Genomic DNA, 57671 nt, shown 5'->3' with positions numbered 1-57671 from the left:
GCCGATGATGCGCTAGCTGGCGATATCTCAGGCATGACAGCTTCGCTTGGCTTAGCCTTCAACTCAACGTTAGTAGCTTTGCTGATATCGGTACTGTTGATGTATTTAATGCATTTACTCAATAGCCGGCAAGATGCCATGGTGCTAAAAATTCAAGGTTCTTGCGAAAAGAACCTGCTTTCCCACCTGCATAATTAAGCGGCATTTCTATGCGTTTGAAGCGGCGGAATAACGATGCGTTCAACATGTCATTTCTTGATGTTATGGCATGTGGTTTGGGTGCAGTTATTCTTATTTTTATTCTTGTGGATTTTTATGCAGCAACTATCGATCCAAGCGATGAAATAAACCGCTTAGATGCAGAAATAGCCGCTGCAACCAGTGAAGAAATTGAAGTTTCTCAGGCTATTGAAACCGCCTTGGCCGCTATTGCCGAAGAGCAAGCTCGGCAACAAGGTTCGCAGGAAGCGCAGCAAATGAGCTTGGCGCAACAGCGGCAACTTTTGCAGCAACTCTCTACTGAACTTGCGGTAATCGCTGATTTAGAACAGCAATTAGCTGCCCTTGCAGATATTGAAACCCCCGATTCAAATATTCGTTTAAGCGGTGTAGGTGAAGAGAACTACATTACCGGTATGGTGGTAGAAGGCCGGCAAATAGGCATTTTATTTGATAAATCGGCCTCTATGATGGGCGATAACTTGGTAGAGGTTCTGCTGGCCTTGAGCTATGCGCCGGAACAACGCAAGCGCACGGCAAAATGGCGGCGCAATGTTCGCGCGGCGAAATGGCTGTTAGCGCGATTACCGGAGAGCTCGCGGGTTACCGCGGTAAGCTTTTCTGATACGGCAGAAGTTCTAGGCCCACGCAATATAAATCCGGTGCCATCGACTAGTTCGATTCAGCAAATTGCCAATGAAATTGATGAAGTAACGCCCGATGGTGGCACTAATCTGCTATTGGGAATGCAAACCTTGTTGGCAGCAAACCCAGGTGTTACCGATATCTATTTGATCACCGATGGTTTGCCTACTTTGGGAGAAGGGTTGGGCTTACGTTGCCGCAATTTCATTTCTCGGCAACGTTCAATTTCCTCCGATTGCCGGCAAGAATTGCTGATTGAAACGATTAAACGGGTGCCCGGTAATTATCGTATGAATATTATTTTATTGCCCCTTGAAGGCGACCCGTTCGCCCCTTCAATGTATTGGGAGTGGGCTAATGCAACAAACGGCCGGTTCTTAGCGCCTTCGCAGGAGTGGCCATAATGCGTAGAGTTAAACGAGCTCCGGTTGAAATATTTAGCCTTTCATTTTTAGATATCATTTCCTGTGCCTTTGGCGCAGTGGTGTTGCTAGTGTTGTTGGCCCGAAATGCTGATGTTCCTTCCGATGCCTCGGCCTCTGAAGTAACCGTGCGTATTGAGCAACTACTGGCAGCTCAGGGGCGGGTTGCGGAGCTGAGCGAGCGTTTGCGAGGCGAACTGGAACAGCTAGGTGAAGTAACTTCGGCCGCAAGTGCGGATGTAACCGATGCCGAGGCTCTGGAGCAATCGATACCGCGTGCACAAGCAAGCATTGCGCAATTACAGAGGCAGGCGCAATCGCTTCGCAGCGATATTCGCCAAGAACAAGCGAGGTTGAATGTTGCGAGTTCGCCGGATGATCCTTCGCCTGAAGCGGGTGGTATACCTACCGATGCCGATTATGTAATTTTTGTAATTGATAATTCGGGTTCGATGTCGGCTGATCAAGGTTGGAACCAAGTAACCCGCGTTGTGGAAGATATCATTAAGAGCCACCCGCAAATGAAAGGCTTTCAAATTATGGCAGCCGATGGCAGCTTTATGTATTCCGGCCAAGAGGGGCGGTGGTTGCCAGATACTAATACCATGCGCCAGCGTGCCATTCAGGGTTTAGCGAATTTTCGCGGCGGTGCGAGTGCGCCGGAAGTAGGTATTTTCCGCGCTCTCGATCTTTATAAAAATCAGCAAGGCAAAGTAAGTTTATATGTATTCGGCGATGATTTTCGGCCGGGCACACTCGATCAAGTGGTAACCGATATTACTCAAGCAAATATGCGGCCTGATGGCACCCCAAGATTTCGCATTCACGGAATTGGCTTTCACCGCGCAAGTTATGGCAATGCAGCGCAGTTTGCGGCATTTATGCAAGCGGTAGCGAAACGCAACCGTGGTGCATTTGTAGGGTTACCCAATTAGTTGGCGCATTATTAATGCAAAGTAGTACAGAAACAGCGCGCACACCGCGCGAATTTTATCGGAATGGGCCAGATCATCGCCGCGGAGAAAGTGTAAGCTTTCGCGATGTGGTGCAACGCTTCTATTTCTATCGGATAAAAATTGGGCGTTGGGTAACAGCCGAAGAAGAGCAAGTGAGCGCTAACTTATTTTATGATGCGCTCTGTGATTTGCAGCAAATTTTGGCGGTGCCACCGGCGGTGATTTCTATGAATGGTGAAGTGGCACTTACGTTTGGTAGTGGTGGCCAGCTTGGCGCTTCAGCTCATTATCAGCCAGCAGGCCGTATTCTTGCACTCACTAAAAACGCAGGTGGCGGCAGCTTAGCCCATGAATGGTTTCATGCGTTTGATCACTATATTGCCAGTAAACTATTTCCTGATGTAACAAAAAAGAATGCGTTTGCGAGCAGTACTTGGTTGCAACGCGATGATTACCACCCGCATGCGCTAAACGAATTATTACACAATGCTTATAGAACATTGTTTCTGAATGCTGAGGGCGATAAAGCGAACGCGTTTGTGAAGCATTGCCAAAGCGTTGATGCAGCCAACAAATCACTATACTTCAGCTTGCCAGAAGAGCTCGCGGCGCGGGGGTTCGAAAAGGCGCTACAAACACTGCCACAAAAGAATCATTTCTTAGTTTCGGGATGCTTGAAAAGTGAAGCGGCGCTTGCGGGGCTATATCCGGCAAGCGCCCTTAATCTGCAATTACAAAAAGCTTGGCTCGATTATTTCGGTGCGCTCGGTAATGCGCTCGATCGGCAATCGGTGCTTGCCTAATAAAAGAGCCCGGAAGAGCGGGGCTCAGAAATCACCCTTTTAGCCAAATACAGTTACTGTTTGCCGGCTTATCGCTACCAAATTGCCATCGTTATCCCAAATATGTGAATGGGTATGGCCGTAACCATCGGCCGCATAATCAATATAAGCCACATATTGCCACCAATCGCTAGTGCGCTTCGTGGTTGGCAATGGTTCGGGAAATTCTATTGTCCAGGTAAGTGAGCTGGCTGGCGCTGGCGTATCAAGATGCGGTAACACCGCAGGTGGCCAAGCATCTACTAAACCTAAGAATAAGCCTATATCAATAGGGCTATCTTCTTGAGAGTAGCGCATCCACCCCCCAAATTCCCGTGATGTGTTGTTGCTAAATGGCATGCCACCCACGCTTACCCGATAATCGTAATGATGGGTAAATTCTGGGCTCAGTTTTGATTTTGGAAATGCTGGGCCTTGTTCACGCGGTGGCACTTTTGCAGTGGGTGTATCGGTTACTTTAACCGCCGAAGGGCGCGATAACCCGAAGGTTATTAAAGCGCTCAGCATAACCGCATTATCTTGCTCAATTTCTACGCTCACTTGCGTAACGTTCTTGCCTTCGCGCAATATTCGGCGTTTCAAGGTTGCTTCACCAGCTGCTAACGGGCCAACGAAAGACACGGTAAGCGCACGAACCTGTTGAGCAGGATTCACTCCGTTCAATGCATGTTGATAGGTTATTCCGGCGGTAAGGCCACCAAAAAGAGCCCGCCCTTGATTCCAGCCTTCTGGTAAGAGCATAGTTTGGTTTGCTTCGGAACTCATGGAGGCTAATATTTCTGAAAACTGCATGCGGATCCTTACTTTTAAACGCGCGTTTGATTTTAACGATGAGTTTAACGATAAGGCATGCTAAATTCCAGCCTTAACTAGGCTTTGTAATTGAGATATTGAATACTAAAATGAAATCTATTCATGATAACTGGCAATTAAGATGAAGAAAATTCAAGTATTAGCACTTGCTGCAGCATTTATTGCGTTGGCCGTGCACTGGCTTATGCAGCAGCAAGCTTCGTTAAGTGCGGCCCCAGAGGGCGGCGTATTGTTATTTGCTGCGCTCATATCATTACCGCTATTGGTAGCTTCAGCGGTGTTTTCTATCGGCTCGAGCATCGCGCTTCGCTCAGCTGCTAAACGCGCTGAAAATGGCATTAACACGCCATTTTGGTACCTTATTTTATTGCTCAATATCGCGTTAAGCTTGGGCTATTTATATATTATTAGTGTGTTTATTTACGGTGTAGCTACCTAAGCGCAAGGCAATAAAAAAGCGATGTTCAGGTTCAACTGAAACATCGCTTTTAGTTGCGGCCAAAAAGCGCCGCGATTTAATGTAAATTCTTAATCTTCGATACGGCTCGCCTTTAGGCGGCGGCCGGCAGCCGATTCATTTACATTCAAGATATGATCTCCAATACGTTCTAAACGATTCAGCATATCCATAAACAATACACCAGAGCGTGCCGGGTAGTTACCGCCCTCTAGGCGAAGGTAGTGGCTGGCACGATACATATCACGGCAGCGATCAATGGCCTCTTCCTGTACCAATGCACTTTCAAGATCAACGTATTCTGGCTCTTTCGATACGTTCTCTTTCATGGTGTGAATTGCACTGTTTACCGTTTCCAGCATTTCAGCCAATTCTTGCATGGCCTCTTCTGGCCAATCAGCCCGCGATTCAACCATACGCTCAGTTAGTAGCGATACTTGATAGTAAATATCAGCAATGCGTTCCATATCATTAATCATGGTTTGCATGTGGCGAATACGCTCAGTTTGCGAACGCTCTAAGTTAGTGTGCTCACTTACTCGCACCAGATAATCAGAAATCTCGATTTCTAATACATCGGTAGCTTCTTCGTAATTGCGTATTTTCTCCAGAAGCAAAGTACGATCGGCTTTCGGGTTGGTGGCGAGTTCGTTCAATGCAAGATGCATTTTTTCAAGAATATCGGCCAAGTGCTGTGTTTCTTTGTGCGCTTGCTCAATTGAGAACCCAGGCGATGTCATTGGGCCGGCGCTAATGTAGCGCAAGTGGAATTCATCTTCGCCTTTCTTATCGGGCTGAATATACTCAACGAAACGAATAATCATCGGCACAAAGGCAAACAATAGCACTACGTTCATCACGTTAAAGAAGGTATGGAAGAAGGATAAGGCAAGTGCCGCATTCCCCCTCACCGATTCATCATCGCTAAGAATTGAAATTGGGTTTTCGGATACATACTGGGTTAAATTATCAATCAGCATGATCACTGGATAGATAAGTATCATCATCCAAATAACGCCAATGATATTGAAGAAGAAGTGGAACCTCGCGGCCCTCTTCGCCTGTACGTTCCCCACCAAGGCGGCAATATTCGCCGTAACCGTGGTACCGATGTTTTCACCTAATATCATTGCCGCTGCTATCGGGAAGGATATCCAGCCTTCAAACAGCATAACGAGTGTAATCGTAGTGGCCGCCGATGATGATTGCGTAAGCAGGGTTAACACGGTACCGGCGAGCACGAAGATAATTAACGATAAGTAACCGTAATCACTGAAGGCATCCATGAATGCCAGTATTTCTGGGTTACTGTTAATATCGGGCACTGCACCTTTAATAAACTCAAGGCCGATAAACAAAATACCAAAACCAACCATGGCTTCGGCGATATTGCGCAGGCGGTTATTGCCCGAGAATAAGAATGCGAAGAAGATACCAATTACCGCCAATGCTATCGGCGTAATTTGGAATTTGAAGCCAAATAGAGCCACCATCCATGCGGTAATTGTGGTACCAATGTTGGCACCCATGATTACACCGGTTGATTGCACGAAAGTAAGCAGGCCGGCATTTACGAAACTCACGGCCATTACCGTGGTGGTGGTAGAGGATTGGGTAATTGCGGTAGTACCGAAGCCGGTTACCACACCGGTTAACCGGTTGCGGGTCATGCCGGAAACGATACCTTTCAGGCGGCTGCCGGCTATTTTTTGTAACCCTTCACTGAAGATTTTCATACCAAAAATGAAAATACCCAATGAACCAACTAATTGTAGAAAATCAAATAACGAATAACTCATAGGTTAAGCCTTTGATGTGGCGTGCTTTTGTTGGCAACACTACCTGAATAATCAACGCAAACTGCGTCATGTCTAAAATTGTACGGGCATTTTATAGAGCATTATCGGGAAATGAAATCATTGTCGGGTTGAATTTTTGTGGATATTTTCGGCAGCTGGTAGCCAAGCTTTTGATATTGCAAGAAAAGCAACTGTTTGCCTGTCATAAAAACGTCATAAAAAAATATAATTTGATAGCGATGCTTAGTGAGAATTTGCGTTAAAGTAGAGAAAATTAGATTGAATGTGTTTAAAAAAGTGCAAACCGCATAGCTAAATACAGCATGGCGTAAGCGCATTGGTTTATACATAATTAAGCGCAATTAAAAAGGAATCATAGATGCAATTGTACTACCCCCAACTAGGCTTGTTGGCAGTAATTTTACTTTTAGTGGCGCTGCTAAGCGCTTGCCAACCATTAACAGTATTGAACTCGGTAGTGCCAGCGGGGGCCTATTCGTTGGAATCGGATATCGATTATGGCAGCGATGCTCGCCAAAGCATGGATTTGTATCTACCAGCCGATGGCCATTACAACGAACACGTTTTGGTGTTTGTGTATGGCGGCGCTTGGGATCAGGGCAGTAAAGAGCAATTTGAATTCGTTGGCCAAGCATTTGCCCGATTAGGCTACATTACCCTCATTCCAAACTACCGGCTTTATCCTGATGCCGAGTTCCCAGCTTTCGTGAGCGATGTTGCAATGGCAATTGGCGAAATGCGCAACCATTTGCCGAAGAGTTGTAATTTAGGCAGTAGTATTATTTTAGCAGGCCATTCGGCGGGTGCGCATACTGCGGCGTTACTTGCGGCGGATAATCAATATTTAAACCAGAACAATGCGGGCGATATAGAAATTGCTGCGTTACTCGCGCTTTCTGGCCCTTATGATTTGCCACTTGATCATGAGCGAGTGCGGGAAAAATTCGGCCAAGTTGAGGGCAATGAAGCGAATCCTATAGCCCTAGCTACGGCGAATATGCCGCCAACGTTGTTAATTCATGGGGAGGCCGATACCGTTGCAGAACCGGCGCATGCTGAAAAGTTTCAAGCTCGGCTCGAGGAATTAGGTGTGCCGGTAACAATGCATTTATATAGCAGCACGCGGCATGCATCTGTAGTGGCTAGCTTAGCGAGCCCATTACGTTTCTTAACACCGGTTTATGCGGATATTCAAGCTTATTTAGAAGAGCGTGAGCTGAATCAGCGTTGTGAATAGTGAGTAGCCTCGCCAATAAAAAAGGCTGTAGCATTTGAGCTACAGCCTTCTTGAACTAATCAATCTACTTGGTAATTACTACCGCGTATTAATTGAAGGTATTAACTTCCAGCAATTATGCGCTTGGAATTAATACTTTATCGATAACGTGAATTACGCCGTTATCTGCTTCGATATCAGCAGTTACTACGCTTGCATCGTTAACTTTCACGCCGTAGCCAGTAGCATCAATGTTCAAAGATGAACCTTCTACCGTATCGGCATTTAGTTGTTGGCCCGCTAAATCTGCGCTCATTACTTTGCCCGATACTACATGGTAAGTAAGTATCGCAATCAGCTGGTCGCGATTTGCTGGCTCTAACAAGCTTTCAACTGTGCCTGCAGGTAACGCAGCAAACGCTTCGTCAGTTGGTGCGAATACAGTGAATGGGCCTTCGCCATTTAATACATCTACAAGGTCAGCAGCATCTAATGCAGCTACTAATGTACCAAAGCTGCCATTGTTCGCCGCGATTTCAGCGATAGTGCCTTTCTTCTCAGCTTTATCCTGCATGCTGTAACCACTACGCTCTTTATTACCACCGTGGTGATCAGCGATAGTTAATCCGCTTACAGCAAAACTACCCGCAAGGGCGATAGACATAGCAATTGTTGTTAATTTAATCATGGTGTTCTCCAATTATTAACTATTTCCTCACTGTGCCGCTTTTTTTGCTGCATCAGTGCTTGTAAAAGCTGCTGAATTAAACTCAGCTGTTGATGTTCTCAGATGGTTACGGAGGAAGTAGTGAAATTGGATGTTTGTTAACCAAATCTTTACTGGATTAGGGTAATAGAATTATTCGATACACACTTGTGTAAAAAGAGTTAGGGCGTAACTTCAATAAGTTACGCCCTAAATGGGCTAGAGAAGTTTTAGTAACGCTTTTGCAGTGTTTTCAGATGAAGCTGGGTTTTGGCCAGTAACTAAAATTCCATCAGTAATCACATAAGGGCCCCAATCTTCGCCTTTGGAATAACTTCCGCCATTTTCCTGCAGCATATCTTCTACCAAGAAAGGTACTACATCGGTGAGCTCTACGGCTGCTTCTTCACTATTACTAAAGCCGGTTACTTTACGGCCTTTCACTAAACTCGCACCATCGGCTGATTTAGTATGGCGGAAAACTGCTGGTGCATGACAAACAGCAGCTACTGGCTTATTGCTAGTTATCGCTTGTTCAATGAGGGCGATAGAATCTTTATCTTCTGCTAAATCCCATAATGGGCCATGGCCTCCGGGATAGAACACCGCATCGAAATCATTAATATTCACTTCACTTAATTTCTTAGTGGTAGCTAATTCAGTTTTCGCCGCTACATCGCCTTCGAAACGCTCGGTTGCTTCGGTTTGAAAATCTGGGGTATTGCTGCCCGGATCAAGTGGCGGCTGGCCACCTTTCGGTGAGGCCAAAGTTACATTTGCGCCGGCATCTTTGAATACATAATAAGGAGAAGCGAACTCTTCAAGCCAAAAACCAGTTTTCTTGCCGGTATCACCGAGTTCATCATGTGAGGTTAAAACCATTAATACGTTCATTGTTTTTCCTTCTATCCAGTTACGCTACTCAGCTCTATACAAGTAACAGAATGTGTATAACTACTACCTTGGGGCATTTGATTCATACATCAAGGGGCCGATTATCAAGTGCTGCTTATTTTTCACCGTATTCGCGAAGCAGTTCCGCATCGGTAAACTGCTGAAAATCTTGCTTGGCATTAGTGCCCCACCAATACTCAACAAACTGATAGCGGCCTGAATTTCGAGTATAAAAACGGTAACGAATAGGATTTTTAGAATAATAATCCTGATGGTAGCTTTCGGCTTTATAGAAACGACCAAGAGGGGTAACGGGAGTAACGATCGAGGATGTGAAGGGGCCGGTGGCTTTTAGCTTGCGAATCGAAGCTTCGGCTAACGCTTTTTGTTCCTCATCATGATAGAAAATCTCCGCACGGTATTGCTGGCCGCGATCAACGAACTGGCCTTCAGCATCGGTTGGGTCCATAAAGCGCCAAAATGCTTCGAGTAGGCCGGCGTATTCAATTACTGCAGGGTTGTAAAATACTTGCACAGCCTCTGTATGCCCAGTGCGGCCGCCAGCTACCTGTTCATAGGTGGGGTTTCGTTCACGGCCTCCGGTGTAGCCAGAAATTGCTTCGTAAACGCCCGGAAGTTTTTCAAACCCTTCTTCTACACACCAAAAGCAGCCGCCAGCGAATGTAGCCACTGCTCGTTCGCTAGCCTCATCTAAGGTAGAATTCTGACCCTGTGCGTTACCAACAATATTCGATAATGCAAATGCTGCAGCTAACATACTAATTAATATAATTTTTTTCATGACTTCACCTAGCGTGATTAAATTTTCATACCGCACTGATTCTTTGATTACTCAGAAAAGGTTACGCAGATTCAGCATTTTTAGCTTTGTTGCAACCTTATCTTTACAACTGCGGTATAAATAATAATTGAAATACTGAAATTACAAAGTATAGTGATGTATATACATATATAGAGGTTCAAATAGAAACTTAGATGCGTAATTGGTTTGTTTTGTTTTTGGTAGGCACGCTTTTCCTGCTTCCGTTTTCTGGAAGCAGCGCAGCCGTGATGCCGCACGAAACAATGCACGAAACAATGCATGAAAAAATGCACAGCACGCATGAGAATATGCAAAGCCCCAAGAATCTTGCTAGCGAGCCAACCGCATTTATTGAGCTCGCGCCTGCCGTTGAACACCACATGCCAGAGCCGGGAAAAACTTCAGGCGATCACTGTAAGCCAGAAATTACGGTAGTAGAGCCCGTAAATCACAACCATCATGTTGAAATAGTTGAATCGGCTGATCATACACAATCAAGTATGGCAGCGGATTGCTGTGATAACTTTTCTGATTGTGGCACTAAATGCCCAGCCGATTGTGGGCATTGTGTAATGTTCGGCCACGGCTGCACGGCAGCTCTGAATAACCTCAATATACAAACGCCAATTTTAGCCTTTTCGGCATCGGCGCTTGCTGCTTCGTTTTATTCACTACTAACAAGCAAGCCAACACCTCCTCCAATTATCGCCTGATTTACAACTCGATTAGTTTCGAGTGATTCACTTTGAATTCACTCGAGTGTTGTTAATGCAGGAGATATTCCATGTTTTTACCAAGAATCCGAGTATGCGTAAGCATTGCTTTTGCCGCCATTATCACAAGTGGCTGTGCTAGTTACAGCCCTGAATACACTGATTTTTCGGAACCATTAACGAACCCGGAAATTGAGCAAATTCAAGCTGATGCCGATATTGAGGCGCTTGTTGCTTTTGCTCATGCGCATCACCCGTTGATTAAAGCAGCGATAGCCAATATTGAGAGTGCTAACGCCGCATTAACATCGGCGGGTGCATTTGCCGACCCACAGTTTTCAGTAAGCCAAGGGCTTAACAATTCTGATTTCCGCACGCTTAGCGTTGAACAAGAAATCCCACTCTTTAATCGCCGAGCTATGGCCATTGAGCAGGGAAAAATTGCGCTACGCTCAGCCAAAGCTGAGCTTGAGGTTGTAAAAGCAAACGTTACCGTAAATGTTGTTTCTGCATTTTCAGAGTATCTCTATGTGCTTGAAAACCTCGAATTGCAACAAGATCTTATTCAACTGCTGAACCAATTCGCAGCAGTAGCCGAACAGAGCTATTCAGCGGGTTCAGTATCATTATCTGATTTGTTAAGAGCTCAAAATGCGGTAGATTCTGCGCGCTCTGAAAAGCTGAACTTAGAGCAATTAGTGGTTTCGCAGCGTGCACGTTTAAATGCCGCTCTTGGCCGTGATGCCCGAGAGCCGCTTAGCGGAGATTATTCGTTGCTAAATAGCCATCGGAATTTTGCGCGCCTTCCTGCCGATATAGAAACCCTGTATTCCCTTGCCGAAGAGCATAGCCCACAACTAGCGGTAAGCCGTTATGAAATTCAGAGCCAAACTGTGGCCACTGATATCGCCAACACGGCAGGGCTACCCAGATTAATGGTAGGCGTGGAATACATGAATGAAGCTATGGGTTCCGGCACCTTTGCGGGAATGGCATCGGTTTCTTTACCGATATGGCGATCAAATTATCGGGCTCAGCGGGAAGCGGCAAAGAGCGCTTATCAATCTGCCCAATATAGATTGCAATCAACTCAGTTGGAAATTCAAGCTGAACTCAGTATAGCCCTGTATCAATGGCGCGAGGCTGAGCGTAACCGGGAACTATACGGCCAAGTATTGCTTACTCGCGCTGAGCAAGCAGTGGCAACTTCACTAAGTAATTATCAAAACGGTAATGCCAGTTACACCGATGTTATTTCTAGCCAACAAGAATGGCTAAGCTTTGCATTGGCATATCGGCGGGCACTTGCAAATCAATTATCAGCGGTAGCGGCTATTAAATCGCTGATCACTTCTGGGGCTAATTCTGAGGTTTCAAATGAAAAATATTAATATGATAAAAATCATCGCCGCAATATTCGTGCTGATAGTAATAGCAACTACGATTTTAGGTATTCAGTTTCAAACGCCTAAGGATGACCATAACCATACAGAAACAACTGAAAATGCTCAGGTAGTTGATCATAGTAACCACAACCATGCTTTATCTAATGGCAACTCGGATAATCCGTTTGTTGAAGAAGCGCAGTTATACACTTGCTCGATGCATCCGCATTTTCGTTCTGAGGATCCAAATGAGCGTTGCCCTATTTGCGGAATGGAACTCGTTCCAGTTGCTCGAGGCAACGATGAGAGTGAAACAAGCAACGTTGAATTTTCTGATAGAAGCTTGGCGCTTTTGAACGTACAAACACAACCTGTTGTTCGCGCTGAGGGGCAGCAACAATTGCGAGTAACTGGGCAGTTAGAGTTTGATGAACGCGCGTTAACTAGCATTAGTGCTTGGACAGGCGGAAGAATTGAGCGTTTACACGTGAACTATACCGGAGCCAGCGTAAGTAAAAATGATCCGTTGGTAGAGCTTTATAGCCCGGAGCTGCTTGTGGCACAGCAAGAACTTTTGCAAGCGCAAAAGAATGCGAATACTTCCGTACCTGGGTTTTTACAAGAATCAAACCAAACAACGCTTCGGGCGGCACGAGAACGTTTACGGTTGCTGGGTTTAACGCAAGCGCAAATTGATGCCGTTATTGCAAGTAAAACCGCGAGTGATCGCGTACTCATTCGTTCGCCTTCTGCGGGGTTGGTAGTAGCGCGGAATGTTGCGCAGGGCGATTATGTAAATGCAGGGGACAGCCTACTTGAATTAGCAGATAACAATAAGATGTGGGCTGTATTCGAAGTTTTCGAGCGTGATCTGGGGTTAGTTGAAGTTGGCCAACATATTGAATTTGCTTTGCAATCATCTGGTAAATCGATTCATGGTGAAATTATTTCAGTAGCACCACGAATTGATGCAGAACGGCGTACTCGAGAAGTTCGCGTAGCAATTTCTGAAAGTGAGCAATTACTTACCGCTGGCGCTTTTACCAGTGCGAATGTGCAAATACCGATCGGCAATGTACTGATGATTCCAGCTTCTGCGCCTTTGATTACCGGTAAACGAGCCGTTGTTTATGTGCGTGATGCCGAGCAAAGCGGCAGTTTTTCTGCGAGAAACGTAGAACTCGGCCGCAAACTCGGCAATAACTACGAAGTGTTAGAGGGTTTGGCCGAGGGTGAGCTAGTAGTAAGCCGCGGGGCATTTTTAATTGATAGCGAGCTGCAATTACGAGGGCAGCCGAGCATGATGGCTCCTGAAGGTGGTGGCGCTACAGGCCATGAAAATCATGGTGGTAGTGCGGCTAATGAACCGGTAGCAAATACTACTGCAACGGATCATTCTGCACACAATAACCAATCTACAAACAGCTCCGCCACGATTGCGCAAAATCAGGTAGATGCTGCTGATTTAGCCCCGGTATTCACGGCTTATAATGATATGTGGCAAGCGTTGCAAAGCGATAGCCTTGCTGAATGGCAAGCGGCAGCGGGCGATTTTCATGAATCAGTAGCCGCAGTGAATTGGCCTGATAGCTTAAGTTCGGTAGTAGAACAATTAAATACTGGCGCCGGCCATGCTCATCATGTAGCGGCTATTAGCACCGCTCGAAATCAATTCCATGCGCATTCGCAAGCTATGATCGAATTGGCGGAAGCAGGTTATCACCAAGGTGAGCTGCACGTTATGTTTTGCCCTATGGCACGAAGTGGCCAAGGTGCTTCGTGGCTGCAGCAAGATGATGAACTTTTGAACCCATATTATGGCGCAATGATGCTTCGCTGCGGCGATAACCAAGGTGTACTTCCGGGTACCAACAATGGAAGCGAAAGCAGCGGTGGCATGAGCAATCAGCATAACCATGTTCACGGAGGCCACTAGTAATGACAAATTGGCTTTTAAACAACAAATTAATTGTCGCCTTAATGGCGGTAATTATTATCGTAGCTGGGGTAATGGTAGCCCCGTTCAATTGGGATACGGGAACACCGCGCTCGCCTGTTGCGGTAGATGCGATTCCTAATATTGGTGAAAACCAGCAGATCGTGTTTACCGATTGGCCGGGGCGCTCGCCGCAAGATGTAGATGACCAAATTAGTTACCCGTTATCAGTGCAGTTGATGGGCGTGCCAGGCGTAAAAGATGTGCGCACGATTTCAATGTTTGGCTTCTCCAGCATTGCCGTAATCTTCAATGATGATGTGGAATTTTATTGGTCGCGGTCGCGCATCCTGGAGAAGCTCAGCAGCCTACCTGCGGGTACCCTTCCTGATAATGTTCAACCTGCGCTAGGGCCTGATGCTACCGGGCTCGGGCAAGTTTACCTCTATACCCTAGAGGGGCGTGATCCGCAGGGTAATCCAACCGGTGGTTGGGATTTGGATGAATTGCGGTCAGTACAAGATTGGTATGTGCGCTATGGGTTGTTAGCTGCTGAAGGTATTAGTGAAGTGGCTTCGATAGGTGGTTTCGTTCGCGAATACCAAATTGATATCGATGCCGATGCTTTGCGCTATTTCAATGTGAGCATGGAGCAAGTGGTTGCGGCTGTTCAAGAATCAAATATTGATGTTGGCGCTCGAACTACTGAAATTAACCAAGTTGAATACATTGTTCGCGGTGTAGGTTTCATTAAAAGTTTGGCAGATATAGAAAACGCGGTAGTGCGTTTGGCCAGTGATAATACTCCGATTCTAGTTTCTGATGTGGCAACTGTTGGCTTTGGCCCCGCGGAACGCCGAGGCGCGCTCGATGTATCGGGTGCTGAAGCTGTGGGCGGTATTGTAACCGTGCGCGAAGGGTTTAACCCACTTGCCGCTATTGAGAACGTGAAGCTGCGTATCGATGAACTGGCTGCAAGCTTACCGGCACGGGCTGTGGTTGATTGGCAGCAGGCTAGCGCAGCCGATATCCGTAACTTTGCTGAACAGCAAGGGTTGCCGGAGCTTCGCAGTCAAACCTTGAATTTCGATGATCACGAGCAAAAAGCGTGGGCGGAATGGTTGCAAGCGCACCCACAAGATCGCTGGCCTGAATGGGTAACACTGAGCAAAATTACCTTAGTGCCTTTCTATGATCGTTCAACGTTGATTATGGAAACACTAGGTACTTTAAGCGATGCCTTAACTCAGCAATTACTAGTTACTGCGGCTGTGGTGCTTATTCTTCTTATGCACCTGCGCTCGGCAATTACTATTGCCACTATGCTGCCTTTGGCGGTGTTGATGACCTTTATTGGTATGCGCCTGCTCGGCGTGGAAGCCAATATCGTAGCTTTAGCTGGTATAGCGATTGCGATTGGTACCATTGTTGATATGGGGATTATCGTTACCGATAATATTTTGCGGCTGCGTAAAGATAAGCCTGATTTAGATATTGGCGAGGTAATCAAGCGCGGTACCAAAGAAGTTGGCCCGGCGGTATTAACCGCTATTGCCACCACGGTTATAAGCTTTTTGCCTGTGTTCACCATGACAGGCGCTGAAGGCAAGCTGTTTACGCCGTTGGCATACACCAAAACCTTAGTGCTGTTGGCGGCGGTGGTGTTGGCGCTCGTTGTGGTGCCGGTAATGCTGAGAGTATTGTTAAGTGACCGGTTCCGGAAGATAGATGCGTGGTTACTCGCACGCCGAAAAGCTTACCGCATTGCTTACGCCGTGCTGGTTTTCGTTGTGATCTTGGCCTTAGCAGGGTTATGGGAACCGTTGGGCCCGGCCGCGGGGGGAATTCGAAATACCTTATTCGTGCTAATGCTTTTCGCCTTTGTGGTTGGTGGTTTCGCAATTATCATCCATTTTTATGAACCCCTGCTGCGGCTTTGCTTACGTTTCAAAGCTGCATTTTTGGCGTTGCCGTTGTTGGTTGTTATCGCGGGCTTGGCTATTTATCCGGGGTTGGGCCGAGAGTTTATGCCTTCGCTCGATGAGGGAAGTTTCTTGTTGATGCCTACCACTATGCCGCACGCTTCAATAGGGGCAGCACTCGATGTGTTAAGCGAACAAGATAAAGCTATTGCCGCAATTCCGGAAGTTGAAAGCGTAGTAGGTAAGATTGGCCGCGCGGAAACGGCGTTGGATCCTGCACCGGTTTCAATGATTGAAACCATTATTAACTATAAGAGTGAATTTAAAACCAATGCTAATGGCCAACGAATCAACTTTCGGGTGAACCGGCAGGGTGAGTTCGTGCGCGATAGTAATGGCGAATTGATTCAGGATAGAAAAGGTGAACCATACCGGCAGTGGCGTGATCACATTCAAAGCCCTGATGATATTTGGGATGAAATTGTGCGTGTGGCGCAAGTGCCAGGGGTTACCTCAGCTCCGCGCCTACAGCCGATTGAAACTCGGCAATTAATGTTACAAACCGGTATGCGTGCGGCGATGGGCGTGAAAGTGCAAGCTCCTAACCTTGAGGCTCTAGAACGTGCTGCGGTAGATATCGAGCGAGTAATGCGCAGTTCACCCGCGGTTAATTCGGCTTCGGTTAGCGCCGAGCGTGTGGTTGGAAAGCCTTATCTTGAGCTGCACCTCAAGCGCGAGAATATTGCCCGTTATGGGCTTACCATTGCGGCGGTGCAAAATACCGTGGCTACTGCGATTGGTGGAGTTGAAGTAACACGCAGTATCGAGGGGCGGGAGCGTTATCCTATTCGGGTTCGCTATCAACGCGAACTGCGTAACGATATTGAAGCCATGTACGATATTCTGGTAACAACTTCGAGCGGGGCGCAAATTCCACTTGAGGAGCTAGTGGATATTCGTTACACCCGTGGGCCGCAAATGATACGTTCGGAAAATACATTCCTAACGGCTTATGTAACTTTTGGTTCAGCGGCGGGCATTGCCGAAGTTGAAGCAGTAGAGGCGGCGGCAGAACACCTTCGTAGTGCGCAAGCAAGTGGTGATTTACGCCTTGAATCGGGCGTGAGCTATACGTTCGCGGGCAGCTACCAGCAGCAACAGAGCGCAATGCAAACGCTGCAAGTGGTTATTCCGTTATCACTGGCGCTTATTTTCATCTTGCTCTATCTGCAATTTAAGCAAGTGAGCACTGCTTTAATGGTGTTTAGCGGTATTGCTGTGGCGTGGGGCGGTGGCTTTATCATGCTCTACCTCTATGGCCAATCATGGTTTGCGAATTTTACCATTCCGGGTATCACTCAGGGCGTTACTTTGCGCGATATCTTCCAGTTTGAAGTAACGCATTTAAGTGTGGCGGTGTGGGTGGGCTTTTTAGCGCTCTTTGGCATCGCTGTTGATGATGGTGTGGTGATGGCTACTTACTTACAGCAACGCTTTTCTGAAGGCTCTTCGAACACCATAGAAAGTATTCGCGAACGCACTATTGAAGCCGGTATGCAGCGTGTAAGGCCGTGCTTAATGACAAGTGCGACAACGATACTTGCATTGTTCCCAGTGCTCACAGCTACTGGCCGAGGAGCTGATTTAATGATTCCGATGGCAATTCCAACCGTTGGCGGGCTCACTTTTGTTGTGCTTACCATGTTTGTGGTGCCTGTTTTATACAGTTGGCGGGAAGAAATGAAGCTGAATTGGGCTAATCGCTAGAGGTGTTTTGTACTCCTAAAGTGATATTAAGAGGTTTATTACTTCTTTACTTAAACCAATAAGGCGCAATGATTATTTTTTTATGCAATAAAAGAATATAAAAATTCATATACAACTTAAACGAGGAGAGCTTTATAGATTAAAAAAACACCATATAAAACATCATTAATTAAAAATAAGATGACTATACAAGTTGCGCAAATGCGTTAGCTTGGTGGTTGATATGGGCAAAAACATAATAAAAATAGCTACTTATTCGATGGTTTTGTATGAATAATAAAGTTGCATATACATCTTGTTCACTGGTATGAATAAAGGTGTGAGATAAAAATAACGCAACACATGGGGAAATAAAAAAATGCATAAATTATCATTGCTCGCAATAGCGGTTGGCGTTGGTTTATCACCAGCTCCACAGGCGTTAGCTCAAGATTCAGAGGCAGAAGCTGAACGAATTGAGCGTATTAGTGTAACGGGTTCGCGCGTTCTGAGAGCAGAAGCGGAAAGCGCAGCACCGGTTCAAGTATTTACGGCAGAAGATATCGAGGCTTCAGGCCTCACTTCTATGGAGCTTGTGCTCCAGAAAATGTCGGCTTCGGCGGGGTTTGGCGGCAACCAAACCAGCGCTTATTGGGTTGGCGGTGGTTGGGGAACCACCCAGGTTAACTTACGTGGGTTGGGTGCTAACCGCACGCTGGTGCTACTTAATGGCCGCCGAGTGGTAAATGGCGGTACGGGTGCAAATAGCTCGGTAGATTTAAATACACTGCCATTAACCATGGTTGAACGAATTGAAGTATTGAAAGATGGCGCCTCAGCAATTTATGGTGCTGATGCCGTAGCTGGTGTAGTGAATGTAATTACCCGGAAAAGCTTCGATGGCGTAATGGTTGAAGGGCGTGTAGCTGGAACAGATAAAAGTGATGGTGAAGAGCGCTCTGTTAACTTGATGTTTGGTACTAGCTCTGATCGCGGGCGCTTAGTTTCAACCATAAGCTTTCGAGATACCGATGAAGTAAATATGGGTGACCGCGCAGCGTGCGCATTAGCTGAAACTTCGCCTGGAGAACTCGGCTGTTTTGGTAGTGCTTCAACTCCTGGTGGCCGAGCTGTTATTACTAGCGGGCCAGAAACTGGCCGAATGATTAACTTTAATCAAACTGCTGGTGGTGATCCGAAAGGGTTTGAAACTTACAGCGCAGGTGCTCATAACGTTGATTTCTTCAATATGTTGAACGCTGTTAACCCGGTAACCACTATTAGTTTTTCAACCTTCGGCGATTACCGTGTTGGCGATGAAACTTATGTGTTTACTGAAGTGCTATATAACAACCGGCGTTCAAGCCAGATAGCTACTCCAGGTACGCTGCGGAATATAAATTATTCAGCTGATCATCCAGATAACCCAGTTGGCGAAGATATTCGCATCGTTCAGCGACGCTTAGAAGAAGCTGGGCCACGTGGGTTTGAGCAGGATGTGAACACTTTCCGCGTAGTAGCAGGGATGAATGGTTTAATTGATTACAATTGGGCGTGGGAAGTAGCTTATAACTTTGGCCGCACTACGGGTAATGATGCCGGTACCAACATTGCAAACCTTGAGCGTATGAATCGAGCAATTGATCCGGATACCTGTGGTAGTAATGGGGTGCCATGTGCCGATTTAATTGGGTTAGGTAATGTAAGCCAAGAAGCACTCGATTATATGCTATTTCGTATCAACGATTATGGCGGCAACCAACAGCAATCGCTTACCGCTAACGTTGCGGGTGATCTTTTTGAGATAGGCGATCGCGTTATTCCAGTAGCATTTGGTTTGGAGCATCGCAAAGAACGAGGCTGGCGCGAACCTGATTCATCTGTAGTAGCCGGAATAATGAACACTAACCGGAAGGAACCGCTAAGTGGTCATTATTCGGTTACAGAACTATATGCTGAAACATCAGTTCCGCTTATTTCTGATCAGAAATTCGCTGATTCCGTGTTTCTAGATCTTGCTTATCGTTACTCTGATTACGATACATTTGGTAGTGATGGTAACTATAAGCTTGGCCTGCACTGGAATGTAAACGAAAATGTGAAATTCCGTGCAACCCAATCCACAGCCTTTCGTGTGCCAAATATACCAGAGCTTTTTGGTGGTATCGGTGAAGGTAATTTAACTACATCAGATCCTTGTTCAGGCTGGGATCAGCCAGGTGCAAACCCAACGGTAGCAGCAAACTGCCAGGCTGATGGTGTACCTGCAGGTTACGCACAATTTGGCTCTACTGTGCTTACACGCACGGGTGGTAATCCAAATTTACAGCCAGAAGATGCAGATACTTTTACTGCTGGCGTTGTTTGGGATGTGGGCTATGTTGAAGGTTTACAAATCACTGTAGATTACTTCGATATTCAAATTGAGAATGCTATTCGTGGTGTTGGCGGTTCAACTAAGCTGAACGCATGCTACAACTCGGAAAACTTATCTCATCCGTTCTGTAGTTCAGATACTTTTACTCGAGATCCTCTCACGGGTTCGTTGGATTTCTTGTCTTCTCAGCCTGCTAACGTAGCTACAGAGAAAGTTTCTGGTATGGACGTTTCGGCATTTTATCTAACGAGCATGTTCGGTTTAAATGCTAAATTCAATATCAACTTAACCTATCTAGATGAATACACGATTGAGCCTTTCCCTGGCGCAAGCGCTATTGAATATGCGGGCAAGATTACTGGCGGTAGTGGCAGTTTCACACGTATCCGTTCAGATGCTTCAGCTACATTCTCTGGTGAACAGTGGCAATTCCATTACGGTGTTCGCATGATTGGCGCCGCAAATGATATCAATGCTTCACCTGGCGATTTGGGATCGAAAGTTTCGAATACTTTCTATCACAACGTTCAGGGAGCATGGTTCATTGATGATAATTGGACGCTTAGCGCAGGTGTAAATAACTTGCTGGATAAAAAAGCACCTTTTATTCGTAGCTGGACTGATGCCAATACCGACACGATGACATATGACCTCATGGGGCGTCAGCTCTATGTGAAATTACGTTATCAGTTCTAAAGCTGTAGTGGCGGTGGAATCTCCCACCGCCATTTTGTTGGGGAATGTCTATGCAAAATCAATCTTCCGCATTTCGTACTTGGCATCGGTGGTTATCACTGATTGTTGGTGTGCAAATGCTGATATGGGCTGTTTCGGGTGCCTACATGGTATTTGTAAAACTCCCATTCATTCACGGTGTTCATCTTACGCAAGAGGCTGATGGTGTTCTTCATAACCCAGCGGCTGGCATTCGGATTGCCGATGTTATTGCTACTTATCCAGATGCTCATGATGTAAAAATTGTTAACCGAACTATTCATGGTGAGCGCCAAGATGTTGCACAAGTGCACTCTGGAAGCGATAAGTTTCTTGTTGATCTACGTACTCTCGCACCAATTCAGTTAGCTGCTGGCGATATCCGCGCGTTGGCTCAGGAATATTATAAGAAGGGCAATAATCCAATAACGAACGTTGAACTGCTTACTGAGAATCCACCAACGGAACTTAGTGCAACACACCTGCCAATTTGGCGAGTGGACTTCGATGATTTCGGGAATACCAGCCTTTACCTTCACCAAGCAACAGGTGAAATGACAGTTCGCAGACACGATTTTTGGCGTGGTTTCGACATCATGTGGATGTTGCATATTATGGATTATAAAGATCGCGTTGATATTACAACGTGGTGGTTGCGAGCTTTCATTTTCGGCACTTTCTTGTTTGCTTTTACGGGCAGTATTCTTGTGGTGCAGACATTGCGTTCTAACCGGAGGAAGCCAATATGAAATTCTTACAATGGCTCCATCGTTGGACCGGCTTAATTATTGTTCTACAAATTGTTTTATGGACTATCAGCGGGCTCTATTTTGCGCTTGTTGACCACCATGGCATGAAGGGGCATCAATACCATACAGCGCCGCAATCTATTAATTTAGATTTAGGGCATGCCAAGAATATGAATCCAAGTTGGTGGAATAACTTTGAGGAAGTTCGTTTGCTGCGGCACGAACTTGTTTTGGGAATTCCTAAGCTTGAAGTTCATCATCGTGGTGGTATTAGCTATTTGAACGGGCAAACGGGTGAACCTTGGGTAACCTCGGAAAACTTGGCAAAAGAAATAGCTTTATCGACTTACTCCGGCCCCGGTACACCAACTCGTGTAACTCCGATCTCTACCTCTAGAGAGTTACACGATTGGCAAGGAGAGGGCTACCAAGTTGACTTTAATGACGACTTAAATACTCGAGTATACGTAGATAGTATTTCGGGAACAGTTCTCGACCACAGAAATACTCCCTGGGTGGTTGCTGACTGGATGTTCCGATTGCACTTTATAGACTATACCGGTGGCCGGAACTTTAATAACCTTGTGATTGTTGCCGCAGGTGCGGTTACGCTTTGGTTTGCACTAAGTGGTTTCATTCTCTTAGTGAAGCTATTAGCTAGCGGTGAAATGCGCTTTACCTTTAGAAACGCTCCGCTATGGGCTACGGTTGGTGCTAACCAACACAAGTTTTCGGAGCGAGCTCATAAAACAGTTCTACAAACACTCCAAGATAATGATGTGTTGGTAGAAAGTGGCTGTGGCGGCGGCGGTTCTTGTGGTTTGTGTAAGGTAACCGTGAACGGCACAGCTGAGATTACAGCAGCAGAGCGCGATCTATTATCCCAAGAAGAACTTTCTGAAGGCATTCGTTTGGCTTGTCAGCATAGAATTGGGAAAGTGCAAAACGTAGAGGTTACTGAAGTTAATGCGCAGAAGCATTCGCTCACATTGGTTTCCTCAAGTTTCTTAACGCCAATGCTGCGTGAGTTGCGCTTCCTAGCTGAAAATGGCGAAATTGAATATTCTGCCGGCCAATATATGCAATTCTTAATACCTGATGGTATTACTGCTATACGGCCTTGCGATATACCTGAGGAATTCCATTCGAATTGGGCCGCAATTCAAGATGGTAATTTCAAACACATTGCTGTGCGCAGAAGTTACTCGATGGCTACCAAGCAAAATGGAAATGAGCTCGTGTTTACTGTCCGTTATCAACCACAGGCCGAAGGTGCGAAAGCTCCGGGAGTTGGTTCAACGTATTTGTGTAACCTGAAACTAGGTGAGCAGATTTTAGTTGAAGGCCCATATGGTGATTTCACACGTATGGCAGGTGATACCAGAAAGCTATTCTTTATCGGTGGTGGGGCAGGTATGGCACCGCTTCGCGCATTGATTCAAGAAGAGCTTTCGAGCAAAGTACCGCGCGAGATGGTTTTCTATTATGGCGCTCGAGATGTAAATGAGCTGGTTTATAGAAAGGAACTTGAAAGCATAGCGGAATCTAAAAAATTAAGCTTTGTACCGGTACTATCGGATGCCTTAACGGATTCTGATTGGCTGGGAGAGCGGGGCTTTGTTCATGAGCAGGCACTAACGTATCTAAGTAGTGTGGATGTGCACGAATACGATTTTTATATTTGTGGGCCGCCAAAAATGCTGAGTGCAACACTCAGCATGCTAGCAAACTTAGGTATTGATCAAAGCCGGATTAGGTTTGATGATTTTGGTAACTAAGTAGTTAGTATAAAGTATTAAAAAAGGGTGGAGCCTATAGTTAGGTACCACCCTTTTTCTATCTAAATACGCAAAAAAATTATTTAGTGTCACCACCTTCTAAGCGCTGTATTTCTTTCCACAATTCATCGGCTTCGGCTGAAAGCATAGAGTGGCTGCGAATATCGCCACGGCGTTGCGCTTGCATCGATTTTTCTTGGACCTGCTTCATTTTCTTACGCAGCTTGGCGGTTGGGTTAGATTTAAATAATCCGAACATGCTTAATTTCCTAAAATTGCGGTATATTGCTTAGTTACGCTTAAGCTGCCGTTAAAGATTGCTGCTATATAAATATACTTTCCGTTTATGCTGGCTAGCTGAAAATGTATTACATCATGGCCTGTAAATAGCGTTCAAGGCCAAGACGGTGAATTAAGCCCAGTTGCTGGCGCAACCAATAGGCATGGTCTTCCTCGGTATCTTTGAGGATGCCTACCAACATATCGCGGCTTACAAAATCGCGTTGCTGTTCACACAATTCGATAGCTGATTTAAGTGCGGTAGCGTTTTTACGCTCTAACTCCAAATCAGCTGCTAGCATTTCTGCCACGTTATCAGCGTTAGGCAACCCATGGCGGGTTTCTAAATCGGGCTTGCCACCGAGATAGAGTATACGCTCTATGAGAAGTTTAGCATGGCCGCGCTCATCATCAGCTTCGTGAGAAATGCGCTCAAATAACTTACTAAACCCCCAATCCTCGTATTGTTCGGAGTGCGCAGTGTATTGGTCAATAGATGTGAGTTCCCACGCTAACAAACCGTTTAAGGTATTCACTACGTTAGTCATATTGGCTCCTATAACTGCTGTTGTAGATAGTTTTCCACACCAAGCGTATCGATTAGGCTACATTGGGTATCGAGCCAATCTTGGTGCTCTTCTTGCTGCGCTAAGATATCGGCTAGCATTTTTCTACTCACAAAATCTTGTTCGCCTTCGCACACGGCAATAGCATCGCGAATATGCCGAATATCATCGGTTTGTAATTTATCATCGAGCTTTAGCATTTCGCTGGGCTCCTCACCGATGTTAAGTTTGCCTAGCTCCTGTAAGTTAGGCAGGCCATCAAGTAATAGAATACGCTCGATAATCTTATCGGCGTGTTTCATCTCTTCGATGGAAGCTTGATAAACCTTGTTGTTTAACTGTGAGAAACCCCAGTTTTTATGCATGCGTGCATGCAAGAAGAACTGATTTAAAGTAGTTAATTTGCGCGTTAAAACTTTATTCAACGCTAATAGAACGGTGGAATTGCCCCGCATGGCAGATACTCCTCGAAAAACGCTTAGTAAGCTTTAAGCCTAGTTTAATTTGTAGGAAGAGTAAAATAACTGGAGGATACAGATGGCGTATTGCTGGGAACAAATATTTCCGGCTTGCCAGATGAATTTTGGCGTGCTGATGAATTTTGCATTGCTTCATTGATAACGCCACGAGCCATAAATGTGCACTTGCCACACTGATCGCCTAAACCAAACTGTTGGCGAAGTTCGCGCACTGAAGCTGTGCCGTTGTTTACGGCCTGAACAATTTGCTTATCGGTAATGCCTTTGCACAAACAAACATACATAAATAAAGCCCTACTTTGTTGACAATGCATAATCATTTAAACACAAATGCGAATCGTTATCAATAGCAGGGAGGCCGCGCTTTGCTTATCTTCGAGAAAAAGAATAGCTAGGGAGTTTTATTCCCTAGCTCGGGCTTTTAGCAGCCAATGTGATGTGGGTTTATGAATTGGCCTTCATACCTGTTTTAGTGGTTATGTGTTCCAACCCATGGGCATTTGGCCCTGTTTCACTGCGCCAGAGTTTGAATGCAAAGTAGAGGCCGGTTGCTGCAAGCCCAGTATAAAACCACATGCCGGGTGAATAACCCGCAGTGTTTTCTGGGCTGGCGTTGTTCATATCGTTTAGTAGGCCAACTATTGGAGGAACAATCATCCAGCCAATTTGCTGGCAGAATGTCATGATGGCGAAGGCAGTACCCAATCGCTGCTCTTTAACGATGTAGGCTACCGAAGGCCACATTACGGCTGGAATAAGCGAGAACACTGCGCCGAGTAAGAAGATCACTATAAACAGAGTGAGTGGCACCATGGCACTGCCAATAAATGGAATAATTAGATTAATCTCGGGGCCCGGTGGCAAATAAGTAACGGCCAAAAATAGCGGTAGCATCACTAGGGCACCTGCGGCCATAAAGAGCGAGCGGCGGCCAACGCGGTCTACCCAAATACCGAATAATGGCGTAAGAATAATAGCGGCTACCGGCAATAAGCTACTGAGCAAGCCAGCCGCCTCCCGGCTAATGCCATGGGCCTGTTGGAAGTAATCGATGGCGAAGGTTCGGAACGGGAATACAGTGGCATAGAACACTACACAGAGCGCTACGATATACCAATACGAAGCACTGAATTTGTAGAGGCTTTTGAAATCAACTTTCTCAGCGGCAGAGCTGGTACCTACTTGGTAGCGGCCCTCGGCACGGCGTTCCATAATCCAATATAAAATGGCGGCAGTTACCGAGATACCGGCAACTGCAGTGGCTAGCCACAATGGATCTTGCCAGTTGGTGTAGAGCGGGCTAGCAAACGAGGTAGACCAATCGGCAGATGCAGAACCCAACCGCGAGATAGATAAATTTATACCAAAAGCGAAGCTAAGCTCTTTACCTTTAAACCATTTGGAAAGCACAGTTACCGCAGCCACAATTAGTGGTTCAGCGCCAATACCTAACATAAAGCGGCCGGCGAGAATTACTTCGTATTTTGGCGTGATTACGGTGAGTACGGCTGCAAACAAGCATATAACGGCAAAAACGGTAATGGCTTTTTTAGTGCCCCAGCGATCAATGGCATAACCGCCCGCAAGTAAAACTAGAAGCGCCGCGGCATTGTAAACCGAAGAAAGAAGGCCGATTTGTTGGTAGCTCAGATCAAGGTCTGAGCGCATTAGATCAAGCACTGGCCACATGGAATCATAAACGTAGTAGTTGCCAAACATGGCTAAACTTACAAATAGTAAAATAAGCCAGCGATACAAGGGGGAAGGTTCTGGGAGCGCTGTTTGTGGTGATGGCATGAGCTTTCTCTTGTGCTAGTTATATTGTTATTGCCGCTATTTAACCAGTGCGCTCAAAGAATGAAAAGTATTTCATGCAATATATACGTAGTGATCAGTTGAAGTATCAGTGCTAACCACCCACTTGTGAGTTATAGAACGCATGAGGTAAATAACTTAAGCAGCCTATAATCGGCAGCAAACAAGGTTTAACCATGATTAAGTTTTCAGTATTAGATTTAGCACCTGTTACTACAGCGAACAATGTAGGGGAATCACTGCGAAATTCTGGCGATATCGCTCGGCATGCAGAAAAGTGGGGTTATCACCGCTTCTGGATGGCTGAACATCATAATATGAAAGGCATTGCCAGCGCGGCCACAGCAGTGGCCCTAGGTTATATTGGAAGCCAAACCGAAACAATTCGAATTGGCGCTGGTGGTATTATGCTGCCTAATCACGCACCGCTGATCATTGCCGAACAATTTGGCACCTTAGCGGCGCTCTACGGCGATCGAGTGGATTTAGGCTTGGGCCGAGCGCCAGGCACCGATCAAGCAACCGTTCGTGCATTGCGCCGAGATCCAAATAGTGCCGAAGATTTCCCCAGTGATGTGCAAGAGTTACTGAGCTACTTGCAAGAAGCGCAACCTAGCCAACGTATACAGGCCACTCCGGGGCAGGGTTCAAATATACCGGTTTGGTTGCTCGGTTCTAGCCTTTATAGCGCTCAGCTTGCGGCCGCATTAGGCTTGCCCTTTGCTTTCGCCTCGCATTTTGCGCCTGATTATCTGCACATGGCGCTGCAAGCCTATCGCGCTAACTTCAAACCTTCGCAATATCTGCAAAAGCCTTATGCCATGGCGGTAGTAAATGTGTTTGCTGCGGATACTAATGAAGCAGCGAAAGCATTAATGAGCTCTATGCAATTGCAGTTTGTAGCGTTGCGGCAGGGGAACCCGGGGCCGCTACCAGAGCCGGTAGCGGATATTAGTAAGGTAGTTGATCCAATGGCGCTAGCTGGTGCTAATCACGCATTGAAATACACAGCCGTAGGCACTGGGGAGGAAGTAAATACTTACTTATCTGATTTTGTTGCGGCCACTGAAGTAGATGAAATAATGCTTACCTGCCATGCATTTGATCACAAAGCGCGTTTGCGGAGTTTTGAAATTGCGGCTAATGCCCCCGTGTTTAAAACCACTTAGCGGCTCATTGGCTATCGAAATGCGGCGAGCATGATTTGCACCGCGTTATTCGCTACACTCTATGCATCTTCGAACTGTTGGATGCATTATGAAACATTTAAACCCTCTTATTCTTGCCGTTTCGGCTCTTAGCCTGATTGCCTGTAGCGATGCTGAGCTTCCAGAGCGCGATACTCAAGCCGCGTTTTCACTTACGATAGCTCATATTAACGATACCCACTCGAGCTTTGATCCAGTAGCGAGCAGCTTCACCGCAAATGAAATGCGGGTATACAACGAATTTGGTGGCCATCCGCGCATTCTTGAGCAAGCTAACTATTTTCGCTCGCAAGCAGAAACCGAAAACCAAGCAATGTTGTTTTTACACGGTGGCGATGCATGGCAAGGTAGCGCCTATTTTAAATTGAATGAAGGCCGCATGAATGCCGATATCCTAAGCCGAATGCAGCTCGATGCAATGGCGCTTGGGAACCATGAGTTTGATTTAACTAATGCGCATTTAAATGAATTTTTGAGTTCGGTAAATTTCCCAATTGTAGCTGCAAACGTTGATGCGAGCGCCGATGCAGATTTACAGAACCAAACTAATTTGCTGCCTTATGTTGTGTTTGCTTTCGATGGTTACAGCAAGCAACGTTTAGTACCGGGCGAGGATTTGCCCGAGGGTTATGAGTTAGTAGCTGTATTTGGTTTAGCGCTCGATGATATGCCGAATATTGCCCCGAATACCGGCGATTTGGTGTTTGCCGATATGGTAGCAACAGCGCAGAACATGGTGGATGAATTCCACGCTATGGGGATTAATAAAGTGGTGGCCCTAACCCATATTGGTAAGGCTATTGATGTTGAAATTGCTAATCAAGTGAATGGTATCGATGTAATCGTGGGTGGCCATTCGCACACGCTTCTAGGCGATTTTTCTGAATTAGGTATGGGCTACGCAGGCACTTATGCTGAGTGGGTTGTTAACCCTAATGGCGAATCGGCAACCTGTGTTGTACAGGCAGGCGAGTATGCACAAGCCATTGGCCGTGTTGAGATAGATTTCACTATCGATGGGCAAGTGCTCGATTGTGTGGGTGGCAATACGCTTTTAAGTAATGATGTTTTTTACCGTGATGCAAATCGCACAGAAGATAGTTATTTAGGCGGCGAAGCTACTTCACAAGTTCTCGATTTTATTGCGGTTAATCCAAGAATTGCGGTTGTGAACGAAGAAAATAGTATGCGTATGCACATTGATTCGGTATATCGCCCCGCTATGGAAAATGCCTATGGCGCTGAGTTAGGTATGGTACCTGCACAAATTACCCACATACGCACTCCAACTGAAGCTTACCCTTCAGGCTCAGAAGTGGCGCCCTTGGTAGCGCTTGGTCAGTACCAATGGGCAGCAAGTGAAGCCGTGGCACGTGTAGCTGGTTTACAAGCCGATTTTGCTTTGGTGGGTGCTGGTGGTGTTCGGCAAAACTTGGCGCAGGGCCTTTTGCGCGAAGGTGATATAACCCTTGAGCTGCTGCCATTCTCTAATTTTATTTCAATTGTTCCGCTTACTGGGGCACAAATCACCCAGCTTTTACAAGATACTGTAGCGGCCACAGTTCCCGCGGGTGCGCATGCAGGTAAGTTTCCTTATGGCGGAAACATGCGGTATCGCTTTGATGAAACGCAGCCGGGAGTAACGGGCGAAATTGTAAGCGTTGAAATCAATCGAGGCTCTTTAATGGAGCCGGAATGGCATTTGCTAGAGGCCGAGGCAACTTATAACGTAGCGATGAATAGCTATAATGCTACTGGCAATGATGGCTGGGATGTGCTTTATGAGGCGCAAAAAGAAACCTCAGAGCGGGTTGATTTAGCCTATGTAAATGGCGAACTCACGGCCTTTGCTGTTGAGCGTATTTCGCGCACCGAAGATGGCCGTTTACAAGTGATATATGAAGCCGAAGCATTGCAGTGCGATATCGCTGGCATGGCTTGTAACACCGATGCCATGGCGGTAGTAGAATTTATCCGTGATGTTTATGTGCCGTTACGCGGTGCAATTTTGCCACTGCCCTACAGCGTGGTTGATTGGAACCTAGAGGAAAGAGAAGATAGTAACTAAAGTAAGGGGCCAATTGGCCCCTTACTTATTTTAGAAAACATGGAATAAAACTAATCCTCCATTCGTTTATTAAATAACTCTAACAGCAGTTTTACTTGCGAGAATAACCGGTGCATACATTAAATAATCCATATTTGCAGTGGTACTCAGGTGGCCTAGCGCTTGCTCGGAACTTACTTGGCTGCCCAGATACGGCACAAGATGTGTTGCAAACTGCGATAACAAAAACGTTATCAAATAAGCGAATGCCAGACGATCAAGCAGCTCAGCGTGTGTGGTTTTTCAAAGTAGTGCGTAATGGCTGTTTTGATTATTTACGCCAGCAACAAAAATTTGATCGATCGGCGGAACTTGAAGAGGTGTTAGGCGCTGCCGAAGCTATTGATGAGGTTGAAACGAACGAGCGGCAACGCTGGGTGCGTAAAGCCTTACAAACGCTCACGGTTGAGCAGAGAGAGATTATCGTATTGCGTGATGTGAACGATTTGAGTTACGCGGAAATTGCGCAAATTTTACAGCTCAATAGCGGAACGGTGATGTCGCGTTTACATCGCTCACGAATGGCATTGCGAGACGCCCTGCAACACCTAAAAGTAGAGAACGGAGGGATATATGAATAAGCCGAATCCTTGTGAAGCAGTAGAAGAAAAATTATCAGCCTATTTAGATGATGAGCTAACCCAGCAGGAGCAACAACGCATTTATCTGCACATTCAACAGTGCCCTGAGTGCAGTGCTTTATTGCAGGAATTAGAGAGCATGCGCACTGATGTAAAAGATGCGCTATTAACCAGTGTAGATGCTCGCGATTTGCCAACTATTCTTAATGATCAACCGGCACGTTGGTTGAGTTGGATAGGTTGGAGCTTATTTGCTTTAGGATTTCTACTGGTGGGCGGCTTCTTTGTGTGGGAGCTTTCCCGTGAGTTATTAACCGATACCGGAACGCCTTGGTGGCTCCGCCTCGGCGTGGCGGGCTTATACCTTGGGTTAGCTGTACTATTCTTGAGTGTACTTCGGCAGCGAATTGTTGCGCGTAAAACGGATAAATATAAAAAGGTAAACTTATGAAACCGATACTAGTAGTAACAACAGAAACCATTGCGGGTAAAGAAATTATCCAAACTTTGGGTATAGTGCGCGGAAATACCATTAGGGCCCGCCATGTTGGCCGCGATATTTTAGCCGGATTGCGAAATATTGTGGGTGGTGAATTGCATGATTACACCAAACTAATGGCGGAATCACGTGAGCAATCGATTGATAGAATGATAGATGAAGCGCGCTCTTTAGGTGCTGATGCTATTGTGGGCGTACGTTTTTCTACTTCAGTTGTAGCCACGAGTGCGGCAGAGATTTTAGTGTTTGGAACCGCGGTAAAGCTAGCGCCTTAAAATATGTGTGTTGGTAAAATTGCGCATTTATAAACTTCGCGTATAGTTAGCTTTAGCTGTTAACTTCGCGCTAGTTTCGCGCATTTTTAAGCCTATTGTGCATAGGTAAGCGCACAACAATAAAAAGGCAACGCCATGTTCTCTCAATATAAAACAGAAATTAAATGGGGTGTGATTTTCACCCTTGCAATGTTGGTATGGATGCTGATTGAACGTTTAGTAGGGCTGCACAGTACGCATATTGCCGTGCATCCTGTTTATACCAATATCTTTGCTATTATTGCGATCACCGTTTATGTTCTTGCGCTGCAAGCTAAGCGTGATAAGGATTTTGGCGGCAAGATGAATTGGGCTCAAGGCTTCATAACCGGTATCTATATCACTATTGTGGTGGTGATTTTAAGCCCGTTAGCGCAGCTTATTATTCATTATGTGATTACTCCGTATTTCTTTACCAATGCAGCAACGCACGCGGTTGAGATGGAGCACATGAACGCTGTGGATGCAGCCGCGTACTTCAGCTTTTCAAATTATTTAGTTCAGAGCCTTGTTGGCGCAGCCATTATGGGCATTATTACGGCAGCTGTTGTGGCATTGTTTGTGCGCAGAAAGTAGATATTCCAGCCTATTTTATTTTTTGTGAGGCATTAGTTAAACGTTAAGGTGATATATGAAAACATTAAAATACAGCCTAACTTGTATCTTCCTAGTTATGGGCATGCACTCGGCTGTTGCACAGGAACGTTTCGAACATTATAAAGGCGAACCTGCCACTACTTTAGAGCAGGCTTTGGTGAATTTCGCTGAGTATAATGAAAAGCTTTCGTTAGTGCTGGAAGGTGATTTGGAACCGGCTGATATGGCCGAAATCCACCAGCTCACGTACACGCTTGAGAACGCTCTAGAACGAATTACTATAGAACTATCACAACTTGCTGAAACCCTAGAAGAAGTGCATTTAGGCTCGGAGCGAATGGAGTATGAACGTGTTCGGGAGTCGGCGCGTTTGTACCTGGAAACGGCACGAAAAATAGAGAAATAATGAATGCCAAACAAAAATTGTCAGCGGCAAAATCGTGAATTGCTTAAGTTAACAAAACTCGTATCTTGGCTTGCACTGGGGTTAACCGTGAGCGCTTGCTCCGCACCCATAGAAAACGTGGAATGCTGTGTGGAAGAGGCGGGTGGTATCCTTTTAGAGGCACGCGGTAACGAGCCATTTTGGAATCTAACTGTGTTTGAAACACGAGTGGAAATGAATCGTTTAAGCGAAGAGCAATTGCGCTTTGCCTGGCAACAGAAGGCCGTTAATGATTATCAGCTGTTTGCGTCTGGTATCAGCGGAGCCGCAGGCTCCGCAACGTTTACTAATGAAATTTGCAATGATTCGATGACGGGAATGCCGTACCCGAAAACCGTAGTAGTGACGTTGGGTGAAGATACCTATTATGGTTGCGCTGGTGATTCTAGGGAATTATTAACGGTAGGTGAATGGCAAATCACGCACATAAAAGGCAATAGCATTGCGGCAAATGTAGATGTAACTATTAATTTTGGTGCTGATGGTGAAGCTTATGGTAATAGTGGCTGTAATCGTTTTGTTGGCCACTATTCGCACACAGGGGAAAATTTTCAGTTAAATCAATTAGCTTCCACGCGGATGGCCTGCCCGAGTATACAAATGGATACCGAAAGCGCCGTACTGGAAAGCCTAGGCGATGTAGTGCTATTCGATATACAGGAAGATGGAGCGTTGCATTTGATCACCCATTCGGGCGAATATTTACGCGCAATCTTGAAGTGAGCCTAAGGCAATCTCTATCATTTGCGTGAAGCCGGTTTCGCGCTTGCTGCTCGTTGTGGCTTCATTAGTTAGCAAATGGTCGGATACGGTTAATAAACATGCCGCGTGCTTGTTCAGAGTACGCGCATTATGAAACAACGCAAATGATTCCATTTCTACCGCTACGGCGCCAACTTCTTGGTAAATCTTCTTAAAACTCATGTGGTCGTTGCGATAAAATACATCACTGGAATGTATTATTGCGTGATGTATTTTTGTGCGGGCACGTTTTGCACTTTCTGTTAAGTATTGGTTCAATATAGTGCTAGGTGCATTAAATGGTGATGCTTCACCGTTTTGAGTTTGCGCAAATGTAGATTCCGACCACACTTTCTCTGCTAGTAAAACATCATGCAACTGAAGCGCTTCGGTATAGGCACCACAAGAACCAACTCGAATAATGTTTTCCACGCCGAATACGCTAAAAAGCTCCCAAGAGTAAATACCAATACTGGGCATGCCCATGCCGCTAGCCATAACACTCACCGGTTTGCCTTGATACTTCCCAGTGTAGGCAAGGATATTGCGCACGTTACTAATTTCACGGACATCCTCAAGGTAGGTTTCTGCGATAAATTTAGCGCGTAACGGATCGCCTGGCATTAAAACGGTTTTTGCAAAATCGCCAACTTTGGCGTGAATATGAGGGGTCATTGAATCTCCAATATGGCGTTCATCCAGAACATACGATATCGGCAGTTGGTTCTAGTATGCGTGGATTGCTCAAGGTTATTTGCATGGCAGGCTCCGCCCAACGCTCTAGAAACGAGCGATTACTACGCACCGGGCAGCTACCAACTCGGAATTCTCTACCGTTAACATCGGTAAGCTCGAAATCAAAATGTACTGGGCTTTCTAGGGGATTCCGCACAGAAAAGAACATGCCATAGCTGCCGCGTATCTGGGCGAAAAATAACTCAAAGGTACGTTCAGGGTGTTCATTTTCTTCTACCGCGCGAAGCTCAGTAATATTATTTTCGTCATCAATATCAGCTTCGATGTATAGGCGTTCGCCCGGCAGGACAGTAATATCGCCTTGGTAAACAACAGGCCAATATTGCAGTTGGGTAAGGGTGTATTCACCTTCTGCAGTAGCAACCAAAATATCAATATCCTCTCGGCAGGTATTGGTTTCGCAATACTGCTCAAGAGTTAGTGGCTTCACCACTATTGGCGGTTGTGGTTGCTCGCTACCGTTCGTTTGGCAACCGAAAAGCACAATGCACATTAGAAGAAACAAACAAAACCGAAGGGCCTGCATATTTAAACTCATTTAAAGTGGTGGAAACCAGTTAGCCATGTAAAGCTTCGCATCGAGATTGCCCGCCCATTGTACTTTGTTCAGTTTGTAGCGTGCGAGCTTGCTTCTAATATTGATTTTAGATGCGTTTGCTTGGAACTACAAAATTCCACCAGTGATTTCATTGGCATGGGCTGCGCTAATAAGTAGCCTTGTAGTTCATGGCAGCCATATTTCTGTAAGAACTCAGCCTGTGCCTGACACTCTACACCTTCCCCCACAACACGCAACTGTAATGAATGAGCCATAGCTAAAATGGTTCTTACAATGGTTCGATCATCTTCGTTGGTAGGAATATCGCGAATGAAGGAACGATCAATTTTAACTTCATCGATTGGAAGTTTCCGCAAGATACTAAGTGAGGAATAGCCGGTTCCGAAATCATCTATGGAGATATTAATTTTGGCTTTTTGCAGTGAGCTTAAAACTGCGAGAGTATTTTCAAAGTTATTGATAGCTGCTGTTTCTGTGAGCTCAAGCTGTAACAACGACCAATCTTCTACAAATTCGAATCGAGAGCGAAAGCGATCAATACTGTTTTCATCTTCAAAATCATGTGCAGAAACATTTATTGATAATCGAGGCACTTCTTTACCTAACAGGTTTGCATCGGTTAACTCTGCTAGTGCTTTTCTACAAACAAAATCGGTAATATTGCCAATTAACCCTTGTTGCTCAGCCAATGGAATAAATGTATCTGGTGATATTGGGCCATGCTCTGGGTGGTGCCAGCGTAATAACGCTTCAACGCCGGTAATTTCAAGTGAATTAGCATCGAACTGAGGCTGATAAGCAATACTTAGCGAGTCAGTTTCTAATGCTTGCCTTAAATCTGCGGTGAGCTGCAAACGTGAGTGCATATTTTCACCAAAAAAGTGATCGTAAACACGCAAGTTTCCGGCACCGAGGTTTTTTGCTTCTTCTAAGGCTATATTTGCAGCATTGGTTAAATCACGGGTGTTATCGGCATCATTAGGATAAATAGCAATACCAGCGCAAGCAGATACTGAAAGTGCATCGAGCCCCTGAATTTTTAATTGACGAATTTTTTTCTGAAAACCCTGAGTTAAAGTAATTGCTTCATTACAATCCTTAATGTCGGTAACTAATATAGTAAATTCGTCACCCGCTACACGGCCAAATATACAGCGCTTTTCACGAAAATATTTCCGCATTGCGGTGGCGATATCTTTAAGGAGTTGATCACCAGCTTGTTGGCCAGCGGAATGATTTACTTTGCGGAATTCATCGAGGTTTAAACTAATAAGCCCAAGCATACGGTTTTCTTGTTTGGCTAGGGTTATTTCTGAATTCAAATCTTGTTGAAACATGTGCCGATTTAGTAATTGCGTAAGGCTATCGCGCTCTGATAAAGAGCGTTCGCGGCGAATTCCGCTGAACATTAAGAAATATAATAGAAAACCGGTAACAAGAATAAAGGCCCAGCCTTTGTAGGTTTGCAACTGGGTAAGAGTTTCCGAATCGGTGATAATGCCGGCAAGAAAGCGATCTGAATACAAGATCCAAAGAATACCAAATATAATATATATCGCTGTTCGTAACGCAGTTGATTGCCAGGGAGCCATATATTCGCAATAGCCTTTGTCAATTTTAGTTTAAAAACATAACAGCCATGAAAGTTAAAGGAAAGGTACTAATAGAGTACTATCTTGATACTTATTATCAGCTGTATCTCATTCTGATGTGCCTAAAAGTGTAATGAAAACCCAATTTTGCCGCTCCAAGCTCGGCTATATATCCCGGCACCAAGATATAAATCAACCCGCTCAAATAAGTTATATCGCACATCGCCGTGCCAGCTTGAAGTACTCATTCCACCAGTTTTGGAAAACTGAATGTAACTAGAGATATCTAAATTCTCATTAAGCCTTCCGCGCATTCCGGCTTGGGTAATGAAACCATGTTCGCCTACGTTGTAGCTATCCGTTTCCATTTCAACTCGGGTTGCGCCGGCTAATACAAATAAATCAGCGCTATCGCTCGCTGCCATTCGTAACCCGCCCATCAGATTAAGCTGGTAAGCATTCATATCGCCAAGATTTTGGCCATTAGTTATCTCACCTGCGTTTAACTCAACGGCGAAAAGCCCATGAGCCATTACTGGCAGGCTTGCTCGTAAATTAAGAACATCGGCCTTAGCATCGCTATCCCGATCGCGCTCGGTGGCATAACTAATATCAAGTACTCGCCAGTTTGGCCCGTGCAAAATATTATCGTCATCATTCGCAAATGCATTAGCACTAATAGTCGTATTTAAAAAACCGAGTATGGTTAGCAATAAAAAATACTTTAACGAACGTGCTTGAATGAACATTTCACACTTACCTTGTTATTGTTGTAGGGCATTTATTCGTAACACCATTCAGGGCGCAATTTATTTGCTAAGCGTTTATGGCTGCCTCATTGCACTCTGCATCATTGGAATGACGTTTGTACTCTCTGCGTTGCAGTTATTAATTGAATCTAGGCAACATGAGTACGAGTAGTTTCAGAATACTTTAGCAATACTGTAGATACTAGCCTCTGAAGTGAAATTTATGGGTAAAAACGTTGCTAGATAAATTGAATGCATAAAAAAAGAGCTTTCAATCAAAGTGAAGTGCCCCCCAATAGTTGGACATCCAATTACTGGGGGCACTTCACAATCAAAGAGAGCTCTTTTTATTCATAGGTTGTTAGCAATAGTGCCTGCAACTTCAATAGTAACTATCAGAACTTCAACTTCTAGCTACTTCCTTAGGCATTCAATGCTGTGATTTCTTCGCTTGCTGCAGCAATGGCGTTAGCGCGCGGCTCTTCACCTAAATTCACACCTTCAGCACGAACAGTGGTTACATCGGTGATACCAATAAAGCCAAGCACGCCTTGCAAGAAACTTTCTTGGTGCTCCATACCTACAGCAGGGCCTTCGCTATAAATGCCGCCGCGGGCAGAAGCGATATATACTTTTTTGCCGAGAACTAGGCCTTCAGCGCCGCTCTCGGTATAACGGAAAGTGCGGCCCGCTTGTGCGATACGGTCTATCCAGGCTTTTAACTGAGTAGGAATCGAGAAATTGTACATTGGTGCGCTAATAACAATGACATCGGCGGCAAAAAGTTCTTCTAACAATTTTTCGGTAAGGGCCAACTCACTTACTTGGCGCTCGCTGCGTTCAGCTTCAGCGGTGCCTCCAGCGAGCAGGATCTCAGCGTCTAAATGATTAATCGGTGTATTGATCAAATCACGCACAATCACTTTTGCATCGGTATTCTGTGCCGTTAAACGCGCTACAATTTTATCGCTTAGTTGGCGGCTTACTGATTGGTCACCAAAAATGCCAGCTTGGATGTGTAAAATATTCATGTTTATACCTCGTTTGTGAATAACAGCATTGCTACGAGCAAGGTTGTTTATTAGGCTGAAGCCGCAAGAAAAATCTTTAGCTTCGAGAATGCGTTAATCATAAAGATGTTCCACTTTCACTACTAGATAGGTAATATGAGAACTACTGTTTCATAAATGGAACAATTAAATGAAAGATATTACCAACCTTGCCTGGTTCGCTCACGTTGTTGAGCACGGCAGTTTTAGCGCAGCGGCACGTAGCCTTGGTATTCCGAAATCCACCCTAAGTAGGCGAATTGCTGATCTAGAGAGTGAATTAGGTGTACGGCTATTGAATCGCACTACCCGAAAGCTCTACCTTACCGATGTAGGAAGAGAATTCTTAGTTCATTGCCAAACGGTTGTGGCGGCCGCTAATGCGGCTGAGCAGGTTACCCAATTCGTTCAAGAGAAACCCAGAGGCAAAGTGCGCTTAAGTAGCCCTTATGCCATTAGCCAATCATTGCTAGTGCAGATTCTACCGGAGTTCATGGCACGTTACCCCGATGTAAGTATCGATTTAGTAATGACGAATAAGCCGGTAAACCTAATTGAAGAGCAGGTTGATATAGCCCTTCGTGTGCGGCCTACTCTTGAGGAGTCATCACTTATTGGCCGTGAGCTATTACCTTCAGGTCAAGCTTTGTATGCTAGCCCCAAGCTAGTGGCTGAATATGGGGAGCCGCAACATCCAACCGATTTAATGAATTGGCCAGCGCTATCAATGCATTATTCATCTGGGCGCTATCAATGGTCATTTTTGAGTGAGAGTGGCGAAAACTTAGTGGTATCTTATCAAGCGCGGCTTATAACCGATGATTTATGGGTACTCCGAGAAGCAGCTTATCAACATCAGGGTGTTGTTTCCTTGCCAACTTATTTATGCCGCGATTACGTGAAGCAAGGGCGCTTGGTGAGGGTATTACCACGGTGGCAAATGCCGGTAGGCAAGTTACATTTGGTTTACCCATACCGGCGTGGCTTATTACCGGCTGTCCGTGTTTTAATTGATTTCTTGGTAGAAAAAATGCCGATTGCTGCCGGCGTGGCAGGTATCGCATCTGATAATGATGCACTTAGCCTTTAAGCGCTTTAGTATGAAATGATTGAATATGAATAGCTTGTTCCGAGAAAAAAGCAGTGAAGCTGATAAATAGAAAGGAAAACCAATGAGTTTAATGCCCGCTTTCATGGTCTTGCATGGCAACCAGCTGGAGAACTTGCGCGAAGTACTGGTGCAATGGATGGCTGAGCACCCAATTTCGCCACTTGGTGAAGAGCAAGTGTTAGTGCAGAGCAACGGTATTGCGCAATGGTTGAAAATGGCACTTGCGGGCACTGATAACGGCCACCCCGGTGTGGCGGCAGGCATTCGTGTGGAGCTACCGAATCAATTTGTGTGGCGGCTTTACCGAATGGTGCTTGGGCGAGATATTCCAGCTTCATTGCCTTACGATAAAGGCAACTTAACATGGCGTATTTTACGTTTATTACCGGCTTTAAATGGCAAGGTGTTTGCACCGCTTGAACGTTATCTACGCGATGATAGTGATGGCCGCAAGCGTTATCATTTGGCTGCACGGCTGGCAGATCTTTATGATCAATATCAGGTGTACCGGGCGGATTGGCTACAACGCTGGAGCCAAGGCGCGGATGTACTGATAAACGCAGAGTTAAATGGCGCCGATCTTACTCAAGAAATGGCCGCTTTGGCCGCAAAAGCTGGATTAGAGTTTGCGTTACCAGAAGAACAATTGTGGCAACCAGCACTTTGGCGTTTACTGCGGGAGGATCTCCAGCAGCACTCCGCAACTGTTGCGTTCTCGAGCCGCGCTGATGTGCATAATAAAGCGTTAGCCAAGTTACTCGCCGGCGATATCGAACTAACAGCCATGCCTGAGCGCGTTATTGTATTTGGCATTTCATCGTTGCCAAAGCAAACTCTTGAACTATTAGCAGCACTTGGTAAACATACTCAAGTAGTGCTTGCGGTATTGAATCCGTGCCGGCATTTTTGGGGTGATATCACAACTGTTCGCGATGAAGTGCGCAGGCAACAGCGCCGGCAGCAGCGGAAATCTGGCCTGCCTGAACTGGTCAATACGGAGGATTTATATCTGCATGCGCCGCCATTGTTAGCCAGCCTAGGCAAGCAAGCGCGCGATTACCTGAGTTTAATTGACGAATTCGATCAGCCAGAGCGTTATCAAGAATGGTTTGGTAATCGTATTGATGTGTTTTTTAATCCAGCAACTCAAGCTTTTATTGCTGCAGAAGAGCCAGGAAGCGTGAGTGCTGCCGAATGGTCGCTATTGCATCAAATACAGCACGATATCTTGGAACTCAATGCGCTACCAACTGAGCCGAGAAACCTATCAGATAATGATCAGAGTATTAGTTTTCACCGCTGCCACAGCCGCCAGCGTGAAGTTGAGGTACTGCAAGATAATCTGATAGCTGCATTTGCTGCCGACCCTACACTGCGGGCTCGCGACGTTATTATCATGACGCCCGATATTGCTGATTACGCACCGCACATTAATGCTGTGTTTGGCCGAATGAACCGTGATGATGAGCGTTATTTGCCATATTCTCTTGCCGATCAAGCAAACCGCGGGCGAGTTCCGTTATTTATTGCGCTTGAATATTTGTTGTCGTTGCCGGATCAACGGGTAACCTTGAATGAAGTGTTTGATTTACTCGATGTGCCCGCCATTCAAAGGCGTTTGCAATTAAAACCCGAAGTTCTGCCACAACTACGTTTGTGGCTTACCGAAGCGGGGGCTCGTTGGGGAATCGATAGTGAGCACCGGCAAGTGTTCGATCTCGCGGCAATGGGCGATGCCTTTAGTTGGGCTTTTGCGGTTGAACGCATGCTGCTCGGCTACGCCATGGGCGAACATGAGCAATGGCAGGGGCGTTTACCTTATGCTGAAATTGGGGGCTTGAGCGCGGCTGATTTGGGCCCGATTTTGCAGTTCATTCAACAGCTAAAGCATTGGACACAAACGCTTGCAGCGCAACCGGAGCGTATGTTTGGTGAATGGCAAAACCTACTTAACGGCACCGATAACTTACTCACCACCTTTTTTGATGTGCAAGACGACACGGATGAGCGTTTGTATGTGCAATTAAACGAGGCGTTAGAACGTTTAAGTGATGCGGTGTTAGCGGGTGAATTTGATGGCACTTTGAGTTTACCAGTTTTGCGTGATGCTTGGTTGGCGGAGGCTGAGCAAAGTGGCCTAAGCCAAAAATTTATGGCTGGTAAAATAACTTTTTCTACGTTGCTACCAATGCGGGCGATTCCGTTTCAGCGTATTTATATTCTCGGTTTAAATGATGGTGAATATCCGCGTAGCCGACGGCCTGATGATTTTGATTTGATGGGGCTGAATTATCGTGCAGGTGATCGCTCTCGCCGTGATGATGATCGGTATCTCTTTCTTGAAGCGCTGTTGAGTGCACGCAGTGCGTTGTATTTAAGTTGGGTAGGGCGCAGTGATCGCGATAACACCGAAAAACCAGCAAGTGTGTTGGTAAACCAGCTGCGCGATATGTTGGCCCAGGGTTGGCGTAGCAAAGGTGCTGGCGTATTGCCGAAACTTACTCATGATTATCCGTTGCAGCCATTTTCTAGTGCTTACTTTAACGGTGATTTCGTTACCTACGCAAAAGAATGGGAACATGCGCATAGCCCAATGCAGCTGAATAGCGGGATACAGCAGCTTGCATCTACAACTGAACTTCCGGAATTATCTCTACTCGGCCTGCAGCAATTTTTGCGTAACCCCGTGCGCTATTTTGTGGCTGAGCGCTTTCGCGCCAGAGATTATCAAGATGATTTAGTACTGAATGATGATGAGCCCTTTCAGCTTGATGGCTTGCAATCGTATATTTTAAAAAATCGTATTTTGCAGCGCTTGTTGCAGCAGGGAATAGCCGATAGTAATGATGCTACGAATAGCAGTATTAATGCCCAAATAGAAGCGGTTGAAGCAGAAGGCGTATTACCATTTGCCGCGTTTGGTTTGGAAACCAAAGCACTATTGGCGCGAGAAGTGCAAGTAGTGATGAATCGCGTGCTCGATGATAAACGCGGTTGGGAGCCGGCTAGTGATAGCTTACGAATTAATTTAGCGGTTGGGCAGCACAACCTAACAACCGAGCTCGATCAACTTTTCGTTGATAAGCATGGTGAGTTTGCGTTTGTATTGCTGCGGCCAACAGCAATTCGCGATAAAGGACAGCCCAAGTGGCACCAGTTAACAGAGGCTTGGTTGCAACAATTGGTAGCTAATGCCGCAGGGCATGCACTTACTATTTGGCAATATGGGCTAGATAGCCGCATTGTGTTGCAAGCAAAACCGCAAGTTGTAGCGCAGCAGCAGCTAGAGAATTTGGTGCGCTGCTGGCAACAAGGCTTAGAAACGCCGTTGCCGCTAGCGTTAAAAACCGCTTTTGCTTATTTAAGCGGTGGCAACTCCGAAAAAGTGTATGAAGGTGATTTTAAGCTTACTGGTGAGATACAAAACTCGCCCGAGTTAGCGCGTTATTTTGCTACCTTTGCTGAGCTTGAGGCCGCCGGTTTTGCGGAATGGGCGGAAGCGCTTTATGGGCCTATTACGGAAAGCACGGAGGCTTTTGTATGAGCGATTTCAATATAAATGAAACGGCACCTGCATTGAGCGCGCAAAGTTTTCCACTACAAGGCACTCGATTAATTGAAGCGAGCGCCGGTACCGGCAAAACATACACCTTGGCGGCGCTTTATGTTCGGCTGGTATTAGGCCATGGTGCAGTAGGAACAGGGCCGGCGAACGGGGCCGCGCTGCTACCACCTAAAATTTTAGTGGTTACCTTTACTAAAGCCGCCACAGAAGAGCTTCGTGATCGTATTCGCCAACGCTTGGTAGATGCTGCGCAAGTGTTTCGAGGCCAAAGCGAGCCGGATGAAGTGCTCGCAAGCATTGTGAGCGATTACGCAGAAAGCGATTATGCAAAGTGTGCAGCGCAATTACAGCTAGCAGCTGAGTGGATGGATGAAGCGGCTATTTTCACTATCCATGGCTGGTGCCAACGAATGCTCAGTGAGCATGCTTTCGATGCTGGCACCGCATTCGCGCAAACCATGAATAAAGATTTACGCGAGTTGAGTTTACAAATTGCCCGTGATTATTGGCGCTATTTTCTTTACTCGCTGCCAGATAATCGGGTGCTGCATCATTTTGGCGATATTACTAAATCGCCCGAAGCGCTGTATCAAGCTATTCGCCCTTGGTTGGGTGCGGAAAGTGATAGCCTAGAATTTCGTGCGAGTGGAGCGGCGTTGCCACCTGCACTCGAGCCAATAAAGGCGGCCGAACAGCTGCAAGGCTGGTTCCAAAAAGTAGATCAACACGCGGCGAAATTGCGTGAGTTTATGCAACCGGAAGCTTTAGCAGAACTTGATGAAGCGTTTGCTAAAAGCATAATAAACAAGAACAAATTTCGCGAAAAAGGCTGGCTGGAAAATGAACGGCCTCAACTTGAAAATTGGATAAAGCACCCAGAGCGGTTCGATGCGCTCGATTCTGGAAGCCAAAAATTTATAGAGAAATACTCAGCCGATAATTTGATGGCGGGTACCAAAGCGAAATTTAGCCCACCGAGCCACCCATTGTTTGCCGGTTTTTCTGATCTCGTGGCGTTATTTGCTGCTCGTCCGCAATTGCATTTGGCTGTGCTACATCATGCCGCATGCTGGTTTACAGAAGAGTTTCAAAAGCGTAAACAGCAACGAGCGGAACTCGGCTTTGATGATTTACTAACGCGCTTATACGAAGCGTTGCACCGTGAAGGTGGCGAAGCTTTAGCGGAACGTATTCGAGTGCAGTTTCCCATGGCCATGGTGGATGAATTCCAAGATACCGATGCAGTGCAGTTTGGCATTTTTCGAAAGATTTATCCTAAGGTTACGAGCACAGATTATGGTTTAGTGCTGGTGGGCGATCCGAAGCAAGCCATTTATAGCTTCCGTGGTGCGGATTTGTACACCTATTTGAATGCGCGTGAACTCACCGCTGGGCAACATTATAATTTACCAAAAAACTATCGTTCTACCCATAACCTTGTGGCTTCGGTGAATGCGCTATTTGTAAGGGCTGAAAAGCAGGATGCGGGGGCGTTTGGTTTTGCGCACGAAGGCCATAATCCCTTGCCGTTTTTCGCGGTTGCAGCGGCAGGTAAGCAAGGTTTCTTGCAAGAGCACGGAGCAAACACACCGGCATTGAACTATTGGCTAGCTGATGAAGCGGTAGAAGAATTACGCAAAGGCGAGTATCAACAGCGTATGGCAAATGCCTGTGCGGATCGAATTGCAGAATTACTCAATGGCAGCGCACTAGGTACCTCAGGGTTTAGCAAAAGCGAAAACGATGAGCTAATAACGATTACACCTGCTGATATCGCCATACTGGTGCGCGATAGAAATGAAGCAAAGGTAATTCGCGATGCCCTCAATGCCCGGGCATTACGCTCGGTGTATATGTCGGATAAGGATTCAATTTTCGCTACTGAAGAAGCCACCACCATGCTGAGCTGGCTGCAAGCCGTTTATTCACCAGAAAATGAAACACGTTTGCGGGCGGCACTGTTATTGAGGCTTTCAGGCCAAAGCGATAGCACTTTAAGCCACTGGTTTGAAGATGAGCAAGCGTGGGAAAAAATTACTGATCAAGTTCGCGAATTTCGTGATATTTGGCGTTATCAAGGTGTGTTGCCCATGATTCGAGCTTGGCTGCATGCTTTTGATTTACCGCAGCGCTGGCTACAAAATGATTCGGGTGAGCGCACGCTTACAAATATGCTGCATTTAGCAGAGTTATTGCAACAAGAAAGCAGCCAGCGTGATGGCGAAACTGGCTTGATGCGCTGGTTTGCGCAGCAGTTAGATGCGGCAAACCCTAATGAAGAACTAGTGCAACGGCTTGAGAGCGATGCTGATCGGATAAAAGTGGTTACGATTCATAAATCGAAAGGGCTGCAATACAACTTAGTGTTCTTACCGTTTATTTGTGGCCATAAAGCCGTAACTGCGAAACATTCGGTGCGCTATCATGCGGTTAATGAAGATTCTGGGCATACGATAGTGGAGCTTGAGCCCGACGATGAAGCCATTGCGCGGGCTGATAACGAGCGCCTGCAAGAGGACATTCGCTTACTTTATGTTGCGCTAACTCGCCCAGTTTACGCTTGCTGGCTAGGGCTTGGTGCTTATCGCGATGGTAACGCAAAGTATAGCGCAGTAAACCGCAGTGGCTTGGGTTGGTTATTGAACTTGCCGGCAAAACCAACGGCGGCAGATTTGAAAACTGCGTTAGCCGAGCTACCTTGGCAGCACGAGCAAGAACCCAGCTTTGCCACCTATGAGAACGCACCTAGTGAAGCGCAGCCACAATCTGCATTGCGCTTACCGCGGGCAATTCATACCGAACACTGGTGGATTGCGAGCTATTCGGCGCTTCGTACAGGTGCTATTTATGTGCCAGAAGCACCTGATACCGCAACTCAAGAACACTACCAAGATGATGATCAGGGTTTTGCTGAACAAGCAGGTAACGAACCCACAATAGCCTATGCGCCCGAAAATTTGCTGGGAATGCATGGCTTTCCTCGCGGCGCCAGTGCAGGTACCTTCTTGCACAATATTTTAGAAGTAGCTGCCGAGCATAAATTTAAGCAAACCGAGGGGCCGGAAATGCAAGCGCTGCTGAGCCGTCGATTAACTCAGCGTGGTTGGGAAGCGGAAACGGAAACATTGCAAAGCTGGTTGCAGCAACTTACATCGGTGCCCCTTGCCACTGGTGATGAATGCTTAACCGAGCTGCCGGCAATTGTGGCGGAAATGGAATTTTGGCTAGAAGTAAATAACCTTAAAGCTGCCGATTTAGATCGGGTAATTAGCCGTTATCTATGGCCGGGTAAAGCGCGCCCGGCCTTGCTTGATGAAGATTTGAACGGCATGCTTAAGGGCTTTATTGATTTAACGTATCAAGATAATTCTGGTCGCTATTGGGTGTGCGATTACAAATCTAATTGGCTCGGCAATGATAGCGCAGCCTATACCGAGCGTGCGATGGAAAAGGCTATGCTAGAGAAGCGTTACGATGTGCAAGCAAGCTTGTATTTATTTGCGTTGCATCGGTTACTGAGCGCCCGAATTCCGGATTATGTAGATAATATCGACCATTATTTAGGTGGTGGCATGTATTGGTTTATTCGTGAGCCGGCAGCGGGCCAATGTGTGTTGAAACCGGATAGCCAACTATTGCATGAGCTGGATGCGTTATTTCGTGCGGAGGCGGCCGAATGATAACTACAGGTATCGTGCAGGAATGGTTCAGCAAGGCATTAGCACAACGAGAGTTGCGGCCGATTGATATCGAACTGCCCCAGGTTTTACATAAACTTGCCCCCGAAACGAACCCACTCGGTTGGTTGTTATGCACGCTCGTAAGCCACCAGTATGGCCGTGGCCATAGTTGTATGCGGCTATCTGAATTAATACAAACACCGGAATATGTTTTAGGTTTCGCACTACCAAGTGAGTTTAAAGCCGCGCTGGTGGAAAGTGATTTACATCAGGTACTACAAAATAGTGCTTGGGTGCAGTGCCTTGCGCATGCAGATGAAACGGTTACCCAGCCGTTAGTGTATTTTGCAGGTGCGCTTTACTTGGCGCGCTTGTGGAAAGCTGAGCATAGTGTGGCGCACGCAATCGAAACACGCATTGCTACATCGAATGCGGAAAATTCAGTAGATTCAGATTTACCAGCGTTGTTGAAACAAGTATTTGGCGAGCCGAATACCGCTACGATCGATTGGCAAGCATTGGCTTGCGCTATGGCGGCGCAACGAAAATTTGCCATTATCACGGGTGGCCCTGGCACCGGAAAAACCACCACCGTAGTTCGGTTGTTGGCAATATTGCGGCAAAAACACGGCGATAATTTACGCATTTTGCTTGCAGCACCAACAGGAAAGGCTGCTGCACGGCTTACTGAATCGATTTCCGGAGCTATTATTCGCTTACCGGAAGCTATGCAAGCGGGTATTCCAACCGAGGTTACTACCTTACATAAAATGCTTGGTGCTCGGCCATTTCGGCGTTCGTTTAAGCACTCTGCAACGCAACCCTTGGCTGCCGATGTGGTGGTGGTTGATGAAGCCTCAATGGTAGATTTAGAAATGATGGCAGCGCTTATGAATGCACTGCCAGAGAACGCACAATTGGTATTACTTGGCGATAAGGATCAGCTGGCCTCAGTGGAAGCAGGCTCGGTGCTCGGTGATTTGTGTAAGGGAGCTGAAGCGGGGAATTATTCAGTAGAAACTTTGGCAATGCTGCAAGCTTATACCCATCACGATCTATCGGCCTTTGCTGCGGTGCCTTCTTCTGATTCTTCTGCCAGTGCCTACAATCAGGCCACCGTAATGCTTCGCGAAAGCCATCGTTTTGGCGCTGATTCTGGCATTGGTAATCTAGCGCGGGCGGTAAATGCTGGGGAAATACACCGTACATTGCCAAGTGCAAGTGCGAGCGAGAATGGCAAGGCATACACCACCGAATCGATTTTTGCCGCTTTTAATGATTTGAACCTGCTAACCCCACAGCAACATGAAAAAATTCATCCTACAGAATTCACTGAACTGCGAAAATTAGTGGTGCAGGGTTATAAAACGTATTTGCAGCTAGTTGCCAAAGGCGAGGCAAGCGCTGATCTTGAGCTGGGTGCTGAGGCTACTCCCAAATTAAGCGCTCGTGATAAGTGGGCAAAAGAAGTTTTAGATACTCACCGCAGTTTTCAGGTTTTAGTAGCTCTGCGCAAAGGCGTATGGGGCGTGCAGGGCTTGAATGATATTGTAACTGAGTGGTTACAAAGTGCCGGTTTTATAGCTCGTGCTAGTTTAGGGGCAAAAACTTGGTATGCCGGGCGGCCAGTGTTAGTTCAGCGCAATAACTATACTTTGAACCTAATGAATGGCGATATTGGTATTACTTTACCAGATCCGGAAACCGGTAAGCTGCGTGTGGTGTTTGAGCAAGCCGATGGCTCTATTAAGTGGGTATTACCTAGTAGGTTAAGCGATGTTGAAACGGTGTTTGCGCTAACGGTGCATAAATCGCAAGGGTCAGAATTTGCTCATACCGTGTTGGTATTGCCCGATGAAATCAACCCGGTACTCACCCGAGAGCTGGTGTACACAGGAATTACACGAGCAAGTAAGGTATTTACACTCGTTGCTGCAAAAGCATCGGTTTTTGTGGATGCAGTACAGCAACGAGTTATTCGTAGCAGTGGCCTATAAGTGCTTAAGCACGTGTTCGGCTGAACTTACTTCAAAGGCTTTCGGGCCTTCTACAAATAAGTTCACCAACACGCCATCACGGATAATCATGGCGAAACGTTGGGTACGAACACCGCCGAATGCACCGGTATCCATGCTAAGGCCAAGGCTTTTTGCCCAGCTCGCATCGCCATCAGAAAGCATAATTACTTTATCATCTACTTCTTGGTCTTTTGCCCAAGCCGCCATTACAAATGCATCGTTTGCGGCTAAGCAGTAAATACCATCTACGCCTTTATTTTGGAATCCTGCGGCTAAACGCACGTAACCCGGTAAATGCTGCTCTGAGCATGTAGGTGTAAAAGCACCAGGTACTGCGAACAATACATGAGTGCCTTTTGCAAAGGCTTCTGCCGGGTCAAACTGCTCGGTTCCGATAACACCTTTTTTGGTTAAGCTGCCGGCTGGAATTTTATCGTTTTCTTTAATCATAATTGCCTCATAATTTTTTATTGAACGCTAGTGTGCGTACTGCCATACACGGCTACGTAGTAGCTCGCGATATGGCTCAGGTTCAGGGTTATTTCGAAACCATAAATCTAAGGTATCGAGAAATTTAGAATTTTGACGAACTTGCGGCAACACCTGATTAATTGCGTTTACCATATTTTGGCCCCATTCGTTATTGGTGCATCCAATAGCTCCTAATACGTAACTATCTTTTGTTTCAGCTATGGGTAAAAATGCAAGTGGTGCTGTATTCGAGGTGCTGGCATCAAAATTGTTTAGAATTTGGTAATCAATAGTGTAATCAATTCGGCCAGTTTTAATCATTGCCAATATTGCTGCAGTAGCATTTTCGCCGGTATGCACAACGCGAGTAATTTCGGTGCCAGCAAAGCCATCAATAATGTGCTGCAAAGAAGGGTAACGGCGGCCTGCTGGGTAACCTAATTGAAAGTTACTATCGCGTACCAAGCTTTCTAGGCTTACTGGGCTGCCATACTTTACCACCATTGCGGCTGCGTGCTCTTGGGTTGTAATAATGCCATGCGGATAATAAAAATGCGTTGGTTCGGTGTAAGTTGCAGAGGTTGAAGTTGGCCGGTGAATCATGCAAGGAAAACATTGATTTTGGTTGCGATCGAATTGCTGGGTAATGCGCGTTGAAGGAAAAACGGTGCGGTTGCTTTTCAGTTCTGGAATCGCCTCATCGATTACATCTATGAGCACATCGCAAATACCTTGCCCTTCTAATTTCCCTGATACGATATGAAAAGGCGGCGCGGTATTAATTACCCATTCAAGCGTAGCCGTGTTTTCTGCGATAACAGAGGCAGTGGGTTGGTTTTGTTGTTGCACTGCTGAAGTGGCCGATACGGCAAAGCTTGGCCCGAAAAGAAAGAGATTCAATAGTGCAAGGATAAAAATATTTCGCAATATTTGATGCATACCATTCCTAAGTGATAGAACTTAATTGTCACAGTGGTTGTTTAGTATTAGAGAAAAACAGTAGGATGCAAACAACGAAATTGTATAAGAATGTAAATGGCTACTGGTGTTTCATGATCACTGCCGTAATATAGAGCAAATTCTACCTTACCCTTGTTAGGAACGATAATAAAAATGAATGATATTCAATGGATTCCTGTAGAACCGAACTATAAAAACCAGCTTCGGTTCGGCAACACTGTGTTTTTGGGTGGTATCTTTATAGCTGCAATAGCAGCGGCGATTTGGATAGATAAACTGCCGACATGGATTCCTTTGGCGATCGCTTCCGGTATTTTTGTGTTGTGGCTTATTCTTTTTATATTCTGGGCGCCTGCCCGTTGCCGGGTAACCAGCTATGCGCTGGAAACCGATGTAGTGCGGTTTCGCCTCGGTGCGCTCTGGCATAGAGAAACTTCGGTAACTCATAATCGCTTGCAGCATTTGGAAATCGAACGCGGGCCGGTAGAGCGCATGCTTGGGCTTTCACGTTTAAAACTATTCACTGCCGGAGGTATGGGCTCTGATCTAGTGATTCCAGGCCTAGCACCAGCGGTGAGTGAAGAAATTCGTAACAACCTGATTGCTAAGATTCGTGATGAAGTTTTGCAAGAAGGCTCGATTACCAGTTCTGTGGAAGCTGCAGAAAATGATTCAGAAGAAGCCTCTGTGCAGCAAGATGAGAACGAACAGGCGAGTAGCTCTCCTAAGGTAAAGCCTGAATGAAATCGGATGTACTTGATTGGCAACGGCTGCCGCTAGTTTCGCTGATATTCTTCTTTATTAGTAGTGTGCGGCTAACCATAAAGCACCTATATAACGCGCTACCGGGTTTAGTGGCGATATTTGTTGGTTTACGAAGCCTGTTGCATTGGTGGCCGGTTGCGGTAGGTGCGATATTTGTTATTTTGCTCGTGGCAACTTTTTTGCGTTATCGTCGGTTTTCTTACGTTCTCGAACCGGAACGCATTCGGGTGCGCCAAGGTGTGCTGAAGCGTACTGAGCTGAATCTTGATTACGATCGCATACAACAAGCCGATATTCGCCGGCCAATCTGGTTCAAGCCCTTTAAGTTGGCCATCTTGCAGTTGCAAAGTGCAGGTAGTAAAGGCTCGGAAGTTGAGGTTGCGGGGTTAGCCGATGATTTAGCAGAGCAACTGCAGAAAGATATTTTAAATACTTTGAAGGCCACTGATTCGAGCGCTGAAAGCGATGTATTGAATGCTGATCGGCAAGCCGATTTTGAGTTATTGTTACCGCGTTCTGAAATTCTGCGCGTTGGGCTTATTCAAAATGCACTCTTGGTTGTAGGTGTGCTCGCGGCATTATTGTTCTCCAATCAGTTTGTATCTGAGTATGTAATTGATTGGATGGAAAACTTCGTTGAAGGCTTTGCCTCGGTTTGGCAAGCGGTAGTGATTTTGGTGGGCTTTGGGTTTGTTGCGTTAGTAATAGTGTTACTTGGTGCCGTGCTATTTTTCTATAATCAATACTATGGCTATCACCTGCAACGGCAAGGCGATAGAGTTGCTTACAAAGCAGGTTTAATCGGCAGTTTATCGCGCAGTTTCCGAATTCCGAAGTTGCAATTGATTGAGTTCCGCCAAGGCTTAGTTGCACGAGTATTACGGCGTTGGCAGCTTCGCATTTTGCAAGCGGGTGGTATAAACGATAAAGCCGAAGGACGTTTTACTGTTCCTGTACTGAATCGTAGTAACCGTGATTTGATCGGTAGCGATTTGCAATTACCTGAACCCCAATGGAATCGTGTGCACAAAATACTTATTCCACGTTATTGGCTGATTCCTAGCGTTGTAGCAGGTTGGTTAGTGAACCCTTGGGCGGGTATTGCGGTAGCTGTAGCTATTCTTTTATTACGTTTTCTATGGTGGCGAAACTTTGCTTGGCATTACCATGGCGAATGGATAGCGGTAAAAACCGGGTTATTTGGCGTTAGTGAACGTTGGGCTCCAGCAGCAAAAATGCAGCGCATTCGTATTAGTTCAAACCCGTTTTCGCGGCTGCTCAACTTACGTGCATTAAAAATTGATACCGCGGGCGGAACGCTTTCTATTCCGTGCATACCAAAAGAGCAAGCTGAGCGTTTGCAGCGAGAAATTTTGGCACTTACTGCAACAAACAATAAACGTTGGATGTAGCGAGCTCGGTAGGCCGCTATTTCCAATATTGCTCAACGGTTACGTTACCAGGTTTGCGGCGAAGGTTTTTATCCAAGCCTTTCTCCAAAAGCGCCGCTTTGCTCTCAACAATCATGGCAGGGTTGCCGCATATCATTACTTGCGCTTGGCTATCTAAATCAACCCCCACGGCTTTCTCGAGCAAGCCGTTGGCTATTAGAACCGGAATGCGCTGTTGCAGGCCATTCGGCACGGTTTCACGAGTTACCACCGGTTGATAATGAAAACGGTTTGGGTATTGTTGTTGCCACTGCTGAATTTGCTCTTGGTAGCAAAGATCTCTGCCGTAGCGAACACCATGCACGAGAACTACATGTTCAAAGCGTTGCCAGGGTTCTTCGGTGTGGAGCATCGAAAGATATGGCCCGATACCAGTGCCAGTGCTAATTAACCAAAGGGTTTTACCATCGGGGATTTCGCTGAGAATAAAAAAGCCTGTAGGCGGGGCGCTTACTTCTAACGTATCGCCCACCTTAAGTAAATCGAGGCGCGGTGAAAGTTCGCCATCAGGCACGCTGGTAATCAGAAAATCGAGTAGGTTATCATTTGGGCTGTTTACTAAAGAGTAGGCGCGCTGAATTCGCTTTTCGGTGCCGGGTAAGCCAAGCCTTACAAATTGCCCTGCGGTAAATGAAAATGGTGTTGGCGTTTGCACCCGTAAGCTGAATAAATCATCGTGCCAACGTTTATTTTCAACTACAGTACCGATTATCCATTGTGCCATTTTAGGCCCTCAAATATGCTTGCTTACTGTGCGCCACTTGGCAGTAATAGTGCTTGAACTAAAACTTATGAGTGCCGCGTAGATATAAAAAGAACAGTTATCTTGCGCTGATTTTGAAATTTTTCAACCAGCATTTTGTAGGGTTAATCCTAATTAGGAAAGTTGATGCAACAGGAACAGAAACTCGAAATTGGTGGCATAGCTTGGTTACGCTGGCAGTTTTCTGCACCCGAGGGCTTTATGTTGAAGGGGGTTCGTACACCTGCGCGCGGCCTTCCTGTTTTGCATTTTATTCATGGCAATAGCTATTCGGGCCTAACTTATTTACCACTTTGGCAACAGCTAGCCCCACATTTTGATATCTTTTTGCATGATGCCCAAGGCCATGGTGATAGTGAGCATGGTGGAAAATTTGTAGGCTGGGGCCGCTCTGGCGAGCTAGCCGCCCACACTTGGAAGCAATATTCAGCTGAGTATCCAAATGTGCCGCATATTGGCATGGGCCATAGCTTTGGTGGTGCCTTAACCAGCCTTATGAGTTCAGCCGATAAGAATCTGTTTCAACAATTGCTGTTGCTCGATCCCATGTTATTCCCGCAAAGCATGATTCGTTGGGCAATGCCACTTGGCCGCATTGGTTTGAATCCGGTAGCTAAAAAAGCGCGTCGCCGCCGCATGCTTTGGCCCGACGAAAAAGCGGCAATGGATGCATTGCGGGGCCGGGGGATGTTTCGAGGCTGGCAAGAAAATGCGCTGGCGGCTTATGTTCAACACGCTATGGAGCCTACTCCGGAAGGAAAGCAGTTAAAGTGTTTGCCAGAGCGGGAGGCGGAAATATTCAGCACCTATGTGCCAAAATTATGGCGAGAACTCAGTGCAGTAACCGTGCCCACATTCGTATGGATCGGCAAGCACACCTATCCGTTTTTAAATAAATCGATGGCGGCTTGGAAGGCTGCCCACCCCAATCTCTCTATTACTGAAATTGAGGGTGGGCATTGCTTTATGCAAGAAGACCCAGAAACTATTGCGGCTCAGATTCGTGCGGTAGTGGCTCACCAATACAAGCTGAAAGCGTAGTAAGAAGCTTGCGCTCAACCACATTAATTTCACCATCATTTTTGGCGCAGGTTAGCCAAGCATTTACCATCTGCTCTTTCTCTTGCACCGACCATTGGTCGATGCGATCTAAGCAATCACTTAGCTCTGCAAAATTAAAGGGCTGTTGGCGATAAGGTTTTAGGTTTTTAGAGAAGCCTTGCGCACCCGCTGCAAAAGCAGCTTCTGCTGCACTATCACTTTCATGGCCATACCAAGCCAACACCGATAAAGTAAATTCGGCATCTGATTGCTTCCGAATACCTACTTTAGCCACTCGTTTGTTGGGTTCGAACTCAGCACGCACGTAGCGTTGCAGCATCTGCACCAAACACCATTCATAAAGCGAAACTTGATTATCAGCTGCCACCAATTTATCTAACGTTGCGAGGGCTTTGTAGGCTTCATCTTTATCGAGCGATTTTAATGCGGGCACCGAAAGCTCAATAAGTGGCAGGCGTTGTTCGAGCGGAAGCTCGGAAATTTGCTGATAATCTTTTTCACTGCGCTGCTGCAGTTCACGATCGTGTTCAGAAGCAATAATCTTGAATTGATTGTTACGCACTTCATTATCAGCACTTAAGGCCATGGCAAATACTAATGCTTGCGCTCCGGCTTGCTGGCGAACTTCAGTGCGCATAGCTTCATCAATAATGGTTGCGGCTACAACACCCTGAGTGAAGTTTTGCCCAGCATCGGCGTAATCACCGGGAATCATACCCTCAGGTAATGAAGCCGCAACACCGCCGCCTATGCCACCACCAAGCGCACCCGCTGTGCTGCCAAGAACTGCCATGCGTTGAGCCATACGCTCTTTTTCACTGAGCTTGCTTTCTGCTGCTAGTTCCTCGGCAAGCTGCTTTTTTGGATTGCTGCGGAACTTACCATCCCAGTTTGGACGTACACGCTTGATACGTTTAGCAAGCGGTGGGTGAGTAGCAAACAATGAAACCGCTTTGCTAATCGCTTGGCCGAAAAATAGATGTGAGGCCTCATCGGCATTTTTACTTTCTACTTTACTACCCGATCCCTTGTCGGAACTTAGTGCGCCAATTTGCTCTAAAGCCCCGCCAATCCCTTCCGGATTTCGAGTAAACTGCACGGCTGAAGCATCGGCTAGATATTCTCGTTGCCGGCTTACGGCCGCCTTGATGATATTTCCGAAGAGAACCCCAAGCGCACCAATAACCAGCAACCCTATACCAATAAAGGGCAAAGGGTTTTTATCGTTGCGGCGGCTATACATGCCCGTACGAAGTAACAGATATCCGGCATGAGAGATAAATAGAATTCCGTTTAAGATTGCGATAATGCGAATATTCATGCGCATATCGCCATTCAAAATGTGGGCTATTTCGTGGGCAATAACGCCTTGCAGTTGATCACGAGTAAGATTTTCAACGCAGCCTCGGGTAACCCCTATCACTGCATCTCGTGGTGAGTAGCCAGCAGCAAAGGCGTTAATACCTTGCTCTTGCTCCATCAAATACACCGGAGGAACAGGCATATTCGCGGCAATTGCCATTTCTTCCACTACGTTGAGTACTTTACGTTCGGTGGCATCGTTACTATCGGGTGATAAACGGCGGCCACCAAGGCTTTCAGCAACAACTTTGCCGCCACCTTTTAACATATACCACTTAAATAGCACGGCAAGGCTGATGGCGGAAAGGGTCATTCCCATTACGGCAACAATAATATCCCAATGAAAAAGAAACTGGCCGCCGCCTGCACTTTCTTCGTCCATGGCACTCATGCCGCCGGTAAAGGCGGCAACAAGTAAACCAGTGAGTAACAGTAACGAAATCACTGCTAATCCGAATAGCACCACCAAAAGCCGCGTATTGCGCCTAGCGATAGCCTGATGTTCAAAGAAATTCATTGCCGACATTTAGAGTTCCCAGTAATTAAAATTCAACTTTTGGCGCTGCTTGAATCGCTTCGCGATCTTCAAACTGCAACAAGCCTGCATCTTCGCCATGGCCAACTAGGCCTGCAAATATCACTGGTGGGAATGATTGGCGATAAGTGTTGTATTCCATTACCGAATCGTTAAATGCTTGCCGAGAAAACGCTACTTTATTCTCAGTGCTAGTAAGTTCTTCACTGAGTTGCGCCATGTTTTGATTCGCTTTTAAATCTGGGTAAGCTTCCATTACTACATTTAAGCGACCCATAGCACTGCCCAGCGCACCTTCGGCACCCGCTAAATTTCCCATAGCTTTGGCATCGCCAGGGTTTGCCGAAGCGCCTTTTAATGCTGCGGCTGCTTGGTTGCGAGCTTCAACTACCGCTTCTAAGGTTTCCCGCTCATGCTTTAAATAAGATTTTGCAACTTCAACTAAGTTGGGAATCAGATCGTAACGGCGCTTAAGTTGCACATCAATTTGTGCAAATGCATTTTCAAAACGGTTTTTCAGGGTAACTAATTTGTTGTAAATGCCGATTGTGTAAAACACAACAACAACCAGCACCGCAATTAGAATCCAGTGGGTAAGTTCCATGGCAAATTTCCTCTTAAAATAAATACACAAAGGTATTGAAGTAGTTGTTATAGCACGGAATCGCAAAAGCCTAAATGTGGCAATGGCCGATTTCAGGGAAAAGTGGTTTTTTTCCGATATTCGGTGTACTTTATGCTGCACCTTTGAACTCACTTAAAAGCGTGCCTATGTCGAACGTTAGTGGAAACCTATTTGTTATCGCAGCGCCAAGTGGCGCCGGTAAATCCAGTATGATTAAAGCCTTGCTTGAGCGGCATCCAAAAGGCTCTATGCAGGTATCGGTAAGCACCACTACTCGCCCACCACGGCCGGGTGAAATCGATGGCGTGCATTATCACTTCGTGAGCGAAGAAGCGTTTTTACAACAAGTAGAAAAACATGATTTCTACGAGTGGGCAAAGGTATTTGATAACTATTACGGTACTTCGCGCACGGTAATTGAAGATACCTTAGCAAGCGGCATTGATGTTTTCCTTGATATCGATTGGCAAGGAACCCGGCAAGTGAAAGCGGCCTACCCAGGCGTGCACACCATATTTATCCTGCCACCCTCAAATGAAGAGCTCGAACGGCGATTACGTGAACGGGGCCAAGATAGCGATGAAGTTATCGCTAAACGTATGGCCAAAGCACAGCACGAAATGTCGCATTATGCTGAGTTTAGCTACCTAATTGTGAACAGCGATTTCGATAATTCGGTAAATAACCTAGAGCATATTGTGATGAGCCAACGCTTGCGCCGCTCGAAGCAGCAAATTCGGCATCGTGAAATTTTGCATAATCTGCTCGCTGAAGAATAAAAATCGAATTAAAACAATGCACTGAGCAATAGATCTTGGCGGATTTGCTACTTTGCAGTACACTATTTGCCCTTTCAAAGAATGAATTTGAGTTTCGCGGAGTAATAAGATGGCACGGGTAACAGTAGAAAACGCAGTAGCACGTATTGGAAACCGGTTTGATTTGGTTCTAGTAGCAGCACGTCGTGCGCGTCAAATTGCTAACTATGGCAAAGAGCCAATGGTGCAAACAACGAACGATAAGCCAACTATTATTGCGCTTCGTGAAATTGAAGCTGGTTTTATTGATGCTGGCCGTCTTGATCAAGACGACCAAGATGCGCAATATGCGCAAGATGAAGCAGAAGTTGCAGCAATGGCTGCACTAAAATCTAGCGATTCAAGCGAGTAATCGATTTTCTCAACGGGGGCAATCTGCTCCCGTTGGCATTTCCCCCGTTGGCAAATTGTTTGTTTACCCTTATCCTCTCTGTTATAGGTAGAAATAATTATCGCTCACCGTATGAGCGAATATCTAAGTAAAAGCACTTAGGTAACAAAATACTTAAGTTAAAACAGAGAAGTGAGAGCGCTGAAGTGTATCTTTTTGAAGGTTTGCGCACATTAACCGAAGCTTATTTACCTGCTGATCAAGTAACACGCCTTGAACAGGCTTTTGTTGTGGCTTTCGATGCCCACGGCGAACAAAAGCGCCAAAGCGGCGAACCTTACATAACTCACCCAGTAGCAGTAGCATGCATGCTTGCAGAGATGCGGCTTGATCATGAAACCCTAATGGCTGCGCTGCTGCACGATGTTATTGAAGATACCCCTGTAACCCAAGAAGATCTTGCAGAACAATTCGGGCCTACCGTTGCCGAGCTAGTTGAAGGCGTATCGAAGTTAGATAAGCTGCAATTCAACAGCAAAGAAGAACACCAAATCGAAAACTATCGCAAAATGATTATGGCGATGGTGCAAGATATTCGGGTGATTCTAATTAAGCTCGCGGATCGCACACACAATATGCGTACTATAGGTTCCTTACGGCCCGATAAACGCCGAAGAATTGGCCG

The 57671-nt window shown here is 46.1% G+C and carries 51 protein-coding genes (2 of these 51 running past the window's edge); 31 read left to right on the top strand and 20 right to left on the bottom strand.

Annotated elements, in window-relative coordinates:
- The 4 genes in view from A28LD_RS05360 to A28LD_RS05345 are tightly spaced (at most 14 nt apart) and all read left to right on the top strand, a layout consistent with a single transcriptional unit that may run on beyond the window.
- Positions 1-198 carry the final stretch of a MotA/TolQ/ExbB proton channel family protein gene (locus A28LD_RS05360; protein ID WP_007420051.1) on the top strand. It extends 576 nt beyond the left edge of the window, so the window shows 198 of its 774 coding nt (coding positions 577-774); its start codon lies beyond the left edge, outside the window; the stop codon is at positions 196-198.
- Positions 199-209: 11 nt separating this feature from the next.
- Positions 210-1268, top strand: a complete 1059-nt coding sequence (locus A28LD_RS05355) for a vWA domain-containing protein (RefSeq protein ID WP_007420050.1) — start codon at positions 210-212, stop codon at positions 1266-1268.
- On the top strand, positions 1268-2221 hold the full coding sequence (locus A28LD_RS05350) for a VWA domain-containing protein (RefSeq protein ID WP_007420049.1): 954 nt from the start codon (positions 1268-1270) through the stop codon (positions 2219-2221). The genes A28LD_RS05355 and A28LD_RS05350 overlap by 1 nt, the downstream gene beginning before the upstream one ends.
- Before the next feature lie 14 nt (positions 2222-2235).
- Complete coding sequence (locus A28LD_RS05345; protein WP_007420048.1) at positions 2236-3045, top strand: CLCA_X family protein; 810 nt, start codon at positions 2236-2238, stop codon at positions 3043-3045.
- Positions 3046-3084: 39 nt separating this feature from the next.
- Here A28LD_RS05345 and A28LD_RS05340 read toward each other — a convergent pair whose 3' ends face one another.
- Positions 3085-3876: a thioesterase family protein gene (locus A28LD_RS05340; RefSeq protein WP_007420047.1), complete on the bottom strand. Its 792-nt coding sequence runs from the start codon at positions 3874-3876 to the stop codon at positions 3085-3087.
- Between the two features lie 142 nt (positions 3877-4018).
- Between A28LD_RS05340 and A28LD_RS05335 the strand changes: the two genes are divergently transcribed.
- A complete protein-coding gene (locus A28LD_RS05335; RefSeq protein WP_007420046.1) occupies positions 4019-4336 on the top strand; it encodes a hypothetical protein in 318 nt (105 codons plus the stop codon).
- A gap of 89 nt (positions 4337-4425) precedes the next feature.
- On the opposite strand, the gene A28LD_RS05330 is transcribed toward A28LD_RS05335, so the two are convergent.
- Positions 4426-6153, bottom strand: a complete 1728-nt coding sequence (locus tag A28LD_RS05330) for a Na/Pi cotransporter family protein (protein ID WP_007420045.1) — start codon at positions 6151-6153, stop codon at positions 4426-4428.
- A gap of 379 nt (positions 6154-6532) precedes the next feature.
- Between A28LD_RS05330 and A28LD_RS05320 the strand changes: the two genes are divergently transcribed.
- Entirely contained in the window at positions 6533-7411 is an 879-nt protein-coding gene (locus A28LD_RS05320) for an alpha/beta hydrolase (RefSeq protein WP_007420044.1), read from the top strand.
- A gap of 115 nt (positions 7412-7526) precedes the next feature.
- On the opposite strand, the gene A28LD_RS05315 is transcribed toward A28LD_RS05320, so the two are convergent.
- From A28LD_RS05315 to msrA, 3 genes are all read right to left on the bottom strand, one after another.
- A complete protein-coding gene (locus A28LD_RS05315; protein WP_007420043.1) occupies positions 7527-8078 on the bottom strand; it encodes a fasciclin domain-containing protein in 552 nt (183 codons plus the stop codon).
- Positions 8079-8315: 237 nt separating this feature from the next.
- Positions 8316-8990, bottom strand: coding sequence for a type 1 glutamine amidotransferase domain-containing protein (locus tag A28LD_RS05310; RefSeq protein WP_007420042.1), 675 nt, complete (start codon positions 8988-8990; stop codon positions 8316-8318).
- 115 nt (positions 8991-9105) lie between these two features.
- Complete coding sequence (gene msrA / locus A28LD_RS05305) at positions 9106-9792, bottom strand: peptide-methionine (S)-S-oxide reductase MsrA (protein WP_007420041.1); 687 nt, start codon at positions 9790-9792, stop codon at positions 9106-9108.
- 194 nt (positions 9793-9986) lie between these two features.
- On the opposite strand from msrA, the gene A28LD_RS05300 reads away from it, so the two are divergent.
- The 7 genes from A28LD_RS05300 (at position 9987) to A28LD_RS05265 (ending at position 23133) form a co-directional block, all read left to right on the top strand.
- Positions 9987-10526, top strand: coding sequence for a hypothetical protein (locus A28LD_RS05300; protein ID WP_040487041.1), 540 nt, complete (start codon positions 9987-9989; stop codon positions 10524-10526).
- A gap of 71 nt (positions 10527-10597) precedes the next feature.
- Positions 10598-11917, top strand: coding sequence for a TolC family protein (locus A28LD_RS05295; RefSeq protein ID WP_007420039.1), 1320 nt, complete (start codon positions 10598-10600; stop codon positions 11915-11917).
- A complete protein-coding gene (locus tag A28LD_RS05290) occupies positions 11904-13847 on the top strand; it encodes an efflux RND transporter periplasmic adaptor subunit (protein WP_007420038.1) in 1944 nt (647 codons plus the stop codon). The genes A28LD_RS05295 and A28LD_RS05290 overlap by 14 nt, the downstream gene beginning before the upstream one ends.
- Before the next feature lie 2 nt (positions 13848-13849).
- On the top strand, positions 13850-17536 hold the full coding sequence (locus A28LD_RS05285; RefSeq protein WP_007420037.1) for an efflux RND transporter permease subunit: 3687 nt from the start codon (positions 13850-13852) through the stop codon (positions 17534-17536).
- Positions 17537-17894: 358 nt separating this feature from the next.
- A complete protein-coding gene (locus A28LD_RS05275; protein WP_007420036.1) occupies positions 17895-20588 on the top strand; it encodes a TonB-dependent receptor in 2694 nt (897 codons plus the stop codon).
- Between the two features lie 50 nt (positions 20589-20638).
- Positions 20639-21355, top strand: coding sequence for a membrane protein (locus A28LD_RS05270; RefSeq protein ID WP_007420035.1), 717 nt, complete (start codon positions 20639-20641; stop codon positions 21353-21355).
- On the top strand, positions 21352-23133 hold the full coding sequence (locus tag A28LD_RS05265) for a 2Fe-2S iron-sulfur cluster-binding protein (protein WP_007420034.1): 1782 nt from the start codon (positions 21352-21354) through the stop codon (positions 23131-23133). The genes A28LD_RS05270 and A28LD_RS05265 overlap by 4 nt, the downstream gene beginning before the upstream one ends.
- 79 nt (positions 23134-23212) lie before the next feature.
- On the opposite strand, the gene A28LD_RS05260 is transcribed toward A28LD_RS05265, so the two are convergent.
- The 5 genes from A28LD_RS05260 to A28LD_RS05240 all read right to left on the bottom strand — a co-directional run bounded on the left by A28LD_RS05260 (position 23213) and on the right by A28LD_RS05240 (position 26254).
- A complete protein-coding gene (locus A28LD_RS05260; RefSeq protein WP_007420033.1) occupies positions 23213-23392 on the bottom strand; it encodes a DUF6435 family protein in 180 nt (59 codons plus the stop codon).
- A 109-nt stretch (positions 23393-23501) separates the two neighbouring features.
- Positions 23502-23960, bottom strand: a complete 459-nt coding sequence (bfr, locus tag A28LD_RS05255) for a bacterioferritin (RefSeq protein WP_007420032.1) — start codon at positions 23958-23960, stop codon at positions 23502-23504.
- Positions 23961-23968: 8 nt separating this feature from the next.
- The gene (gene bfr, locus A28LD_RS05250; protein ID WP_007420031.1) at positions 23969-24433 is read right to left on the bottom strand and encodes a bacterioferritin; all 465 of its coding nucleotides are present in this window, start codon (positions 24431-24433) and stop codon (positions 23969-23971) included.
- Between the two features lie 44 nt (positions 24434-24477).
- Positions 24478-24741 (bottom strand): bacterioferritin-associated ferredoxin, encoded by a 264-nt coding sequence (locus A28LD_RS05245; protein WP_007420030.1) that lies wholly within the window; start codon positions 24739-24741, stop codon positions 24478-24480.
- A 160-nt stretch (positions 24742-24901) separates the two neighbouring features.
- The gene (locus tag A28LD_RS05240) at positions 24902-26254 is read right to left on the bottom strand and encodes an MFS transporter (protein ID WP_007420029.1); all 1353 of its coding nucleotides are present in this window, start codon (positions 26252-26254) and stop codon (positions 24902-24904) included.
- Between the two features lie 194 nt (positions 26255-26448).
- Between A28LD_RS05240 and A28LD_RS05235 the strand changes: the two genes are divergently transcribed.
- From A28LD_RS05235 to A28LD_RS11910, 8 genes are all read left to right on the top strand, one after another.
- On the top strand, positions 26449-27441 hold the full coding sequence (locus A28LD_RS05235; protein ID WP_007420028.1) for an LLM class flavin-dependent oxidoreductase: 993 nt from the start codon (positions 26449-26451) through the stop codon (positions 27439-27441).
- Positions 27442-27529: 88 nt separating this feature from the next.
- Positions 27530-29548: a bifunctional metallophosphatase/5'-nucleotidase gene (locus tag A28LD_RS05230; RefSeq protein WP_007420027.1), complete on the top strand. Its 2019-nt coding sequence runs from the start codon at positions 27530-27532 to the stop codon at positions 29546-29548.
- A gap of 110 nt (positions 29549-29658) precedes the next feature.
- The gene (locus A28LD_RS05225; RefSeq protein ID WP_007420026.1) at positions 29659-30168 is read left to right on the top strand and encodes an RNA polymerase sigma factor; all 510 of its coding nucleotides are present in this window, start codon (positions 29659-29661) and stop codon (positions 30166-30168) included.
- Positions 30161-30619 carry a zf-HC2 domain-containing protein gene (locus A28LD_RS11915; protein ID WP_007420025.1) on the top strand — a complete coding sequence of 153 codons (459 nt, stop codon included), beginning with the start codon at positions 30161-30163 and terminating at the stop codon, positions 30617-30619. The genes A28LD_RS05225 and A28LD_RS11915 overlap by 8 nt, the downstream gene beginning before the upstream one ends.
- The gene (locus A28LD_RS05215) at positions 30616-30942 is read left to right on the top strand and encodes a YbjQ family protein (RefSeq protein ID WP_007420024.1); all 327 of its coding nucleotides are present in this window, start codon (positions 30616-30618) and stop codon (positions 30940-30942) included. Before A28LD_RS11915 ends, A28LD_RS05215 begins: the two co-directional genes overlap by 4 nt.
- Before the next feature lie 135 nt (positions 30943-31077).
- Positions 31078-31557 (top strand): DUF4199 domain-containing protein, encoded by a 480-nt coding sequence (locus A28LD_RS05210; RefSeq protein ID WP_007420023.1) that lies wholly within the window; start codon positions 31078-31080, stop codon positions 31555-31557.
- Positions 31558-31612: 55 nt separating this feature from the next.
- Entirely contained in the window at positions 31613-31984 is a 372-nt protein-coding gene (locus A28LD_RS05205) for a DUF6746 family protein (RefSeq protein WP_007420022.1), read from the top strand.
- 3 nt (positions 31985-31987) lie between these two features.
- Entirely contained in the window at positions 31988-32746 is a 759-nt protein-coding gene (locus A28LD_RS11910; protein ID WP_007420021.1) for an META domain-containing protein, read from the top strand.
- Here A28LD_RS11910 and deoD read toward each other — a convergent pair.
- The 5 genes from deoD to A28LD_RS05175 form a co-directional block, all read right to left on the bottom strand.
- On the bottom strand, positions 32726-33439 hold the full coding sequence (gene deoD, locus A28LD_RS05195; RefSeq protein ID WP_007420020.1) for a purine-nucleoside phosphorylase: 714 nt from the start codon (positions 33437-33439) through the stop codon (positions 32726-32728). The two genes, A28LD_RS11910 and deoD, sit on opposite strands and share 21 nt — an antisense overlap.
- Before the next feature lie 19 nt (positions 33440-33458).
- A complete protein-coding gene (locus A28LD_RS05190) occupies positions 33459-34046 on the bottom strand; it encodes a hypothetical protein (RefSeq protein ID WP_007420019.1) in 588 nt (195 codons plus the stop codon).
- Between the two features lie 80 nt (positions 34047-34126).
- Positions 34127-35671 carry a putative bifunctional diguanylate cyclase/phosphodiesterase gene (locus A28LD_RS05185; RefSeq protein WP_007420018.1) on the bottom strand — a complete coding sequence of 515 codons (1545 nt, stop codon included), beginning with the start codon at positions 35669-35671 and terminating at the stop codon, positions 34127-34129.
- 122 nt (positions 35672-35793) lie between these two features.
- Complete coding sequence (locus A28LD_RS05180) at positions 35794-36420, bottom strand: hypothetical protein (RefSeq protein ID WP_007420017.1); 627 nt, start codon at positions 36418-36420, stop codon at positions 35794-35796.
- Positions 36421-36842: 422 nt separating this feature from the next.
- The gene (locus A28LD_RS05175; protein ID WP_007420016.1) at positions 36843-37451 is read right to left on the bottom strand and encodes an FMN-dependent NADH-azoreductase; all 609 of its coding nucleotides are present in this window, start codon (positions 37449-37451) and stop codon (positions 36843-36845) included.
- 169 nt (positions 37452-37620) lie between these two features.
- On the opposite strand from A28LD_RS05175, the gene A28LD_RS05170 reads away from it, so the two are divergent.
- From A28LD_RS05170 to recD, 4 genes are all read left to right on the top strand, one after another.
- Complete coding sequence (locus tag A28LD_RS05170; RefSeq protein WP_007420015.1) at positions 37621-38559, top strand: LysR substrate-binding domain-containing protein; 939 nt, start codon at positions 37621-37623, stop codon at positions 38557-38559.
- An 82-nt stretch (positions 38560-38641) separates the two neighbouring features.
- The gene (recC, locus tag A28LD_RS05165) at positions 38642-42124 is read left to right on the top strand and encodes an exodeoxyribonuclease V subunit gamma (protein ID WP_007420014.1); all 3483 of its coding nucleotides are present in this window, start codon (positions 38642-38644) and stop codon (positions 42122-42124) included.
- Positions 42121-45825 (top strand): exodeoxyribonuclease V subunit beta, encoded by a 3705-nt coding sequence (recB, locus tag A28LD_RS05160; protein ID WP_007420013.1) that lies wholly within the window; start codon positions 42121-42123, stop codon positions 45823-45825. Before recC ends, recB begins: the two co-directional genes overlap by 4 nt.
- Positions 45822-47822: an exodeoxyribonuclease V subunit alpha gene (recD, locus tag A28LD_RS05155; protein WP_007420012.1), complete on the top strand. Its 2001-nt coding sequence runs from the start codon at positions 45822-45824 to the stop codon at positions 47820-47822. Before recB ends, recD begins: the two co-directional genes overlap by 4 nt.
- Here recD and A28LD_RS05150 read toward each other — a convergent pair.
- Together A28LD_RS05150 and A28LD_RS05145 are read right to left on the bottom strand one after the other, a co-directional pair.
- Positions 47817-48293, bottom strand: a complete 477-nt coding sequence (locus A28LD_RS05150) for a peroxiredoxin (RefSeq protein WP_007420011.1) — start codon at positions 48291-48293, stop codon at positions 47817-47819. The two genes, recD and A28LD_RS05150, sit on opposite strands and share 6 nt — an antisense overlap.
- A 27-nt stretch (positions 48294-48320) precedes the next feature.
- The gene (locus A28LD_RS05145; protein ID WP_007420010.1) at positions 48321-49253 is read right to left on the bottom strand and encodes a hypothetical protein; all 933 of its coding nucleotides are present in this window, start codon (positions 49251-49253) and stop codon (positions 48321-48323) included.
- Between the two features lie 174 nt (positions 49254-49427).
- On the opposite strand from A28LD_RS05145, the gene A28LD_RS05140 reads away from it, so the two are divergent.
- Together A28LD_RS05140 and A28LD_RS05135 are read left to right on the top strand one after the other, a co-directional pair.
- A complete protein-coding gene (locus A28LD_RS05140; RefSeq protein WP_007420009.1) occupies positions 49428-50018 on the top strand; it encodes a PH domain-containing protein in 591 nt (196 codons plus the stop codon).
- Positions 50015-51451, top strand: a complete 1437-nt coding sequence (locus tag A28LD_RS05135) for a PH domain-containing protein (protein WP_007420008.1) — start codon at positions 50015-50017, stop codon at positions 51449-51451. The genes A28LD_RS05140 and A28LD_RS05135 overlap by 4 nt, the downstream gene beginning before the upstream one ends.
- 16 nt (positions 51452-51467) lie before the next feature.
- On the opposite strand, the gene A28LD_RS05130 is transcribed toward A28LD_RS05135, so the two are convergent.
- Complete coding sequence (locus A28LD_RS05130; RefSeq protein WP_007420007.1) at positions 51468-52214, bottom strand: ferredoxin--NADP reductase; 747 nt, start codon at positions 52212-52214, stop codon at positions 51468-51470.
- A 165-nt stretch (positions 52215-52379) separates the two neighbouring features.
- On the opposite strand from A28LD_RS05130, the gene A28LD_RS05125 reads away from it, so the two are divergent.
- Complete coding sequence (locus A28LD_RS05125; RefSeq protein WP_007420006.1) at positions 52380-53294, top strand: alpha/beta fold hydrolase; 915 nt, start codon at positions 52380-52382, stop codon at positions 53292-53294.
- Here A28LD_RS05125 and A28LD_RS05120 read toward each other — a convergent pair.
- Both A28LD_RS05120 and A28LD_RS05115 read right to left on the bottom strand, forming a co-directional pair.
- Positions 53239-55203: a M48 family metallopeptidase gene (locus A28LD_RS05120; protein ID WP_007420005.1), complete on the bottom strand. Its 1965-nt coding sequence runs from the start codon at positions 55201-55203 to the stop codon at positions 53239-53241. The genes A28LD_RS05125 and A28LD_RS05120 overlap by 56 nt on opposite strands.
- A 16-nt stretch (positions 55204-55219) precedes the next feature.
- On the bottom strand, positions 55220-55816 hold the full coding sequence (locus A28LD_RS05115) for a LemA family protein (protein WP_007420004.1): 597 nt from the start codon (positions 55814-55816) through the stop codon (positions 55220-55222).
- Positions 55817-55977: 161 nt separating this feature from the next.
- Here A28LD_RS05115 and gmk point away from each other — a divergent pair, with 161 nt between their 5' ends.
- The 3 genes from gmk to spoT all read left to right on the top strand — a co-directional run.
- Positions 55978-56616, top strand: a complete 639-nt coding sequence (gmk, locus tag A28LD_RS05110) for a guanylate kinase (RefSeq protein ID WP_443134842.1) — start codon at positions 55978-55980, stop codon at positions 56614-56616.
- A gap of 109 nt (positions 56617-56725) precedes the next feature.
- Positions 56726-57007, top strand: coding sequence for a DNA-directed RNA polymerase subunit omega (rpoZ, locus tag A28LD_RS05105; protein WP_007420002.1), 282 nt, complete (start codon positions 56726-56728; stop codon positions 57005-57007).
- A 185-nt stretch (positions 57008-57192) separates the two neighbouring features.
- On the top strand, positions 57193-57671 hold the 5' portion of the coding sequence (gene spoT, locus A28LD_RS05100; RefSeq protein ID WP_007420001.1) for a bifunctional GTP diphosphokinase/guanosine-3',5'-bis pyrophosphate 3'-pyrophosphohydrolase. Its footprint extends 1636 nt past the window's final position; 479 of the gene's 2115 nt are visible here — the first part of the coding sequence; its start codon is at positions 57193-57195; its stop codon lies off the right edge, out of view.

Source organism: Idiomarina sp. A28L (genome assembly GCF_000218785.1).
In the GTDB taxonomy this organism is placed as follows: Bacteria; Pseudomonadota; Gammaproteobacteria; order Enterobacterales; family Alteromonadaceae; genus Aliidiomarina.
The sequence above is the reverse complement of the archived record's forward strand: the minus strand, read 5'-3'. Positions and strand labels throughout refer to the sequence as shown.

Coding starts and splice junctions, on each gene's coding strand:
- A28LD_RS05140 (WP_007420009.1), top strand. CDS start 49,428: ATGAATGATATTCAATGGATTCCTGTAGAACCGAACTATAAAAACCAG.
- deoD (WP_007420020.1), bottom strand. CDS start 33,439: ATGACCCCTCATATTCACGCCAAAGTTGGCGATTTTGCAAAAACCGTT.
- A28LD_RS05215 (WP_007420024.1), top strand. CDS start 30,616: ATGAAACCGATACTAGTAGTAACAACAGAAACCATTGCGGGTAAAGAA.
- recB (WP_007420013.1), top strand. CDS start 42,121: ATGAGCGATTTCAATATAAATGAAACGGCACCTGCATTGAGCGCGCAA.
- A28LD_RS05275 (WP_007420036.1), top strand. CDS start 17,895: ATGCATAAATTATCATTGCTCGCAATAGCGGTTGGCGTTGGTTTATCA.
- A28LD_RS05180 (WP_007420017.1), bottom strand. CDS start 36,420: ATGTTCATTCAAGCACGTTCGTTAAAGTATTTTTTATTGCTAACCATA.
- A28LD_RS05340 (WP_007420047.1), bottom strand. CDS start 3,876: ATGCAGTTTTCAGAAATATTAGCCTCCATGAGTTCCGAAGCAAACCAA.
- A28LD_RS05185 (WP_007420018.1), bottom strand. CDS start 35,671: ATGGCTCCCTGGCAATCAACTGCGTTACGAACAGCGATATATATTATA.
- A28LD_RS05235 (WP_007420028.1), top strand. CDS start 26,449: ATGATTAAGTTTTCAGTATTAGATTTAGCACCTGTTACTACAGCGAAC.
- A28LD_RS05355 (WP_007420050.1), top strand. CDS start 210: ATGCGTTTGAAGCGGCGGAATAACGATGCGTTCAACATGTCATTTCTT.
- A28LD_RS05120 (WP_007420005.1), bottom strand. CDS start 55,203: ATGTCGGCAATGAATTTCTTTGAACATCAGGCTATCGCTAGGCGCAAT.
- bfr (WP_007420032.1), bottom strand. CDS start 23,960: ATGACTAACGTAGTGAATACCTTAAACGGTTTGTTAGCGTGGGAACTC.
- A28LD_RS05295 (WP_007420039.1), top strand. CDS start 10,598: ATGTTTTTACCAAGAATCCGAGTATGCGTAAGCATTGCTTTTGCCGCC.
- A28LD_RS05205 (WP_007420022.1), top strand. CDS start 31,613: ATGAAAACATTAAAATACAGCCTAACTTGTATCTTCCTAGTTATGGGC.
- A28LD_RS05265 (WP_007420034.1), top strand. CDS start 21,352: ATGAAATTCTTACAATGGCTCCATCGTTGGACCGGCTTAATTATTGTT.
- A28LD_RS05300 (WP_040487041.1), top strand. CDS start 9,987: ATGCGTAATTGGTTTGTTTTGTTTTTGGTAGGCACGCTTTTCCTGCTT.
- A28LD_RS05130 (WP_007420007.1), bottom strand. CDS start 52,214: ATGGCACAATGGATAATCGGTACTGTAGTTGAAAATAAACGTTGGCAC.
- A28LD_RS05135 (WP_007420008.1), top strand. CDS start 50,015: ATGAAATCGGATGTACTTGATTGGCAACGGCTGCCGCTAGTTTCGCTG.
- A28LD_RS05350 (WP_007420049.1), top strand. CDS start 1,268: ATGCGTAGAGTTAAACGAGCTCCGGTTGAAATATTTAGCCTTTCATTT.
- A28LD_RS05345 (WP_007420048.1), top strand. CDS start 2,236: ATGCAAAGTAGTACAGAAACAGCGCGCACACCGCGCGAATTTTATCGG.
- rpoZ (WP_007420002.1), top strand. CDS start 56,726: ATGGCACGGGTAACAGTAGAAAACGCAGTAGCACGTATTGGAAACCGG.
- A28LD_RS05170 (WP_007420015.1), top strand. CDS start 37,621: ATGAAAGATATTACCAACCTTGCCTGGTTCGCTCACGTTGTTGAGCAC.
- recD (WP_007420012.1), top strand. CDS start 45,822: ATGATAACTACAGGTATCGTGCAGGAATGGTTCAGCAAGGCATTAGCA.
- A28LD_RS05230 (WP_007420027.1), top strand. CDS start 27,530: ATGAAACATTTAAACCCTCTTATTCTTGCCGTTTCGGCTCTTAGCCTG.
- A28LD_RS05125 (WP_007420006.1), top strand. CDS start 52,380: ATGCAACAGGAACAGAAACTCGAAATTGGTGGCATAGCTTGGTTACGC.
- A28LD_RS05315 (WP_007420043.1), bottom strand. CDS start 8,078: ATGATTAAATTAACAACAATTGCTATGTCTATCGCCCTTGCGGGTAGT.
- A28LD_RS05115 (WP_007420004.1), bottom strand. CDS start 55,816: ATGGAACTTACCCACTGGATTCTAATTGCGGTGCTGGTTGTTGTTGTG.
- A28LD_RS05150 (WP_007420011.1), bottom strand. CDS start 48,293: ATGATTAAAGAAAACGATAAAATTCCAGCCGGCAGCTTAACCAAAAAA.
- A28LD_RS05145 (WP_007420010.1), bottom strand. CDS start 49,253: ATGCATCAAATATTGCGAAATATTTTTATCCTTGCACTATTGAATCTC.
- A28LD_RS05210 (WP_007420023.1), top strand. CDS start 31,078: ATGTTCTCTCAATATAAAACAGAAATTAAATGGGGTGTGATTTTCACC.
- A28LD_RS05240 (WP_007420029.1), bottom strand. CDS start 26,254: ATGCCATCACCACAAACAGCGCTCCCAGAACCTTCCCCCTTGTATCGC.
- A28LD_RS05175 (WP_007420016.1), bottom strand. CDS start 37,451: ATGAATATTTTACACATCCAAGCTGGCATTTTTGGTGACCAATCAGTA.
- A28LD_RS05310 (WP_007420042.1), bottom strand. CDS start 8,990: ATGAACGTATTAATGGTTTTAACCTCACATGATGAACTCGGTGATACC.
- A28LD_RS11910 (WP_007420021.1), top strand. CDS start 31,988: ATGCCAAACAAAAATTGTCAGCGGCAAAATCGTGAATTGCTTAAGTTA.
- recC (WP_007420014.1), top strand. CDS start 38,642: ATGAGTTTAATGCCCGCTTTCATGGTCTTGCATGGCAACCAGCTGGAG.
- A28LD_RS05270 (WP_007420035.1), top strand. CDS start 20,639: ATGCAAAATCAATCTTCCGCATTTCGTACTTGGCATCGGTGGTTATCA.
- msrA (WP_007420041.1), bottom strand. CDS start 9,792: ATGAAAAAAATTATATTAATTAGTATGTTAGCTGCAGCATTTGCATTA.
- A28LD_RS05260 (WP_007420033.1), bottom strand. CDS start 23,392: ATGTTCGGATTATTTAAATCTAACCCAACCGCCAAGCTGCGTAAGAAA.
- A28LD_RS05330 (WP_007420045.1), bottom strand. CDS start 6,153: ATGAGTTATTCGTTATTTGATTTTCTACAATTAGTTGGTTCATTGGGT.
- bfr (WP_007420031.1), bottom strand. CDS start 24,433: ATGCGGGGCAATTCCACCGTTCTATTAGCGTTGAATAAAGTTTTAACG.
- A28LD_RS05285 (WP_007420037.1), top strand. CDS start 13,850: ATGACAAATTGGCTTTTAAACAACAAATTAATTGTCGCCTTAATGGCG.
- A28LD_RS05190 (WP_007420019.1), bottom strand. CDS start 34,046: ATGCAGGCCCTTCGGTTTTGTTTGTTTCTTCTAATGTGCATTGTGCTT.
- A28LD_RS11915 (WP_007420025.1), top strand. CDS start 30,161: ATGAATAAGCCGAATCCTTGTGAAGCAGTAGAAGAAAAATTATCAGCC.
- A28LD_RS05290 (WP_007420038.1), top strand. CDS start 11,904: ATGAAAAATATTAATATGATAAAAATCATCGCCGCAATATTCGTGCTG.
- A28LD_RS05320 (WP_007420044.1), top strand. CDS start 6,533: ATGCAATTGTACTACCCCCAACTAGGCTTGTTGGCAGTAATTTTACTT.
- A28LD_RS05335 (WP_007420046.1), top strand. CDS start 4,019: ATGAAGAAAATTCAAGTATTAGCACTTGCTGCAGCATTTATTGCGTTG.
- A28LD_RS05245 (WP_007420030.1), bottom strand. CDS start 24,741: ATGTATGTTTGTTTGTGCAAAGGCATTACCGATAAGCAAATTGTTCAG.